Below are 57671 nucleotides of genomic sequence, written 5' to 3' on the forward strand. Positions count from 1 at the left end.
GGCGGGCATCGAGGTCGTGCCGCTGTCCGGGCCAAGCTCGTTGCTGCTGGCGCTGGCGGCCAGCGGACTCAACGGCCAGAGCTTTGCGTTCGTCGGCTATCTGCCGGTGGATGCCGGCGCCCGCGCGGCGCGCATCCGCGAGCTTGAAGCCTTGTCGGCCAAGGCCCAGCAAACCCAGCTGCTGATCGAGACGCCCTACCGCAACGAAGCACTGCGGCAGGCCCTGCTGGCGGCGCTGAAGCCCGGCACGCGGTTGTCGATCAGCGTCGGCCTGACCCTGCCCGGCGGTTGGACGCGCACCGCGACGGTGGCGGATTGGAAGAAGGGCAGCGCGGCCGCCCTGCCCGACCGCATTCCGGCGGTCTTTGCCTTATTGGCCTAACCCTCGACGGGCGCCGGTTTCTTGGCACCGAACAGCGCCGCCACCTGCTTCTTGGGCTTGATGTAGCTGGACAGGCCCTTGGCCGGCGCTGCGGACTTGGCCTTTTCCCAGGCCGGCGGCTCGCCGGAGGCCGCGCTGGCCTCGTAGGGCTTGTCGAAGAACGGGTCCTTGGGCGGCGCGGGCGGACGGAAGGCCGGGGTACGCGGCGCGGGCCGGCTGCTCGCGGTCTCGTCCTCGTCGTGGCGGCGACGCTCGAAGCGCGGCGGCCGGCTGTCCTGCAGCTCGAAAGGGTCGAGGTCGATCTTGCGCTTGATGAGCTTCTCGATGTCTGCCACCAGGCGCGCATCGGCCTTGGTCACCAGCGTGACCGCCAGGCCCGACGCGCCCGCGCGGCCGGTGCGGCCGATGCGGTGCACATAGTCCTCAGCGTTGAAGGGCACGTCGAAATTGAAGACCGCCGGCAGGTCGGCGATGTCCAGGCCGCGCGCGGCCACGTCGGTCGCGACGAGCAGGTCCACCTCGCCGCGCTTGAAGGCGTCCAGCGACTTCAGGCGCTCGTCCTGAGACTTGTCGCCATGCAGAGCCGCCGTGCGCAGGCCGTCGCGCTCGAAGGCACGCGCCAGCCGGGCGACGCCGAGCTTGGAGTTGCCGAACACGATGGCCTGGCGGATAGCCCGCTCCTTCAGGATCTGCTTGATGATCGCGCGCTTGTCGTCGTCGCTCGCGCTGATGAAGCGCTGTTCGACGGTGGAGGCCGTCTGGTTGGGGCGGGCCGTCTCGACGAGGATGGGGTCCTGCAGATAGCTCTGCGCCAGCCGCTTGATCTCGGGCGAGAAAGTGGCCGAGAACAGCAGGGTCTGGCGCGCCTTGGGCAGGAAGCTCAGGATGCGCTGCAGGTCGGGCAGGAAGCCGATGTCGAGCATGCGGTCGGCCTCGTCGAGCACGACGTACTCGACCTGGTTCAGCACGCAGTTCTTGGCCTCGATGTGGTCCAGCAGGCGCCCCGGCGTGGCGATCAGCACCTCGACGCCGGCCTTCAGCGCAGCGGTCTGCGGCTTCATGTCGACGCCGCCGAAGACGACGACCGAACGCAGCTGGGTGTGCTTGGCGTATTTCTTGACGTTGTCGGCGACCTGATCGGCCAGCTCGCGCGTCGGCGCCAGCACGAGGGCCCGCACCGGATGGCGGGCCGGCGACACGCTCGGGTTCTCGTACTTGAGCATGCGCTGCAGCAGCGGGATCGAGAAGGCGGCCGTCTTGCCGGTGCCGGTCTGCGCGGCGCCCATGACGTCGCGGCCCTGCAGCACGATGGGGATCGCCTTGGCCTGGATGGGCGTCATCGTCAGGTAGCCGGAATCGGCCACGGCGCGCAGCAGCTTGGCGTCGAGAGGGAGGGTGTCGAAGCGAGCCGGCGGGGCGTCGACGACGGGAGTTTCAGTCTGGGAAGCGGTTTCGCTCATAGCCCTCGATTATCGCTGGCTGGCCCAGATGGGGGTTTCAGCGGTTCACGACCAGCCATTTCGGCGTCTTGAAGCGCACGATGCGGCGGTAGAGCGCGACATAGGTCAGACCGAACAGCCCCATGCAGGCGGCGATCATCGGCGTCGAGTCCCAGAAGGCCAGCGCGGGTACCAGGGAGGACACGCAAAGCATCCACAGATAGGGCGCCGTCATCGAGTTGCGGCGCGTCATCGCGCGCGCATCCCTGGCGCCGATGGCCCAGCGCATCAGGCGGCGGTAGATCAGCGAATGCAGGTGGATGCCGTCGGGCAGGCCCGGTGGCACGGCGCGCACGACCTTGCGGCGGTAGATCGAGAACACCGTCTCGAACACCGGGTAGATGCAGACCATCAACGGGAACAGCGGCGAGACCTCGGCATTGCGGGCGATCAGCAGGATGCCGATTTCTGCGAGGTAGAAGCCCAGGAAGTACGCCCCGCCGTCGCCGAGGAAGATCAGGCCCGAGGGGAAGTTCCAGACGAAGAAGCCCAGCGCCGCGCCGACGCCGGCCAGCGCCCACAGCGCCAGCGTCAGGTCGCCGACCTGATAGGCCACATAGGCAAACACCAGCAGCATCAGGCTCACGCACATCGACGACAGGCCGTTGAAGCCGTCGATGATGTTGACCGAGTTCGCCACGCCGGCGACGGTGAACACCGTGGCGAAGTAGGCCCCGACGACCGTGGAGACCACCCAATCGAGGCCCGGGACGTCGGTCTTGGTGATCATGGCACCCAGCAGCCAGATGCCCAGCGCCGCGGATACAGCGGTGGCAAGCAAGCGCTTGCCAGGAGAGACGCGCTTGGTCAGGTCCTCGATCAGGCCAGCCACAAAGGCCGGCAGGCCGCAAAGCAGCAGCAGACCGCCGAACTTCCAGTCGGGGTGCTTGGCGAAGGCAGCGACGCCGACGCAACAGGCCAGACCGGTGAACATTCCCGTTCCGCCGATTCTGGGCACCGGAGTTGCGTGGAATTTCTGGGGGCCTGACAGGTCGAGATCGGCGGAGAGGTGAGCGTGCGAGCGCGCCGAATGGATGACGAGCAGGGTAACCACCGCCGCCACGAAGAAGGAGATCAGCAGATAGAGCATTGGCGCGAAGTTTAACGGCCGCCCTCATCTGACGAATGCTGTAGAAGGCGCACGGAGCGCACCCGTAGAATGCTGGGCTTCGCCCTCCGGCCGCGCTGCGTTTGCCCGGCCTCCACCTCACCTTTTCCCGACTTGCGATGCACTTGAGCTGGAATCTTGCATATACATGCCTGATCGCAGCGGCCCTGGCTGCCAGCCAGCCGGCCGCTGCACAAGTCGACACCGACTCGCAGGCCTCTGCACCGAGTGGGCCCATTCGCCTCGTCAACAGGTCAACAGCGGCTTCGCGTGAGGACGCAACGGCAAGCGACGCGACTGACGCTCCCCCCGTCCTCGAACGCGGCGCCGGCAGCAGGCACGCAACCAAACCAATTGTCAGCGAGTTCGAGGCCTACGCCAGCTTGCTGGCCGGTCCGGGCATTGAAGTCCGGCGCCTCGGCAGCGATCTGATGCTGGGCAGCCGTGGCACGGCCGCCTCTCTCGAAGCGAGCCGCCAGGTGCCCTCCGACTACACCGTTGGCGTCGGCGACGAGGTCCAGGTGACTGCCTGGGGTTCGATTGACGCTGACCTGCGCCTTACCGTCGACCGCGCCGGGCGCATCGTCATCCCACGCGTCGGCCCTGTCGTGGTCGCCGGCGTGAAGCTGGCTGACCTGAGCGACCTGCTGAGCCGCCGTGTCGGGCAGGTGTTCAAGAACTTCCAGCTCAGCGCCACACTCGGCCGGCTGCGCAGCATCCGCTACTACGTGACCGGCTTTACCGCGCGCCCCGGCGCCTATACCGTCAGCAGTCTGGCGACACTGATGGCCGGCCTGATCCAGGCCGGAGGGCCGTCTGAGGCAGGCAGCTTCCGCAGCATCGAGTTGCGCCGCGGCGGCCAGATCGTGAGCCGTTTCGATCTCTACGACCTGCTGGTCAAGGGCGACAAAAGCGCTGATGTGCCGCTACAGGCCGACGACGTGCTGCACATCGGCCCCATCGGGCCCCAAGTGGCAGTGCTCGGCAGCGTCAACAAGCCGGCCGTCGTCGAACTGAAAGGCAGTGAGACCATCGCCGACGCGCTGAACATTGTCGGCGGGCTGACCGCTGTGGCCGATCACAGCCGCATTTCGATCGAGCGGCTCAGCGAACGCAATGACCGCCGCGTCGTCGAACTCGCGTTGCCGGCCGATGCTGGCCAGAAGCTCTCCGACGGCGACGTGTTGCGAGCTTTCAGCGGCGTCATCGTCGCGCTACCACAGGTCAAGCAGTACAAGCGCGTGCGCGTCGAAGGGGAAGTGGCCCGGCCGGGCGACTACGTGCTCTCGCCCACGAGCACGCTGCAGGATGCGATCCGCGTGGCTGGGGGCTTCACGCCGCAGGCTTATGTGTTCGGCACCGATTTCTCGCGCGAGAGCGTGCGCAAGACCCAGGAAGAGAACTACGACCGGGCCCTGCGCGACCTTGAGATTGAACTCACGCGCAGCACGTCCACGCAGCGAGCAGGCTCCGCAGACGAAGCCGCAGCACAAGCCCAGCGTGCGATGGGCACGGCGAGACTGATTGACCGCCTGAGGGCCGCCCGCCCCACTGGCCGAATCGTGCTGCAATTGGATCAAGGGACCCGCGATTTGCCTGCACTTCAAGTCGAGGAAGGGGACCGGCTTTACGTTCCGGCACGGCCCAACACCGTTGGTGTTTTCGGGAGCGTGTTCAACGGCGGCAGCTACCTGTTGCGCGACGGCAGCACCGTGGACGACATGCTCAAGCAGGCTGGCGGCCCAACACGCGGCGCCGACGTTGGCAGCGTCTTCGTGATCCGCGCCAATGGCTCGGTGATCAGCGCTCGCCAGAGCAGCAGCGGCTGGGTGAGCTTCGGCTCCGGGTTTGCCGGCCTGCAGGCTTTGCCCGGCGACACCGTCTTCGTTCCGGAGGAGATGAACAAGACGACGTTCATCCAGGAGGCCAAAGACTGGACGCAGATCCTGTATCAGTTCGGCTTGGGTGCGGCGGCATTGAAGACCATCAAGAACTGATGAAGGCAGAGACCACTTTGAATCACGCTCCTAATTTTCCACCGCGCCAGGGTGCGGAGCCTTCCTCTGAAGAGAACGGCCTCAGCCTGTCAGAGATGACAGTTGCGCTGGCGGCGCGTTGGCAGCGCTTGGTCACGGTCCCCGTTGTCGTTGGAGCCTGCGCCCTAGGCGTGACCTATCTGATACCACCTACATTCACAGCGCACACCGTGTTCTTGTTGCCTCAGCAGCAGCAAAGCGCTGCGGCGTCGGCACTGGCTGCACTGGGGCCATTGACTGGACTAATAGGCGGCGGCGCCCTGCGAACCCCAGGCGACCAATATGTCGCGTTGATGCAGAGCGTGAACGTACAGGACAGCATCATTGATAAATTCGACTTGATGCGAGTTTACGATGTGAAATATCGGGTTCATGCCCGCAAAGAATTAACGAATAACGTCCACTTCACGGTCGGCAAGAAGGACAATCTAATCGGCGTGGACGTTGACGACAATGATCCCAAACGCGCCGCCGATATGGCCAACGCTCACGTAGAAGAGCTTCATCGAGTGACGAGTCAGTTCGCCCTTACAGAAGCGCAACAGCGACGAGCCTTTTTCGAAGGGCAGATGCTCGCGGCCAAAGGGCGACTGACCCAGGCTCAAATCGCCCTACAAGGCAGCGGATTTTCTCAGAGTGCAATAAAAGTCGAACCGAAGGCTGCTGCCGAGGAGTACGCACGACTGAAAACTGGGGTTACGGCTGCCGACGCGAAGTTGCAGGCCATGCAGAAGGTGCTGATGGGTAACACCCCGGAACTCCTCCAACAGCAGGCCGCACTTGCCACCCTCCGCGCGGAATTGGCCCGCGTGGAACAGCGGGACGACAGCAGCGGTCGCGGAGCAGATTCAAGCTACGTCAGCAAGTATCGGGAATTCAAGTATCAGGAAACCTTGTTTGATCTGTTTGCACGTCAATATGAACTCGCCCGACTGGATGAAAGCCGGGAAGGCACACTTATCCAGGTCGTAGACAAGGCGACGCCTCCGGAACTCAAAAGCAGGCCCAAGCGTACCCTGGTCGCACTCGCTGCAGCATTGATCTCTGGATTCGTGATGGCCGCCTGGGCGATTGTGGCGCATATGCGCCTGACCAAACAGATTCAAACGCTCTGATATTTACAGCCTGTCGCGCATCACGCCCAAGCCTTAGCCCAGCTATAAGCGATCAAACGCCCGGACCACTTCGCCTGCAGGCCGCAGAGCATGCGCCCTCGCCAACCAATGGCTGAGCCTCGGGAAAGCTCGCCTCCGAACCCCGTAAGGGGACCTAAGCAAGCGCGGGTACCTTATGGGTACCTTGGCGCCACCCAGAATAAGAGTACCTGGCCGACATGAGCATTCAACTCCTCACAGCGCCGGCATGATGGTCAATGACACATCATACGCGGTTCTCTCATTGTTCAAACAGTTGCGAAATCTCAAATGATCCCCTTTCTCGACCTGAAAAGCATTAATCTTCGTCAGCGCGAGGCCTTTCACGCGGCATTTGACCGCGTCCTTGACTCGGGATGGCTGATTCTTGGCAAAGAAACTGAAACCTTCGAGCGCGAGTTCGCACAATACTGCGGAGCCCGCCATGCCGTAGGGGTAGCCAATGGCTTGGAAGCCTTGCATCTGGTGCTACGTGCCTGGGGCATCGGTCCGGGCGATGAAGTGCTCGTTCCTTCCAATACCTATATCGCCACATGGCTCGCAGTTACCTACACGGGAGCGAAGCCCGTGCCCGTAGAGCCAGACGAAGGGACATATAACATCGATCCCGCGCGGGTGGCGGCGGCCATTACGCCGCGCACGCGAGCGATCGTCGCGGTTCACCTGTACGGGCAAACAGCTCAAATGGAATCATTAATGGCGCTTGCCCGGCGCCATGGTCTCAAAGTACTTGAAGACGCAGCGCAGGCTCATGGAGCGCGGATCAATGGACGGCGAGCGGGTTCCCTAGGTGATGCGGCCGGCTTTAGTTTTTATCCCGGAAAGAATTTGGGAGCACTTGGTGACGCCGGCGCCGTGACAACGAACGACGACGCTCTGGCGGATCAACTCCGGGTTCTGCGCAACTATGGCTCGCGACTCAAATATCACAACGAGATCATCGGCTACAACTCGCGCCTTGATGAACTGCAGTCCGCTTTTCTGCGTGAGAAGCTGCCACTCTTGGATGCAGACAACGCACATCGCGCAGAAATTGCAGCATATTACAATCGGGAATTGAAGGGGATCGAAGGGCTCATTTTGCCCGCCGTCGCATCCGGCTGTGATCCAGTTTGGCATCTGTACGTAATTCGCCATCATCAGCGCGACCGCGTCGCAAATGCTCTTGCCCAGGCCAGCATTGGCACGATGATCCACTACCCGATCCCACCGCACGCACAACCTGCATATCGCTCACTGGAAATTCCAGTCGGCGCGATGCCAATCGCTGAGCGTATTCACGAACAAGTGCTCAGCCTGCCGATCGGACCCACGATGTCCGTCGCCGACGCAGATACGGTTGTTCGCGCATTGCGCGCTGCGATTTAGCACTCCTTGCCTCCTGCGCAAATGAATCTTGTACGGACCAGCGTCCTTAACGGTATCGCCGTAGCTATTCGCTTGGGCACGGGGCTGCTGCTGAACAAAATTTTAGCGATCTATGTCGGCCCAGGCGGCTACACGGTGATCGGCCAGTTCCAGAATGTGTTGGCGATGCTGCAGACCTTCGCTTCGGGCGGCATCAATACGGGAGTGACCAAGTACACAGCTGAATACACCGGCGATGAACAACGCCAGATATCTGTTTCGCGGACAGCAGGCACCATCACGGTGCTGGGCTCAGGTTTGGCCGCCGTGATATTGGCGCTTTTGAGAGAACCACTCGCAAAGGCCCTACTCCATGACATCAACCTGGCACCCATATTTCTCTGGCTTGCTGCATCCCTCTCCCTTTTTTCTTTCAACGGCTTGCTGATTGCAATATTGAACGGCCGAAAGGATATAAATCGGTTCATTGCCGCAAATATTGTCGGCGCCATTTTGGGGCTCTTGGTGACCGGGCTATTTGTTGTGGCCTGGGGCCTTTATGGCGCGCTCGTATCGCTGTGTCTTAATCAGGCGGCAATCTTTGTCGTCACGATTGTCATTTGCTGGCGAACACTTTGGTTCAGAGCGTCCACGCTCTTCGGATCGATTGATCTAGACGTCGCAAAGCGCCTCGGCCAATTCGCACTTATGGCAGTCACCTCCGCGCTAGTGACGCCGCTAGCCCAAATAGCTGTCCGCTCATATGCCATCGACACTTACGGGAACACATACGCGGGCTTCTGGGAGGCAACCCAGAGGATCAGCGCAACATATTTAAGCCTGGCGACCACAACGCTCTCGATTTATTATCTTCCGCGCATATCCGAACTTCTCAACCCAAGCGCTCTTAAAGCCGAGTTGAAAGCCGGCTACAAACTTATATTACCCATCGTCATCATTGCCGCGCTGACCCTATACGTATTTCGCGACTTAATCATAACGACACTATTTGCATCGACATTCATGCCGATGCAGGAATTATTTGCCTGGCAGTTGCTGGGGGATGTCGTCAAGGTCGCCAGCTGGATGTTGGCCTATGTCATGGTAGGCAAGGCAATGACCAGCTGGTTCATTATTACAGAGATCTACTTTGGCCTTCAGTACTGCGGATTGACCGTCGCCATGTCTCATTGGTTTGGATTTCAAGGTCTAACCATTGGATACGCAGCCAACTATCTGATTTATCTCGCGGCCATGTACGCCCTCATCGTTTGCAAGTATCTCCGCGATAACGAAGTCAAGACTTCATAATAGACCAGAATCGACAATGTCCAGATTGGTGTTCGTTGGAGACTATAGCGGTCTGTCGCTATTTCTCAGCCGTGGCCTTGCCGCGATCGGCCATGAAGTGATACTGTTTTCCAATGGTGATCATTGGAAGAATTTGCCGCGAGGCCATAACATCTGGACCCCGGCAAAAAGCAAGGCAGGATCAGTAGTCAATCAGATTCGCGGGCTCGCCGAGCTGCAGAAGCTCCTTCGGCCCACGGACGTCCTGATTCTTGCAACTGAATACATCTTTAGTCGATTTGCCAACGGACTGATGCTTGAACGGCTGATGGACCACGTCGGCCAGACAATCCTCCTTCATGCAGGTTGCAGCGATCGTTTTCATGGCGCGTATCAGCACACCGTCTTGTGCAAGGAATGCAAGGTACACGATTTGAAATCGGAACGCTGCAAGTTTGAAGCGTCTCAATGGCCCTTCCTTGAACGCATGCTGCGCGAAACCACGACCATCGTGCCCTTTACCAGCGTGTATGCCGAGAGCGCAAAGCTCTATCCCGTCAAGAGTGAACGCATCACAGCGCCATTACATTTTCCTGTCGATGCTGAATACATTGAAACTCTGGCGAACGAAGCGACAGCGATCCGACCTAGCGCGCCGGTAATGCACGGCACCAACCGTGTAGGGTTTAAGGGGACGAAGCTGCTCGAAAAAATGCTGTCGCAAGACGACCGGCTACGTGATCTCGTCTGCATTACCCCGCGCATGCCTTTTGTCGAATTCCTCGGCCTTGTGCGAAACTCGAGTATGGTGCTGGATCAGTTTTTCGCCAATGGCTATGGCATGGCGGGAGCGATAAGCTTGATGCTGGGAACTCCGGTCGCATTCGGATATACCGCTGCGCATGTACCGGCGGACTTTGTCGGAACCGGCATCGTGCCAATGAAAATCACCGGTTCGTCCCAAGAGGATGCTTTGGTGGTAGATCAAGCCCTTCGCGCCTACCTTGAGCGACCTGTCGACGCGGCCCAAATCAAGGCAATGGCACACGAGCGCCATGATCATGTTGGCATTGCGCGCCATTTCGCTGAGGTGGCCCTGCCGCTCCGAGATTGAATCGATATGGCACGAATCTCCGCGGATCAACGCAGCGTTTCGATGTCTGACATTGACAGAGCCGAGCACGGCGTCAGGCCTCAAGGATCGCTCTTGATCCTTTATCCATTAATAGTAGACACCGTCGCGTTCATTGTTTTCTTAATTTCGTCCTCCCGCCTGGCTTACGTCACGGTGCTCGGGTTGGCCGATATCACCATGATGATCATTGCATTGGCCTCGGCTAGAAGAGGCTTTACCATGCTTTGGCAATCATTGGGCATTTCCATTCTGGTGCCCGCCGTTCTCTTCGCCTGGGCAGCGGCGGTCTCGCTAGCTCAGCAGAACGGCAACATCGCCTTCCCCCTCGGTTCGCTCAGATACCTCGCCTGGTGCCTGTTTACGTTACGGCTAATTGGCGGTAGGCGCCCAAAACGAGGCACGACTGCCGTGGCGGGGACGGGCCTTCCATCAAACGCAAATAAACAGTGGGTTTGGATTATTTGCCCTTTCATTGCCGCGTTGGCAGGCATTCAACTGATCTTCTCTACTCAGCTTTCTCCAGCATTGATAGCGATCCACAATCAGCTGGTGGACGGCGAATCGACAAATGCAGTGCTTACAAGTATTGCGCTAGGCAAAGCCTTTGCATCGCTGACCGTCAGGAATCCCATCGAGCTCAGCTATCTCGGCTTAGCACTTCTTTGCATGTCGCTGTCCCAGCGCAAAGGTTCGTTCTGCGCTGCGACTGCGTTCTTTATTGTTGTTGCCGGCAGATCGAATGTTGCGATCGTGAGCGCGCTCGCTATGATCCTTATTCATATATCCCATGGGCGCTCAGTTGCACGAACTACCCGCCTGGCACTCTTGGTAGTGCTGCCCTGCATACTAATTTTCTTTGCGGCGTTTCTTCCTGATATTTATCTTGAGCCAGGAGCATCATGGGATGACTTGCTCTTTGTGCTTGGCCAGCAGCGGCTCGGCATGCTTATCGCGCTGCCGGACATTGCAGTCCATGAGGGCTGGCGCCTTCTGCTATTCGGGACTTCTCAGAATCTTGAGGAAACTGTCGCAGGCCTGTTTGCCAGCGGACTGCTACCCCCGCTATTCGAGGAGGGTGGCGCAATTGCGATCTTCGATGTCATGTGGCTCGGCATGCTTGTTGTCGGAGGGCTCCCCTTTGTTCTTGGCGGCGTGATCCTGATTCGGGCGAGTTGGCGTGCAGGCTCGCGACTTCGCAGTTTTCCAGAGGCATATGCACTTCGCCTCTACACTGTTTCAATACTGATTATGTCGTTCTCGTCCCAGGTTCTACTCTCGCGATACAGTCTATATTTCTTATCATTCTTTCTCGCGAATCTTGCAGCGAGAACGCCTCGTCTCATCGAGCATTCTCCCGCAGTCAGCAAAAATAGTCCCAATCCAGTTTCCTTATGAGAATCCTACAGATCAACAACTTCGAGGATATCCGGGGAGGATCTGATCGGGTCTATCAGCTGACAACTCGAATGTTATTGGACAGGGGTCACGAGGTTGCGACCGTAGCCTGCGGCGACACGAGCTTTGAAGAGCGGAAGCGCAGCATTTTGCTGCCGCCCAATGGCTATTTCAGTGCCAATCCAGTTTCCACGCTGAAGAACATTGGCCAGTTTATCTATAGACCAGCCACTGCGAAGCAAGTCAGGGAACTCGTTCAGACGTTCAGGCCGGAGATCGCCCATCTACACATCTTCTACGGTCAATTGAGTTCATCGATTCTCAAGGCGCTGAATGACCTGAAAGTACCCTGCATCATGACGGTTCACGAGTACCGCATGCTCTGCCCGATTTCCACCATGTATACGCAGCCGCAGGGTGTCTGTGAACGTTGCGCCGGCGGCTCTGTCCGACATGCTGTCACCCATCGCTGCAACAGAAACAGCGTATTGGCAAGTGGCCTCTCGGCACTAGAGGCCTGGGTTCGCGACAGAGAGTTCTCATACCTGTCTCATATTGACCATTTTTTGATGGTTTCCGAATTTTGCAGAAACAAGCATATAGAGCATCTTCCGGAGATTCGGGGAAAATCTTCGGTTCTGTACAATTTCGTTGCCGACAGGGACATCGCCTCAAGTCCGACAAACATTGCGGCAGACGCACCGTTCCTCTATGCCGGCCGGATTTCCCATGAAAAGGGCGTCCACCTTTTATGCGAAGCCTTTTCCAAGCGTCCTCATCTCGGTTTACGGATAGCCGGTAGCGGCCCCCTTGCGGATGATCTGATTCGAGACTACGCAAATTCGCCAAATATTGTATTCCTGGGCAAACTTGAAAGTGTCCAACTGAAAAAGGAACTTGCGAGCGCGAAGTTCTCTATCGTTCCATCGGAATGGTATGAGAACAATCCTATGGCCATTTTGGAAAGTTTTGGTGTAGGCACGCCTGTGTTGGGATCTTGTATTGGCGGCATTCCCGAGTTGGTGATAGTTGGGGAGACGGGGCTTCAATTTCCCCCATCCAATCTGGACTTATTGTTGGCCGCGCTCGATGCAGCCGCCGAAATCAGCCCCATCGAGCGGGATCGAATGGGCAAAAATGCCATTTCGTTGATCCAAGCGCGCCATACCGAAAGCGCCTACTACGAAAAGCTGATGTGCGGATACCAAACGGCGATTTCCCATCGACATCCTTAGGGAATTAATGACCATTCGAATCGCATTCATTGGGACCGCCGGAATACCAAATCGATACGGCGGCTTCGAGTCTTTTCTCGAGCACTGCGCCCCTGTAATTGCCAAGCGAGGAATTGAGACTACCGTTACCTGTGACGCCCGCCTGTACGCCAATGGCGCAGACAATATTTTTCTTGGCGTCCAGAGGGAGTTCATTCGAATTCCTGCAAATGGTGCGGCATCAATCGCCCATGATCTGATCGCCTTCTTTCGCGTTCTCTCCGCCAGTAGTCATATTATTGTCCTCGGCGTTTCGGGAGGAATTTGGTTTCCTCTCTTCCGGCTCATTTGCTCAGCAACGGGCAAGCGGCTTGCCGTCAATATCGATGGGGTTGAATGGAGGCGGACTAAATTTTCCCGCTCCAAGCGGGCACTTTTAAAGATCTTTGATTGGCTCGCGCAGCGTTTTTCACATCATGTAATTTATGACAGTCAAGGATTGCGGCCATTTCTTCTTCCTTCATCCTTGGGCAAGGCAACCTGCATCGCCTATCCCGGAGATCATGTCAGGCGGTTGGAAAATACCGTCCGAAGGCCACGAACGGCACTGACAATCTGTCGAATCGAGCCAGAAAACAATCTAGAGTTGCTGATTGATGGCGCCATGTTGTCGACTCTGAAGAATTACACTATCGTCGGCAACTGGAATCACAGCGACTATGCCCGTTCATTGCGCCAGAGGTATGCCCACGAGTCGCGTCTTCAACTGCTGGACCCCATCTACGATCCGATAAAGCTGGCCGAATTACGAGAGAGTTGCGAGTATTACCTGCACGGCCATAGCGTTGGCGGCACCAACCCGTCACTCGTGGAAATGCTCTTCTACGATTGCGCCATTCTCTGCTTCGACGTCGAGTTCAATCGCAGGACTGCGGAACAGTGCGCCGGTTACTTCAAGAGTGGAAAAGACCTCCAGCAAGCATTGGATGGCCACGCCCCTCATACCGGTGACCGCCAGCAACTGCGTTCATGCTATACCGCACCGGCAATTGCGGACGCTTATCTACAGGCCGTTATGAAGTAGTCGGCCCTGCAAAACACCTGGAACCCGCGTGAACACTGGTGATGCGGGGTGAATGCGATGGTCAGAACTCCCGGTATCGAATTCAATGACCATTGATTCCTGGGAGTTCTGGAGGGCTGGCGATGGCGACCGACGACTTCTTCCGCGCAAGGCTGGATGGCATGGTGGATCCCTGCCGCGGCCTCAAGCACGCTTACTCGGCGGCCTTGATCGCCGTATGGGCGACTTGGCGAATGGGCGCCATGACCCTGTTCGGTGGCCTGATCGACGCGCAGTTTGCTCAACAACGCCGCCCGCTGCTCACCCCGTCGTGACCGCACGCCGATCGACACGCTGCCCCGACTCCGTGTCGGAGCAAAAACGAATTTCGTAGGTCTGACCACATATGGTCCATATTTCTTAGCGGCGACCAATTCGCCCTAATTCTCCCTATGGATCAACGCGGCTCGTACTCGGGCACGAAGCGGCGCACCTTCTGGCGAAGCGCCCGGTCTGCTACGTCAGCCTCGCGCGCAGTAAGCCAGCTGACGACGGCATCCAACCATGTCTCTCCGGCAACCTCCTTCAACTGCGCTATCCGTAGCCGACCATGCGACGACGCCAGGGTTCGGTCCTCGTCCGCAAGCAGCTCTTCATAGAGCTTCTCACCAGGCCGCAGACCGATGAACTCGATTTTCACACCACTGTCACGATGCCCGCCAAGTAACAGAATATTTCGAGCCAAATCTAGAATTTTGACTGGCTTGCCCATGTCAAGCACGTATACCTGACCGCTTTCCGCGATCGCCGCCGCCTGGAGCACGAGCTGCGCCGCCTCCGGGATCGTCATGAAGTAGCGCGTGATCTCCGGATGTGTAACCGTGAGCGGGCCGCCCTTCGCCAACTGCTCCTTGAACTTGGGGATCACACTGCCGCTCGAGCCCAGCACGTTCCCGAATCGCACCGCCGTCAGCTTCGTTCGACCACCGCGCGCGGCGAGACTTGATAGCACCATCTCTGCCGCACGCTTGCTAGCGCCCATGACGTTGGTCGGATTGACGGCTTTGTCCGTTGAGATGAGGACGAAACGGTCCGCCTCAGCCTCGATTGCGGCCAGCGCGGCACAGTAAGTCCCCAACGTGTTGTTGCGCAGCGCCGCCCAAGCGTTCTCTTCCTCCATCAGCGGCACATGCTTGTACGCCGCCGCGTGGAAAATAATCTGGGGCTTGTACTTGCCGAACACGTGGCGCATGTGCTCGATGTCCTTCACGTCACCGATCAGGCGCACGAGCGGGAGGTGCGGGAACTTCTCGCTGAGCTCCTGCTCGATCGTGTACAGCGCGAACTCGCTGAGCTCATAGAGCACGATCCTTGACGGACCATAACGAGCCGCTTGCCGGCACAGCTCGGAGCCGATGGACCCGCCTGCGCCGGTGACCAGAACGGCCTTGCCGTTCAGGCATTCGCTGATGCCGCCTTCGTCCAGCTCTACCGGCTCGCGGCCCAGCAGGTCTTCGGGTTCGATGTCGCGGACCTGGTTGACCGAGCGGCCGGACAGCAGTTCCTCGCTGCTAGGCACCGTCAACACCGGCAGGCCAGTCTGGCCGGCAAGGTCGAGCGCGCGGCGGCGCTCCTGCGCGCTGGCGCCGGGCATCGCGATGACAATGTGACTGATGCCGTGCAGCGACGCGAACTCGGCGGCACGCTCCAGCGCCCCCAGGATCGGTACCGCGGCGACGCGGGCGCCCTGCTTCTCTGGCGCATCGTCGAGGAAGCCGACGACGACCCAGCCCTGGTTGTGCTGCAAACCTGCCACCAGCAGCCGCCCGGCGTCGCCAGCGCCCATGACGAGGGCGCGGCGCTGCTCCTGGGCGCTGCCGCTGATGCGGCTGCGCATGTGCTCATAGAGCATGCGGTAGCCCATCCGCATCATCGCTAGCAGCATCAGGGTGAACAGCGGATGTAGGGCCAGCACGGCGCGCGGCACGCCGTGCAAATGCAGCATCAGCACAACAGTGGTCGCGATGAGGCCAGCACTGCCGCAGGCGAGGGCCAGGCGTTTGACCTCGCCGAAGCCGCTGAAGCGCCACATCCCCTTGGGTACGCGGAACAGTTTCAGCAGCACACCGTACGCGACCATCGCGCCCATCAGCACCCAATGATCGTAGTCAGGGCGCGCGCTGAACCAGCGCTCAAATCCCAGACGAAACAGATACGTTGCCTGCCATGCCAACGCCACCGCTGCAATATCAAGCGCCAGCGCCAGCGCCTCGCGATATGGGCGGATGCGCGTCAGGGCGGCATCGAGAGCGAGCCAGCTCATCGGAGGAGCATCACTTGCGGGCGGCCTTCAGGAAGTCTGAATAGTCACGGATGTAGTCGGCCGGATCATAGAAGTCCGAAGCGAAAACCAGCAGAACCGCGTCCGCCGAATAGCGGTACTGGATGCCCCAGGTCATGGGCGGCAAATACAGGCCGCGGCTATTGCTGTCCAACACGAATTCTTCGCGACTGGTGCCGTCGTCCGCGATCACGTTGACCGAGCCGTGCACTGCGATCAGGAACTGATGGCATGCAATATGAGCGTGCTCACCACGTGTTTCTTCCGTCGGCACGCCGTACACCAGGAAGTAACGTTTGGGGGCGAATGGAATCTGCTTGTCGAACTCACCGACGGTCAAGTTGCCGCGCAGATCCTTAATGTCGGCAAAGCTGAACAGTTCCACGCCTTTGACAATGGAGAGTTCGCGTACCTGCCGGAGGCCGGTGTGCGCGACAGCGGGCTTGAAGTTGGCAGTGTTCTCGTAGCCAACAATGGTCGCCGGATTGCCGTCGACGATGGCCAGCGGTGGCACGGACTGCTTAACGACGGCGCCTGGCAGAACGCGCGCACCTTGGCCTAGCACCACGCCAGGATAAACGGTTGCATTGGCGCCGATGCGCACACCGCTCATCATGCAAGTGCGACGTCCAGGTGGCGCCTCCGACAGAACCACGGCGTTATGCCCCACCTCGACATCGTCGGCGAGTTCTACCGACGGATCGATGATCGCGCCAGTCATGATCTTGTTCATCAGAGGGTTCCTTTGGTCAGCACGAGCACATGCGCGCACCGGCCGAACGAGTAGCCGAGCTTTTCCCAGGTGCGGATCACCGCGCGGTTGGTCGACTGGGTTGTCATATGACACGTATCGACACCGTGCGCCTTGAAATAGTGCGACAACTCGGCAATCAATTTCACATACCATCCGCGCCGCTTCTCACCAACTGCGGACAGGATCATGCGTGCAATCTTCTTGCCTGGGAGTTCGGGCAATTCAGGCACGTAATTGCCGGTGAGAAAGGCATTGGGATGGAGATCATCCACCGCGGGCACCAGCACGACGTCGGCAAAGCCCTTCACCGAGTTCTCGACGAATGTCGACAGGTAGGCGTCGGCGGCGGCCGGCGAGAAGAAGAAATCGGCGTGGAAGCGGTCAAAGGCGTTGCGAGACACGGCTGCCACATCGCGCAGATTGAGGACATCATCGGTGGTGGCCTCTCGGACCTTGAAGCGCTGGGCGTACTCAAACTGCTGGAGCCGGTCGTGGTAGTAGGTCAGACGCGACTCAACCAGGCGCCATCCGGCCATGCAGGCCCCCTGCAACGGGTAGATGGCGTCCGAAGGAATTTCGGCGAAAACATAGTATTTGTCGGCGTTTTGCGCTACGTTGCTCTTCAACGTTTCGAGCAAGTCACGAAAGGCCAGCACTGCCGCCTCGCCTTCGAGCGCGCTGCGGAAGAAGTCCACACGGTACATCGGGACACCGAAGTAATCCGTATCCCAGGCGAGTCGACGGAAATAGATGCGACTGGCCCAGTCGCTCGAAGCAACCACCTGCAGCGAGCCGCTGGCAACATCAGCGTCGAGTTTTTGGAGAAACTGCTCCGCCGCCGACTCCGGCGCTCGCATCAGGAACGACATCGGGTGGAAGATCGCGGCCTGGGCCAGCAGTTGGGGATCGATGTTCATGCGGTCCTGCTGAAAAGACCGACATTGTGTATCAACGAATTGCCCGCAGCGTCGCCATGATCAGCCGGATGTCGCCTACCAGACTGGCGCTGCGCACATAGTCCCCCGCCAGCCGCAGCTTCATGGGCATGATGACCTCGACATATTCGCGTTCGGGGTCGGCGGCCTTTGCAAGCAGTTCACTCTCGTCGCGGAAACTCAGCGAGGCCGGATCGGTGATCCCCGGCCGAACGGATAACACGATCTCACGCAGATCCGCCGGGTACATCGCAACGTAGCGCGGCAGTTCGGGCCGCGGTCCGACAAGGCTCATCGCGCCGCGCAGCACGTCCCAGAGCTGAGGCAGTTCGTCGAGTTTGCTGGCGCGCAGCAGTGCACCGGAGCGCGTGATGCGCGGGTCGGCGCCGACGGTGATCGCGGCGCCCGGCTCCACGCGCATCGTGCGGAACTTGTGGATCGTGAACGGCACTCCGAAGCGGCCGACGCGGGTCTGGCGGAACAGCGCGGGGCCGGGCGAGTCGAGCTTGACCCAGAGGGCCGCGAGCAACAGCAGCGGCGCCAGCAGCAGCAGGCCGAGCGCCGACGCGGCGATGTCGAAAAGGCGTTTGCCCACTCGATCAGGCCAGCAGCCCGCGCACCGCCTGGACGACGCGCTCGACGTCCGCATCGCTCATCGCCGTGTAGAGCGGCAGGCTGACCGTGCGCTCGAAGGCCTTCTGCGACTGCGGGAACTGCTCGGGCGTCAGGCCGTAGCGGTCGCGCCAGTAGGGATGCAGGTGCAGTGGCACATAGTGCACGCTGCAGCCGATGCCGGCGGCGAACATGCCTTCGATGAAGGCGTCTCGCGTGATGGCCGCGTCGTCGGCCAGCCGGACGACATAGAGGTGCCAGGCGTGGGTATCGCCCTCGGGCGCGCAGGGCGGCAGGATCAGCGGCAGGTCGGCGAAGGCGTCGTTGAAGCGTTCGGCGATCTGCTCGCGTCGCTGCTGGAAGGCCGGCAGGCGCTTGAGCTGGTGCAGGCCCAGCGCGGCGGCGATGTCGGTCAGGTTGTACTTGAAGCCGGGCGCCACGATCTCGTAGTACCAGCTCGGCACCTTGGCCGTGAAGCGGTCGAAGGCGTCGCGGCTCATGCCGTGCAGGCGCATCACGCGGGCGCGCTTGGCCAGCTCGGGATTGCGCGTGACCAGCATGCCGCCCTCGCCCGTCGTCATCGTCTTGTTGGCGTAGAAGCTGAAGACGGTGGCGTCGCTGCCGAGGGTGCCGATCAACTCTTTTTCGAGCGTCGTCGGCAGCGCGTGAGCCGCGTCTTCGACGACGCGCAGGCCGTGGCGGCGGGCGATGTCGAGGACGGCCAGCATGTCGACGGCCAGGCCGGCATAGTGCACCGGCAGGATGGCGCGGGTAGCAGGCGTGATGGCGGCCTCGATGGCGGCGATGTCGATGTTCATCGTCGCCGGGTCGATGTCGACGAGCTTCACATCGGCGCCGAGGTAGCGCACGACCTCGGCCGTGGCCGTGAAGGTGTGGGTCGTCGTGATGACCTCGTCGCCGGGGCCCAGGCCGATGGCCTCCAGCGCGAGGTGCAGGCCGGCGGTCGCCGAGTTGACGGCGATGCATTCGATCTGCGGGTCACCCAGGAATTCGGCGAAGGCCTGCTCGAAGCGCTTGGCCTTGGGGCCGGTCGTGATCCAGCCGGATTTCAGCGTGTCGACGACTTCGGCGATCTCGTCGTCACCCAGGTCGGGCAGGGCAAAGGGGAGGAAGGGCTGGGCAGTCATCGGCGGGGATTTTCGGTCATTGCGGCTTGTCCATCGGCACCGGGCCGCGACAAGGCCTCGATGAAACGGGCCGCCAGCACGGGGTAGGCATGGTGGGCCATCGCGAACGCGCGGCCGCGCTCGCCCATCGCGGCGCGCTGCTGCGGTGGCAGGGCCGCGAGTTGCAGCAAGCCCTGGGCGACCGCATCGGCGTCCTCAGGCGGCACGGTCAGGCCGGCGCCGGCCTCGGCCACGGGATCGTTGCCGGCCTCGACCGAATGCAGCACCGCGCGGCCGGCCATCAGGTAGTCGATGAGCTTGTTGGGCGCGATGCCGAAGCGGTAGATGGGCGTGCGCTGCCAGCCGATGTAGGCGATGTCGAAGCGGCTCAGCAGCGTCGGGATCTGGGCCTTGGGGATGGGCGCGAAGAAGCGGACGTTCTTCAACCCTTCTGCCTCCGCACGCTGGGCCAGGCGCAGCGCCTCGTGGCCGCTGCCCACCAGCACGAAGCTCAACGGCGCATGCTTGAGCCGGGCTGCGGCGTCCAGCAGCACGTCCAGCGCATTCGGCAGGCCCATGGAGCCGGCATAGCCGACGACGATGCGGCCGGCCGCGTGCTCGGCGTCGAGATGGGCCGCCAGCGTCGCACCCAGGGGCGTGGGCTCGCCGCCCCATTCCTCGGGCGCGAAGCCGTTGGGCACGATGTGCAGCTTGGCGCAATCCAGGCCCCGGGACGCCATGTGCTCGTGCACGCAGGGCAGCATGGAGACGACGACGTCGGCGTCGCGGTAGGCGTCGGCCTCGGCCTTGCCGCACAGCATCGCGAAGGGATGGCGGGGCGACATGCCGGACAGCTCGATCAGCGACAGCGGCCAGAGGTCGTGCACCTCGTAGACCAGCCTGGCCTTGGCGAGCCGGGCCAGCTTGCGCGCGACCCAGACGTCCATCGGGTAGGTGCTGGAGGCGATGACGGCGTCGGGCCTGAACTCGCGCGTCAGCCGCCAGGCATCGGCGCGCAGCTGGCGCAGGAAGGACAGGATGTTGCGCAGGCGGCCGACGCCGTTGCCCTGGTAGGCGGGCGTGGGCAGCCAGCGGTAGCGGATGCCGTCGATGAACTCTTCGCGCGGCTCGGCGCCGATCTCGGGTTGCACGGCCCGCACATGCGAGTGGCTGGCCGCGACGATGGTGACCTCATGCCCCGCCCTGACCCATTCGCGGGCCAGGTAATAGGGGCGGAACTCCATGCCGTGGCGGGGCGAGCCGGCGTAGTGGTTGACGAGCAGCAGTTTCATGCGGGCGCCAGCTCCTTGAGCCGGGTCAGGAAGCGCTGGACGTGCGGCTCGAACAGGCCGTTCGCGGCGACCCAGTCGCGGTTGCCGCGCGCCAGCACGGCGCTGTCCAGCATGGCCATGCGCGCGGGCAGGTCGTCGAGCGAGCCGACGATGAGGCCGCGCGCCCCATCACTTTCAGGGGGGCCGATCAACTCGCGGTTGGCGGGCAGCTCGGACAGCAGCGGCACGCAGCCATGGGCCATCGCTTCGAGCACCGAGACCGACACGGAATCGCTCTGCGGCAGGCTCAGGAACCAGGTCGAACGGGCATAGTGGGCGGCCTGGGCGGCAGCGTCCAGGCGGCCGACGAAGCTGACCTTGTCCGCCAGGCCGCGGGCGGCGACATCGGCTTCCAGCGCCGCGCGCAGCGAGCCGTCATTGGCGATAACGAGACGCGCCTCGGGCTGGGCCGCGGCGATGCGCGCAAATGCTTCGATGACGAGCTGCGGCCGGTAGATAGTCTCCAGGCCGCGGTTCGCGAAGCACAGCCAGGGCTGCTTCTTCGCGTTCTGCCTGGGCATGGCTTCGAGGCCGAAGGGGAAGGTCATGACCTCGCCGGCACCCAGCTCGCGCATGCGCTCGGTCATGAAGACCGAGTCCGAGGTCGTGATCGCGCAGTTGCGCAGCACCTTCTTCGTCATCCAGCGCCAGGCACCGCCGCGCTGCGGCGTCACGAGGATGTCGCTGCCCCAGGCCGAGCCGGCGATCTGGGCGCGCAGCCGCCAGCCGAGCTTGGCCGCCCAGGCCAGCGTGCCGTGCGACGTCAGGTAGTGGGCATGCAGCCAATCGGCGTCGGTTTCCGCCAGCCAGGCGCCGACCTTGGGCAGTTGCTTGACCAGCGCGAAATTGCCGCCGCCGTGGTCGGGCGACGTGTTCAGGGCCAGCCGGCGCGCGTCCGGCAGCAGCTGTTGGAACTCGGGCAGGAAGCCGCGCGAGGAGATGGCGTGCAACTGCACGCGGGGCTGCAGCGCGCGGGCCCACTTCAGCAGATGGGGGCTTTCGCCGTCGCCTATGAGGACAAGTTTGAGACCGCCCGACAGCCCAGCGCGGCTCATGTCGGCAGTTCCCCGGCCCAGCCTTGGTAATGCATCGCCAGCTCCGGGTGCTGGCGCAGCAGCGCTGCGTCTTTGCGACGAGTGTCTCCCACCACCTTGGCCGGCTGTCCAGCGAGGATGGCGTAGTCGGGGAACTCCCCCTGCACCAGGCTATAGGCCGACACAAGCGTGCCCTTGCCCAGTCGAGTGCCCGGCAGCAGAGTCGCGTGCGCACCAACGAAGCTGTAGGGCCCGATGTCGACAGGTGCCTCGAAGTAGGCCACCTTGTCGGCCTCACTGACGTACGCGCGGCCATACAGCCGGATCGCCGCATGGCTGGAATGGGTAAAGATCCCTGTGAAAAAGCCGATCTGACAGCCCTCGCCGATGCGCAGGCCAAAGGTGGCGTCGAGCACGCTGAAATGCCCGATGAAGACGTGATCCCCCACCTCCAGGCGTTCCGGGGCGAATACCGCAGTGCTGTTGCTGAGCCTCGTGTTCGGGAGGAACTCCCCGTCACCGCAAACGAAGCCGTAGACCATGCGCGGCCCCCAGAGTCTCGACAACAAGCGCTTTAGGCGCTGCCAGGCGCGGCGGGCCAAGCTTGCTTTCACTGAATATCCTCCCGAAGAGGGGCTCGCCGCAGCAGGCCCCAGAAGAAGTAGCCGAAATAGCAGGCCGTCGCCGCGGACACGCCCCATCCCGCACCCAGCAACCCACCCCAGTGCAGCCCGAGTGCCAGGCCCGCCACAAAGACGAGCTGCCCCACCAGCACCAGTTTCAGCGCCCAGGCTTGAAGCCCCCAGGCCATGGGCACGACGGCCAGGGGGGCGGCCACGAAATGCAACGCAATATAGGGCGACAGGGCCCTCGCCAAGTGACCTGCGTCGCGCCAGGCCGGACCGAAGGCAGCTTCGAACAGCCAAGGCCCGCCCAGTCCCAACACCGCAAGCAGCCCCACTGCCAGCAGCGCCAGCAGCCGCATGCTGCGCAGCACCAGACGCCTGGCCTCGCCCGGCTGTTGCGCACGGGTCAACTGCGGGTAAAGCGTTTGCGACAGGGCCCCACCGATCAGGCTGGCCGGCGCTTTCAGATAGCGCAAGGCCAAGGCCCAGAGGCCGGCGGATGAGTCACTCAGCGCGGCGGCCAGCAGCGCCAGGGCAAGGGTGTCCTGCAACGCGCCGGCAAATGCGTGGGGGGTGTTGAGCAACGGGAAATCGCGATGTTTCCAGGCCATCTCCCGCATGGGCTGAGGCGCGAACAAACCGCGCCACCCTCCTAGCGGCGCCGGCCGTGCCTGCAACGCAGCGGCGGCGGCCGTGGCCAGCGTGGCGCCACCGATCAGCCCCCAGGGCCCAGCGTGCATCAGCCCCAGGCCCACCTGGGCAACAGCCGCGCCCCCCCACTGCAGCACCCGCCCCCAGGCCAGCACCGCGAAGCGCCCAGCGCGCGCAGCCCACTGGGCCAGGGCTTGGCTGGCTGCGGCGGCCAGCACGGCCAGCGGCAGCGCAACGGCAACCGAAATGCCCGCCCACAACATCCAGGCCCCGCCAACGAGGATGGCCAGCCCCGTCACGGCCAGCAGCACGCGCAGGCACAGCGCCAGCAGCGCGGCAGCGCCCGCTTCGTCCGTCTCCATCGCCAGCGCGAACTCGTAGCGCGCGCAGCCGACGACGGCCAGGTTGCTGGCCACGCTCCAGACGAGGGAGAACTGTCCGTACTCGGCCGGCGTGTACAGACGCGCGATCCAGGGGCCCAGCAAAAGGGGCAGAGCCTGGGCCAGCGCGCTGCCGGCAAGCAGGGTGAGGGTGGCGCGCGTCAGGCTGGTGGAGGTCATGGGGCGGGCGATTCTAAAATCGCCGGTTCGACCAAGGCCCGCAATGACTCAAGCCACACCCTCCCCCGCCCTCCCCGCCCAGGCTGACGATAACCAACTGATCGCCGAGCGCCGCGAAAAACTGGCCGCGCTGCGGGCCGCAACGGCGGTGCCCTTTCCCAACGACTTCAAGCCCCAGCACCGCGCGGCGCCGCTGCAGGCGCAGTATGGCGACGTGCCCAACGAGGAACTGGAGCCCCAGGCCGTCAAGGTCAGCGTGGCCGGCCGCATGATGCTCAAGCGCGTGATGGGCAAGGCGAGCTTCTGCACGCTGCAGGACGCCACCGGCCGCATACAGCTGCGCGTGACCGTCGACAACGTCGGCGCCGAGGTCTACGACGCCTTCAAGCACTGGGACCTGGGCGACATCCTCGGCGGCGAAGGCGTGCTGATGAAGACCAAGACCGGCGAGCTGACGGTCACCGTCACGACGCTGCGCCTGCTGACCAAGAGCCTGCGCCCGCTGCCGGACAAGTTCCACGGCATGACCGACCAGGAGCAGAAATACCGCCAGCGCTATGTCGACCTGATCACCGACGAGGACGCCCGCAAGCGCTTCGTCGCGCGCAGCCAGGGCGTGTCGGCCATCCGCAGCTTCATGGTGGAGCACGGCTTCCTGGAGGTGGAGACGCCCATGCTCCATCCCATCCCCGGCGGCGCCAACGCCAAGCCCTTCACCACCCACCACAACGCGCTGGACCAGCAGATGTTCCTGCGCATCGCGCCCGAGCTCTACCTGAAGCGGCTGGTGGTGGGCGGCTTCGAGCGCGTGTTCGAGATCAACCGCAACTTCCGCAACGAAGGCATCTCGGTGCGCCACAACCCCGAGTTCACGATGATGGAGTTCTATGCGGCCTACTGGACTCATCACGACATCATGGACTTCACCGAGGCCGTGCTGCGCCACGCCGCCATCGCCGCGACCGGCAGCGCCGCGCTGACCTATGCCGGCAAGCCCGTGGCGCTGGACAAGCCCTTCGCCCGCCTGTCGGTGCGCGACTCGCTGATCCGGTTCGCCGGCCTGACCGGTGAAGAGGCCGACAACCCCGACGTGCTGCGCGCGAAGATCGTCGCCGCCGGCGAGGACGCCCCTGCCCGCTGGAGCCTGGCTGAGCTGCAGTTCGGCCTGTTCGAGGCCGTCGTCGAGGAGAAGCTCTGGGAGCCCACCTTCATCATCGACTACCCCGTCGAGGTCTCGCCGCTGGCCCGCGCGTCCGACGCCAATCCCAAGATCACCGAGCGCTTCGAGCTCTTCATCACCGGCCGCGAGTACGCCAACGGCTTCTCCGAGCTGAACGACGCCGAGGACCAGGCCGCCCGCTTCCAGGCCCAGGTGGCCAACAAGGATGCCGGCGACGAGGAGGCGATGTTCTTCGACGCCGACTTCATCCGCGCGCTGGAATACGGAATGCCCCCGACCGGCGGCTGCGGCATCGGCATCGACCGGTTGATGATGCTGATCACCGATTCGCCGTCGATCCGCGACGTGATCCTGTTCCCCGCGCTGAGGCGCGAGGCCTGATCAACGCGCGGGCGCCTTGCCCGCGATGATCATCGCCAGCACTTCATCCTCCGTCACCGCGGCCGTCTGCGTCACCCCGACCAGTCGGCCGTTCTTCATGACGGCAAGCCGGTCCGACAGCGCGAACACGTCCGGCATGTCGTGCGTGACGAGCAGGATGCCGACGCCCTCGGCGCTGAGGCGGCGGATCAGGTCGTGCACCATCGCCGTCTCGGCGGGGCCGAGGGCCGCGCAGGGCTCGTCCATGATGAGGACGCGGGCCTTGAACTGCAGGGCCCTCGCGATCGCGACGACCTGGCGCTGGCCGCCGGACAGGGACATCACCGGGTCGGCGATGTTCCTGAAGTTGGGGTTGAGCCGCGCGAACAGCGGCACGGCGGCGGCGCGCATCGCGGCGTCGTCGAGCAGGCCGAAGCGGGTGCGCAGCTCGCGGCCGAGGAAGAGGTTGGCGACCGAGTCGAGGTTGTCGGCCAGGGCCAGCTTCTGGTGGATGGTCTCGAGGCCGGCGGCGCGCGAATCGGCCGGGCTCGCGAACCTCACGGGCAGGCCGTCGAGCCGCAGCTCGCCGCCGTCGAAAGGCAGCGCGCCGGCCAGCATCTGCATCAGCGTGGACTTGCCGGCGCCGTTGTGGCCCAGCACGGCCAGCACCTCGCCGGGCGCCAGGCTCAGGGACACGCCGTCGACCGCGTGCACGCCGCCAAAGGATTTGCGCGCCTCGCGCACTTCAAGGAGGGGTTCGGTCATTTCTGCACCACGCGATCGAACACCACGGCCGCCACCAGCACCTGGCCCAGCACGACCATGCGCCAGCCGATGCCGACGTCGGTCAGCAGCAGGCCGCTGTCGATGCTCTGGATGATGAGGGCGCCCAGTACCGTGCCGCCCACGCTGCCGCTACCGCCGGACAGGGAGACGCCGCCGATGACGGCCGCCGCGATGACGGTCAGCTCCATGCCGGTGCCCATCGAGTTCGTGCCCGCGTTCAGGCGCGCCACCGCGACCACGGCGGCCAGCGCCACCAGCGCCGCCAGCAGCAGGTTGAGCTGGATCATCACGCGCCGCACCGGAATGCCGGCCAGGCGCGCCGCATCGGGGTTGCCGCCGATGGCATAGACGTAGCGGCCGAAGCGCGTGTGCCTGGCGATGAAGCCCAGCAGCAGCACGACCGCAACCCAGATGACCAGCGGCAGCGGCAGGCCCTGGCCCTGCTCCTGGCCTTCGATCTTGTAGGCGTTGAAGACGGCGACCGCGGCCAGCACGGCAAGCGCCGACAGGCCGCCCTTCAGCAGCTCATGCCTGAGGTCGCCCGGCACGGCGCCCGCCCGCTCCTGCGCGCAGCGCTGCACCAACTGCCAGCCCCACAGCAGCAGCACCAGCACCATGCCCAGCAGCCAGCTGCCGCGCTCGCCCAGCGAACCGTCGATGCCGCCGCCCAGGGCCAGCAGCCAGGGCTCGCTGACGGGCTGGGTCTTGCCGTCGGCGATCAAAAAGGCCACGCCGCGCAGCGACACCAGGCCGCCCAGCGTGACGACGAAGGACGGGATGCCGATGACTGCCGCCAGCCAGCCCTGGAACAGCCCCACCGCCAGCGCCAGGCCCAGGCCCGCGCACAGCGAGGCCGCGACGGACCAGCCCTGCGTGTATTGCAGCCAGGCCATCAGCACGCCGACGGCGCCGAGCAGCGAACCCACTGCCAGGTCGATCTGGCGCGCGACGATGACCAGGGCCATGCCGCTGGCGACGATGCCGACGACCGCCGTCTGCTGGACGATGTTGTAGAAGTTCTCCGCGGTCAGAAAGCTGCCGGTGAGCAGGTGGAAGCCGATGGCGATGGCCACCAGCACGGCCGCCATCACGGCGAGCCGCCGGGCCTGGGCGCTCACTTGCAGGCCGCCGGTGCTTTTGAGCCGGCGACGCCCTTGCAGACCACCGCCTTGGGCACCCAGCCGGCGCCGATGACCTGGTCCAGGTTGGCCTGGGTGATGGCCACCGGCGCGAGGAACCTGGCCTGCAGCGTGAGCTTGCGCTCGCCGCCCGCCCAGGGCACGGCGCCGTCGACCTTCTGGCCGTTGGCCAGCTGCACGGCGGCATCGGCCGCCGCCTTGCCCAGTGCTCGCGAGTCCTTCCAGACCGACACGGTCTGCGTGCCCAGCGCGATGCGGTTCAGCGCCGCGTGATCGGCGTCCTGGCCGCTGACCGGCACGCCCTTGATGCCGCGGCCCGCCAGCGCCGCGATGGCACCGCCGGCCGTGCCGTCGTTGCTGGCCACGACCGCGTCCACGCCGCCCTTCAGGCGGGTCAGGATCTGCTCCATGTTCTTCTGCGCCGCCTCGGGCTTCCAGCCGTCGGTGTACTCCTCGGCGACGATCTTCACGTCGCCCTTCTTCACGGCATCGGCCAGCGCGTCCTGCTGGCCGGCGCGCAGGAAGTCGGCGTTCGGGTCGCTGGGCGAGCCCTTGATCATCACGAAGCGGCCTTGGGGCTTCACGGCCAGCACGGCCCTGGCCTGCAGGCGGCCGACTTCGCGGTTGTCGAAGCTCAGGTAGAAGACCTCGGGCGCCTCGATCAGGCGGTCATAGGCCACGACCGGCACCTTGCGGGCCTTGGCCTTGTTCAGCGCCGGCTGGATCGCGTCCTTGTCCATGGCCAGGATGACCAGCACCTTGGCGCCCTTGGCCAGCAGGGACTCGACGTCGGCAATCTGCTTCTCGGGCGAGCCGCCGGCATCGGCAGACACATAGCTGGCGCCCTGGCGGCCCAGCTCGGCCTTCATCGCGGCCTCGTCGGTCTTCCAGCGCTCCTCCTGGAAATTGGACCAGCTCACGCCGACCACGGGGCCGACCGCAAGCGCTTTCAACGAAGCCACCAGCAACACGCCGGCCGCCCACATCCTGTGCATTCCCATCTTGTCTCCAATGCCCGGTTTTTTCTGTGGGCGGCGAATTCTAGGAAGGCGGGCAACAAAAAGGCGATCCCGCGGGATCGCCTTCCGTCGGTTTGAAACCGCTTTGTTTCAGCGGGCGGCCAGGCCGGTGACCGGGCGGCTGACGCGGGCCGGAAAATCGCCCAGTTCGCGGGCGGCGTTCTCGCCATGATCGGCAGCCAGCGCGGCGGCCGTCTTCGCGTCGACGCTGACCTCGCTCGGCTTGACGGTCAGCACGGCCTGGCGCGGCAGCTTGGTCGTCGCGATGGCAGCGGCCCTGGCGCTGGCGGGCGTGGTCACATCGACACCCTTTTCGCCCTGGATGGCGGCGAGTTCACCGCTGTCGCGGGCGGCGACCAGGTCGGCAATGACTTGCTCGCGGGTCAGCGGCACGCCGGTCTGGGCGGAGGCGGCGCCGGCGGCGACAAGGGCAACGGCGGCGAAGAGGGTGGACAGCTTGCTCATGACGGGCTCCTTCAGCTACTGGCAGGAACGTCCTGCTTAGGGTCATTTCGGACATCGCGACCGCGGTGTCCATGGCCTGAACTGTAGGCAGCCGATCTCAGTAGAAACACCAGTCCAACGGGAACTGACTATTCATTCAACGCAAATAGTCACTCCAAACTCGTCACCGTTGTGCCACAAAACAGCTGTTCAGCGATGCTCGAAGTTCGGTGCGCGCTTGGCCAGGAAGGCCTCCATGCCCTCGCGCTGGTCGTGGCTGCCGAACAGCGCGTGGAAGTAGCGCCGCTCCACGGCGACACCGTCCGTCAGCGGGCCCTGGAAGGCCAGGTTCACCAGTTCCTTGATGAGCATGACCGAAGGACCGCTGAAGCCGTTGATGGTCTCGGCGGCGGCCAGGGCCTCTTCCAGCAGCTTGTCGGCCGGCACGACGCGCGACACCAGGCCGGCGCTCTCGGCTTCGGCGGCGGCCATCATGCGGGCGGTCAGCAGCATGTCCATGGCCTTGCTCTTGCCCACCGCGCGTGGCAGGCGCTGCGTGCCGCCGGCACCGGGCACGATGCCGAGCTTGATCTCGGGCTGGCCGAACTTGGCCGAGTCGGCGGCGATGATGAAGTCGCACATCATGGCCAGCTCGCAGCCGCCGCCGAGCGCGAAACCGGCCACCGCGGCGATGACGGGCTTGCGCACCTTCAGGATGGTCTCCCAGTTCTTGGAGATCAGGCCGCTCTTGAAGGCGGACGCGAAGGTGTGGGGCAGCATGGTCGGGATATCGGCACCGGCCGCGAAGGCGCGCTCGGAGCCGGTCAGCACGATGCAGCCGATGCCGTCGTCGGCGTCGAAGGCCTGCAGCGCGGCGCCCATCTCGTCCATCAGCTGGTCGTTCAGCGCATTCAGCGCCTTGGGGCGGTTCAGCGTGATGAGGCCGGTCTTGCGCGGGCCGTCGCCGTGGACGGCGGTGATGATGCATTCGTAGCTCATTGGGAGAGTCTCCTGGGGGTGTCGTTGGGCGATTCTGGCGCGGCTTGCAGCGGCGCGCCCTTCAGCATCAGGTCGATGGAGGTTTCCGGGTCGTGGCGGATGAGGATGCGCACCGGCAGGTACTGCAGCGCGGGCGCGAGCCAGACCTCGGCGGTCAGGTCGCCGCCGGTGGCCGGGCGGCCGGGCCTGAGATGCCAGGTGGGCAGCCTGCCCATCGGCGTGTCCAGCGCCTCTTCGCCCAGCACCTCGTACTGCCAGGCGTACTGCCGGCGCGGCAGCACCAGCGGGAACTGCACGACGCGGCCGGCTTGCAATTGCTCGCGGCCGGTCAGGAACAGCCAGGTCAACTGCACGAACTGGCTGGCAGCATCCTGCCCGCCGCCCAGCGCCGGCTCGCGCACGCCGCTGGCCAGCTGCACCTCGCCGGCCAGGAAGAAGACGCTGATGCGGCGCGGGTCGCCGAGGATGAATTTCGTCTCCTCGTCGTAGCGCTGCGGCGCGATGCCCTCGGGCGTCAGCCGGCCCTGGCTGCTCATGCGGCGCGTGATCAGCGGCGCGAAGCTGGGGCCGACGGCGACATCGAGGTTCACCTGGTAGTCGCGGCCCTTGCGCAGCCATTCGACCTGGGCCTGGCCATGGATGGGGCCGCGGTAGTTGCCGTTCAGCGCATAGCTCAGCCGCGTGGACAGCGGCCACTCGGGCCCCGGCTCGCCGTCAACAGGAGCCGATGCCGCTTCGGCGACCGTGATGGGCGGTGGGGTGGACGCCGCCTCCGCGACCGCCGCGGGCGGTGCGACGGGCTCGGGTGCCGACGCCGGCGCGGAAGCCGGCTCGGCGGCGCCCTGCGCGGCCACCTCTCGACGCGGCGCGGGCGGCGGCGGGGGCGCCTCCTTGCGCACGGCCGGCGGCACCTGCAGCGTCATCTCGCGCACCAGCGCCACCTGCATGCGCTCGGGCATGGGCGGCGGGCCGTCGCTGAGCCAGCCCTCGTGGATGCGCTGCACCTCGTGCCCGAGCAGCAGGTGCAGGGCCAGCACGGCCAGCACCAGCAGGCCGGGCGGCCGGACGGATTTCATCGCGGGCTCAGGCTTCGAGCCAGCGACGGCGCAGCGCGGGCTCGCCGTCGGCCAGGCCCAATGCGACGGAGGCCGGCCGCGCAGGCGGCAGTTCGACGTCGAGTTCGAGCAGGCGCTGGTCGCGGCTGACGAGCAGGCGCAGCCGCGTGTCGCCCGCGGCCAGCAGGCCCGGCACCTCGTCCAGGCGGCGCAGGCGCCAGCCGTTGCAGCCGAGGATCTCGTCGCGCGCGTTGAGCCCGCCCGCCTCGGCCGCGCCGCCGGCGAGCACATGCGTGACGCCGATGCCGGTCAGCGCGGCCTCGCGCACGCGCAGGCCGAGGCGCTGGGCCAGCGTCTGGCGACCTTCGTCGCGCCATGCAATGCCGTGGGCCTCCAGCAGCTCGCGCAGCGGCAGCTCGTCGGTGCCGTGGACCCAGGTGTGCAAACGGGCGGCGACCTCGTCACCGCCCAGCGCCTGCACGGCCGCGAGGATGTCGGCCTCGCTGACCGGGCCGCCGCCGCTGGCGGCCCACAGGCGCTGCATCAGCGCGTCCAGGCTGGACTGGCGGGTGCGCAGGCTCAGATCCAGGCACAGCGCCACCAGCGCGCCCTGGGCGTAGTAGTTGCTCGTCGCGTTGGGGCTGTTCTCGTCGGGCCGGTAATACTTGGTCCAGGCCTCGAAGCTGGCGGCGCTGAGCGGCTGCACGCGCCGGCCCGGCGCGGCGAGCACGCCGTTGATGCTGGCGGCCAGCAGCTTCAGGTAGCGCGGCGCATCGACCCGGCCGGCGCGCAGCAGCATCAGCTCGTCGTAGTAGCTGGTGAAGCCCTCGAAGAACCACAGCAGCTCGGTATGGTTTTCGCGCTGGTAGTCGAAGCTGGCGAACTCCGCGGGCCGCAGCCGCTTCACGTTCCAGGCGTGGAAATACTCGTGGCTGAACAGCCCGAGCAGCCGCGCATAGTTGTCGCCCGGCGCGGCGGGCTCGGCGGCCGTGGGCAGCTCGCGCCGCGCGCAGATCAGCGCCGTGCTGGCGCGGTGTTCCAGGCCGCCATGGCCGTCGTCCACGGCCCAGAGCAGGAAGCTGTAGCGCTCGAACGGGGTCTTCTTGGCGTCGTCCCAGAACGCGATCTGGGCCTCGCAGATGGGGCGCACGTCGGCCAGCAGGCGTTTGCCGTCGAAGCTGGGCCAGGCGCCCGCGACGACGATGCGGTGGGGCACGCCGGCGGCGAAGAATTCGCCCTGCCAGTGCGCCCCGATCTCGAAGGGGTGGTCGAGCAGTTCGTCGTAGCCGGCGGCCTCGAAACCGCCGTCCACGGCGGCCATCTCGGTCGCGACCTGCCAGCCGCTGGGCAGGCGGCCCAGCTCGATGCGATGCCGCTCATTCTCGCGGCCATGCGCGCGCAGGCACAGGCTGCTCGGGTTGAAGAAGGCTCGTTGCTCGTCCAGCCAGGCGATGCGCACCGAGGCGTCGAAGGCATAGACCTCGTAGCTCAGCGTCAGCGCCGCGCGGCCCTGGCAGCGCACGCGCCAGCTGGCCTTGTCGAGTTGCTCGACGGGCAGTTCGCGCCCGCCCTGGCGCGCGCCGAGGCGGCTCAGATGCTTGGCGAACTCGCGCACCATATAGCTGCCCGGGATCCAGACCGGCAGGCTGAAATCCTGCTCGGCCGCGGGGCTGGCGAGCGTCAAGGTGACGCGGTAGCGGTGGGCGGCCGGCTCGGCCAGCTCGATGCGATAGCGCGGCCCGGCCATCAGCTGCCTGCGGCGGCCAGGAAGCAGCTCAGCGAGGCAACGGCCGTGAGCCGGAAGCGCAGCGTCAGCCAGTCGGCGGCGCCGAGCAGCGGGTAGGCGCGGCGGTCCACCACATAGCAGGCGATCAGCGCGCCGCCATGCAGGGCCAGGCCGGCATAGGGCGGCATCACGACGCCCAGCCAGCCAAGCCCGACGGCGCTGACGCCCCAGTAGAGCGGCTGGCGCCCCGGCAGGCCGTGCGTGAAGGCCAGGCCCCAGTGGATGCCGCCGAGAAAGGCGACGACCAGGCCGGCCCAGGCCGACAGCGCAAGGCTGACGAAGGTGTGCTGGTCGAGGTCGCGGTCGCCGATCAGCCAGATCAGCGCGCCGCCGAGCACGAAGGGAACAAGGCCGGCATAACCGAGGCGATGCGCGAGCTGCCGATGTTCGGCGTCCATCGGGGTCAGGACTTGCTCGCCGCTGCCGCCAGGGCCTGCAGGCGCTTCTCGAGTTCGACCGGCCCGACGGCGCCCGGGATGCGGTTACCGTCTTCCAGCAGGATGGCCGGCGTGCCGTTGACGTGGATCTTGCGCGACAGCGCCAGGTTGCGCTCGATGGCGCCGTCGTCGCAGCCGGCGGCCGGCTTGGGCGGCATCTCGCCCCGCAGCATCCAGGCCAGCCAAGTGTTGGCGCCGTCCTTGGCGCACCAGATCGCGCGCGTCTTCTCGGGCGAGTCGCCGCCGAGGATGGGGATCAGGAAGGTGTAGACCGTCACGTCCTTCATCTCCTGCAGCGACTTCTCGAAGCGCTTGCAATAGCCGCAGTTCGGGTCGGCGAAGACGGCAATGCGGCGCTTGCCGCTGCCGTTCTTCCACACCAGCGCGTCCTTGAACGGCAGCGCCGAGAAGTCGACGCGGTTGATCTGGGTGACGCGTTCCTCGGTCAGGTTCTTCTTCGCCTTGAGGTCGAAGATCTCGCCCTCGATGAGGAAGCTGCCGGTGGGGTCGGTGTAGCGCACCTCGTTGCCGATGCGGAGCTCCCACAGGCCCGGCACCGGGCTGGGGCGCACCTCGTCGACCTTGGGCGCGTTGGGCATGCGTTCGGCAAGCGCTTTGCGGATGACGGCCTCGTTGGCGAGGGCGGGCAGGGCGGCGGTAACCAGCAGGCTGGTCGTCAGAAGGCGGACGGCGGAAGGCAGCACGATAGGGAGCAGGTTGGGGGTTTAGAGCCCGAGTGCGCGCTGGGTCAGCCAGCGCTTCAGGGGAGGGAGTTGGTCCAGCGCATCCAGCCCGCGGTTGCGCAGGTTCTGTGCCGCGCCGGACGGGTGGGCGAAGAGGCGTTGCAGCGCGTCGGTCAGCTCGCCCATCGCGAGCGTCGGCGCGAGGCGCTCGCGTGCGTAGCGGCGCAGCAGGCGTTCATCGCCGAGCGGGCGCCAGGCTTCGCGCCCGGCCAGCACGCGCGACAGCGCAGCGACGTCGCCAAGGCCGAGATTGAGGCCCTGGCCTGCCAGCGGATGCACGATGTGGGCCGCATCGCCGAGCAGCACCCAGCCCGGTCCGCTGACGGCGTCGGCCCGCGCCAGCGCAAGCGGCCAGCTCGCGCGCTCGCTGCCGAGCTTGAGCTCGCCTGCGGCTGCGCCCGTCGCGGCGTTCAGCTCGCGCTCGAAGTCGGCGGCCGGCAGGCCCATCAGCTGCATCGCCCGGGCTTCGGCACAGGACCAGACCAGGCCGTAGGACGCGCCCGGCACGGGCTTCTCGAAGGGCAGCAGGGCCAGGACTTCGCCGCCGGGCTGGAACCACTGGCGCGCCACGCCCTGGTGGGCACGGTCCGCAAGCAGCCGCGCGGCCACGGCCCTGTGCCCGTAGGGGCGGGGTTTGAACTCGATGCCGAGCGCCTCTCGCGCGGCCGATTCGCGGCCCTCGCAGAGAGCGGTCAATGCGGCGGGGGTGTCGCCGGCCACGCTGTGGACATGGGGCGAGAAGCGCAGCGCGGTCGCCAACTGGGCGTCCAATTCCGCCGCATCGACGATGACCGCCAGCTCGCGCGCGCCCTGCCGCCAGGCCGAGAAGCTCAAGCGGCCCGCGGGCTGGCCCTGGGCCGCGTCGCCGCAGACGATCATGTCGTAGACCGGGCTGACGGCATCCGCGGGCAGGCTGCTCCAGATCTTCAGCTCGCCCAGCAGCGCGACCGAGGCCGCGTTCAGCGCATAGGTGCGCACATCGTTCGCGCGCGGGGCCTCGGGGCTGCCCGTCATGCCCACACTCAGGCCCTGGGCGGCCAGGCTGAGCGCGAGGCTGCTGCCCACCGCTCCCCGGCCCCTGACCAACACGTCCACGCTTTGCATGGCGCGATTGTAGGCAGGGGGTATGACCGCATCGCGGCGCGCGGTCGGGCCCGTGGGTGCAGTCGCGCCGGCCGACTAAAATCGCACGCTTAGCCGCCGGCCGCCGCCGGCCGCCCTCCCCAACGGAAAGCCCCGCCATGAGCCTCAAATGCGGCATCGTGGGCCTGCCCAATGTCGGCAAGTCCACGCTCTTCAACGCCCTGACCAAAGCCGGCATCGCCGCCGAGAACTACCCCTTCTGCACGATCGAGCCCAATGTCGGCATCGTCGAGCTGCCCGACCCCCGCCTCGCGGCGCTGGCCGAGATCGTCAAGCCGGAACGCGTGCTGCCCGCCGTCGTCGAGTTCGTCGACATCGCCGGCCTGGTGGCCGGCGCCAGCAAGGGCGAAGGCCTGGGCAACCAGTTCCTGTCGCACATCCGCGAGACGGACGCCATCGTCAACGTCGTGCGCTGCTTCGAGGATCCGAACGTCATCCACGTCAACGGCAAGGTCGATCCGATCTCGGACATCGAGGTGATCCAGACCGAGCTCTGCCTGGCCGACCTCGGCACCGTCGAGAAGAGCCTGCACCGCTACAACAAGGTTGCCCGCGCCGGTGACAAGGAAGCCATCGCGCTGGTCAAGGTGCTGGAGAAATGCCAGTTGGCGCTGGACCAGGCCAAGCCGGTTCGCGCCATCGACTTTAGCAAGGAAGAACTGGCCATCCTCAAGCCTCTGTGCCTGATCACGGCCAAGCCGGCCATGTTCGTCGGCAACGTCGCCGAGGACGGCTTCGAGAACAACCCCTTCCTGGATCGCCTGAAGGAATACGCGGCGGCCCAGAACGGCCCGGTCGTGGCGATCTGCGCGAAGACCGAGTCCGAGCTGTCCGAGATGGAAGACGAGGACCGCGCGCTGTTCCTGGCCGAGATGGGCCAGGACGAACCGGGCCTGAACCGCCTGATCCGCGCCGCCTTCAAGCTGCTGGGCCTGCAGACCTACTTCACCGCCGGCGTGAAGGAAGTGCGCGCCTGGACCATCCACATCGGCGACACCGGCCCCCAGGCGGCGGGCGTCATCCACACCGACTTCGAGCGCGGCTATATCCGCGCCCAGACCATCGCCTACGACGACTTCATCCAGTACCGCGGCGAGCAGGGCGCGAAGGATGCAGGCAAGATGCGGGCCGAAGGCAAGGAATACGTCGTCAAGGATGGCGATGTGCTGCACTTCTTGTTCAACGTCTGAGCGACGCCTTCCCAAAAACCCGCCCCGGCGGGTTTTTTCATGCCTGGAATGGCATCAGACGCCTGGCGATCGGAGGAATATTTATCTGAAATCGCTCGAATCTGCCAGCACTGATTTCCCGTCGCTCAAAACCAAAACCCCCACTACCTTTCGATAGTGGGGGTTGGCATTAATAAATAGCCTGACGATGACCTACTTTCACACGGGAATCCGCACTATCATCGGCGCTGACTCGTTTCACTGTCCTGTTCGGGATGGGAAGGAGTGGGACCAAGTCGCTATGGTCGTCAGGCTTGACGGGTTGGCTTGTTGACGGTGTCAACAAGCCCAATTCGTAGAGTCAGCAGAGTATTTCTGCACACAGCAATCGCTTGCTGCGGAATCAGTTTAATTTGATTGCGTCTTCAGACTTCTGAAGAACAGCATAACTTGAACACCCACCTTGATCTGTGCTTCACAGTCAAAGTTATAGGGTCAAGCCTCACGGGCAATTAGTACTGGTTAGCTTAACGCATTACTGCGCTTCCACACCCAGCCTATCAACGTCCTGGTCTCGAACGACCCTTCAGGGGGCTCAAGGCCCCGGCAAGACTCATCTTGAGACGAGTTTCCCGCTTAGATGCTTTCAGCGGTTATCTCTTCCGCACTTAGCTACTCGGCAATGCCACTGGCGTGACAACCGATACACCAGAGGTGCGTCCACTCCGGTCCTCTCGTACTAGGAGCAGGCTCTCTCAATCTTGCAGCGCCCACGGAAGATAGGGACCAAACTGTCTCACGACGTTTTAAACCCAGCTCACGTACCTCTTTAAATGGCGAACAGCCATACCCTTGGGACCGGCTACAGCCCCAGGATGAGATGAGCCGACATCGAGGTGCCAAACACCGCCGTCGATATGAACTCTTGGGCGGTATCAGCCTGTTATCCCCAGAGTACCTTTTATCCGTTGAGCGATGGCCCTTCCATACAGAACCACCGGATCACTTTGTCCTACTTTCGTACCTGCTCGACTTGTCAGTCTCGCAGTCAAGCACGCTTATGCCAATGCACTATCGTCACGATTTCCGACCGTAACTAGCGTACCTTCGAACTCCTCCGTTACACTTTGGGAGGAGACCGCCCCAGTCAAACTGCCCACCATACACTGTCCCCATCCCGGATAACGGGACAAGGTTAGAACCTCAAACACACCAGGGTGGTATTTCAACGTCGGCTCCATAAGATCTAGCGACCTTACTTCAAAGCCTCCCACCTATCCTACACAGATCTGTTCAAAGTCCAATGTAAAGCTACAGTAAAGGTTCATGGGGTCTTTCCGTCTTTCCGCGGGGAGATTGCATCATCACAAACATTTCAACTTCGCTGAGTCTCTGGAGGAGACAGTGTGGCCATCATTACTCCATTCGTGCAGGTCGGAACTTACCCGACAAGGAATTTCGCTACCTTAGGACCGTTATAGTTACGGCCGCCGTTTACTGGGACTTCAGTCAAGAGCTTGCACCCCATCATTTAATCTTCCAGCACCGGGCAGGAGTCACACCCTATACGTCGACTTTCGTCTTTGCAGAGTGCTGTGTTTTTAATAAACAGTTGCAGCCACCGATTCTCTGCGGCCTCATTGGGCTCCCCTTGTACAGGTTCACCTACTAAAGGCACACCTTCTTCCGAAGTTACGGTGTCAATTTGCCGAGTTCCTTCTCCAGAGTTCTCTCAAGCGCCTTAGAATACTCATCTCGCGCACCAGTGTCGGTTTGCGGTACGGTCGTCAATAGCTGAAGCTTAGTGGCTTTTCTTGGAAGCAGGGTATCACTCACTTCGTCTGCAAGCAGACTCGTTATCACGCCTCATCTAAGCTCTCCGGATTTGCCTAAAGAGCACGACTACACGCTTGAACCAACATATCCAACAGTTGGCTGAGCTAACCTTCTCCGTCCCCACATCGCACTATTGATCGGTACAGGAATATTGACCTGTTTCCCATCAGCTACGCATCTCTGCCTCGCCTTAGGGGCCGACTCACCCTACGCCGATGAACGTTGCGTAGGAAACCTTGCGCTTTCGGCGAGGGGGCTTTTCACCCCCTTTAACGCTACTCATGTCAGCATTCGCACTTCTGATACCTCCAGCAGGCTTCACAACCCACCTTCACAGGCTTACAGAACGCTCTCCTACCACGCATCTTGCGATGCATCCGCAGCTTCGGTAACTGGCTTAGCCCCGTTACATCTTCCGCGCAGGACGACTCGATCAGTGAGCTATTACGCTTTCTTTAAATGATGGCTGCTTCTAAGCCAACATCCTGACTGTTTTAGCCTTCCCACTTCGTTTCCCACTTAGCCAATTTTAGGGACCTTAGCTGGCGGTCTGGGTTGTTTCCCTCTTGAGTCCGGACGTTAGCACCCGGTGCTCTGTCTCCCAAGCTGTACTCTGCGGTATTCGGAGTTTGCATAGGTTTGGTAAGTCGCCATGACCCCCTAGCCTAAACAGTGCTCTACCCCCGCAGGTAATACTTGAGGCACTACCTAAATAGTTTTCGGAGAGAACCAGCTATTTCCAAGTTTGTTTAGCCTTTCACCCCTATCCACAGCTCATCCGCTAGTTTTGCAACACTAGTCGGTTCGGACCTCCAGCACCTGTTACGGTACCTTCATCCTGGCCATGGATAGATCACTTGGTTTCGGGTCTACACCCAGCGACTATTCGCCCTATTCGGACTCGATTTCTCTACGGCTTCCCTATTCGGTTAACCTCGCCACTGAATGTAAGTCGCTGACCCATTATACAAAAGGTACGCCGTCACCCTTGCGGGCTCCGACTTTTTGTATGCATGCGGTTTCAGGATCTATTTCACTCCCCTCCCGGGGTTCTTTTCGCCTTTCCCTCACGGTACTTGTTCACTATCGGTCGATTACGAGTATTTAGCCTTGGAGGATGGTCCCCCCATATTCAGACAGGATTTCACGTGTCCCGCCCTACTCTATTCGCGCCTAGTTCCACAATCTGCATTTCTCATACGGGGCTATCACCCGCTGTGGCCGGACTTTCCATTCCGTTCTGATATGCAAACTGCTAAAACGCGAGGGCTACTCCGATTTCGCTCGCCACTACTTTCGGAATCTCGGTTGATGTCTTTTCCTCGAGCTACTGAGATGTTTCAGTTCACCCGGTTCGCTTCATTACCCTATGTATTCAGATAATGATGACCTTACGGTCGGGTTTCCCCATTCGGAAATCTCCGGATCAAAGCTAATTTGCCAGCTCCCCGAAGCTTATCGCAGGCTATCACGTCCTTCGTCGCCTGTAATCGCCAAGGCATCCACCACATGCACTTAGTCACTTGACCCTATAACTTTGACAGCGCTGACTGCACTGTCGTCAAGGACTCAATCCAGATCGTTGATCCAGACTGTTTTTGAGTATTCACGCGTTACGCCGTTCTTCAAATATCCAAACAATTTCTTGCTCGGTTGAAGTCTATGTTGACGCAATCAAAATGTTGCCGACGGCACGGTGCATCAGGAGATGCTTTCCGCCGACAACGCTGATTCGACTCTACAAATTGTTAAAGAACAACAGCCGATCTTGCGATCTAGAGCTGGTAAACCTCAGCGAACTTGCAATTCGCTAAGGTTTACCAACTGATGGAGTGAAACTGGTGGAGGATGACGGGATCGAACCGACGACCCCCTGCTTGCAAAGCAGGTGCTCTCCCAGCTGAGCTAATCCCCCGGGATGTCTTCAAATTGCTTTGAAGCCGTGGTGGGTCTGGCTGGATTCGAACCAGCGACCCCCGCCTTATCAAGACGGTGCTCTAACCGACTGAGCTACAGACCCACGCGAAACTTGTTTGCGCTGCTCTGCATCATCGCCAGGCTTGTTGAGGCCAGCTCCACAGGCACGCGATTTCACTCACTGTTGTATGACAGCCGATAAGTGTGGGCGCAAGAAGCAAAGTGCTTGAGCTTTCGCTCTTTAGTGATCTTGCTCTGCATACTCCTAGGAATATACGAGGCGCGATCTATCTAGAAAGGAGGTGATCCAGCCGCACCTTCCGATACGGCTACCTTGTTACGACTTCACCCCAGTCACGAACCCTGCCGTGGTAATCGCCCTCCTTGCGGTTAGGCTAACTACTTCTGGCAGAACCCGCTCCCATGGTGTGACGGGCGGTGTGTACAAGACCCGGGAACGTATTCACCGCGGCAAGCTGATCCGCGATTACTAGCGATTCCGACTTCACGCAGTCGAGTTGCAGACTACGATCCGGACTACGACCGGGTTTCTGGGATTAGCTCCCCCTCGCGGGTTGGCAGCCCTCTGTCCCGGCCATTGTATGACGTGTGTAGCCCTACCCATAAGGGCCATGATGACCTGACGTCATCCCCACCTTCCTCCGGTTTGTCACCGGCAGTCTCATTAGAGTGCCCTTTCGTAGCAACTAATGACAAGGGTTGCGCTCGTTGCGGGACTTAACCCAACATCTCACGACACGAGCTGACGACGGCCATGCAGCACCTGTGTCCAGGCTCTCTTTCGAGCACTCCCAAATCTCTTCAGGATTCCTGGCATGTCAAGGGTAGGTAAGGTTTTTCGCGTTGCATCGAATTAAACCACATCATCCACCGCTTGTGCGGGTCCCCGTCAATTCCTTTGAGTTTCAACCTTGCGGCCGTACTCCCCAGGCGGTCAACTTCACGCGTTAGCTACGTTACTGAGAAGAAACCCTCCCAACAACCAGTTGACATCGTTTAGGGCGTGGACTACCAGGGTATCTAATCCTGTTTGCTCCCCACGCTTTCGTGCATGAGCGTCAGTACAGGTCCAGGGGATTGCCTTCGCCATCGGTGTTCCTCCGCATATCTACGCATTTCACTGCTACACGCGGAATTCCATCCCCCTCTACCGTACTCTAGCCATGCAGTCACAAAGGCAGTTCCCAGGTTGAGCCCGGGGATTTCACCTCTGTCTTGCATAACCGCCTGCGCACGCTTTACGCCCAGTAATTCCGATTAACGCTTGCACCCTACGTATTACCGCGGCTGCTGGCACGTAGTTAGCCGGTGCTTATTCTTCAGGTACCGTCATGAGTCCCAGGTATTAACCAGAACCTTTTCTTCCCTGACAAAAGCGGTTTACAACCCGAAGGCCTTCTTCCCGCACGCGGCATGGCTGGATCAGGCTTGCGCCCATTGTCCAAAATTCCCCACTGCTGCCTCCCGTAGGAGTCTGGGCCGTGTCTCAGTCCCAGTGTGGCTGGTCGTCCTCTCAGACCAGCTACAGATCGTTGGCTTGGTGGGCCTTTACCCCACCAACTACCTAATCTGATATCGGCCGCTCCAATCGCGCGAGGTCTTGCGATCCCCCGCTTTCACCCTCAGGTCGTATGCGGTATTAGCTGCTCTTTCGAGCAGTTATCCCCCACGACTGGGCACGTTCCGATATATTACTCACCCGTTCGCCACTCGTCAGCTTAACCTGTTACCGTTCGACTTGCATGTGTAAGGCATGCCGCCAGCGTTCAATCTGAGCCAGGATCAAACTCTACAGTTCGATCTTGAATTTACTCAACGGAATCGAACAAAGACTATTTGCATAGCTTCATTCTCTTTCCGTGAGCGTTTAAAGTCCGAAGGACCGTTGCAAGTCGCCTTGCAACATCACTTCACTTCAAACGCCCACGCTTATCGGCTGTGAATTCTTAAAGAACATCGCAAACTTCTGAGTGTTAACTCTTCGTCTGCGTCGCTGATCACGTTTTATCGTTATCAGCAAAGAAGCGAGATTCTAATCTGCTTTTTGCGTCGTCGTCAAGTATTTTTGAAAATTTATTTTCGCGATACTCGACCACTTGTTTTCTTCGCCACCTTCGATCAATTCGCTTTCGCGATTTGTCGTCAGCAGCAAAGAGGCGAAATTCTGATCTGCTTTCGCAAACTCGTCAAGCACTTTTTGAAAATTTCTTCGAGGAAGTTTTCAAGCACCCGACAAGCCTCTCCAGCTCGCCTCGAACCTTTCGGCTCGCCCCGCCAACCTCACCGCCGCTAACTGCCGTTCCCGGCAAGCGCTGCGTTGTGATCAGCGAAGCCTTCTACTGTAGCACAGGAATTTCAGGCCGGGCAAGAGATCTAATGAATCAAAGCAGAAGAACCCGCGACAGGCGGGCCTAGCCTTCCCACGCCGGCGTGCTGCGCAGGACTTCCTCGATGGTCGTGACGCCCTCGGCCACCTTCATCGCGCCGGCCAGGCGCAACGGACGCAGGCCTTCCTGCACGGCCTGGCGGCGCAGCGCGTCCAGGTCGCCCAGCGATGTCTTGACGCCTTCGCTCACCGTCAGCAGTTCGTACAGGCCGGCGCGCCCACGGAAGCCGGTGTTGCGGCATTCCAGGCAGCCCACCGGCTTGTAGGGCTTGACGCCGCCCCCAAGCCGCCAGTGGCGCACCATGTCGTTCAGGCCCTCCCGCGTGACCGTGGGGTCGGGCTGCTTGCAGTGCGGGCACAGCGTGCGCACCAGACGCTGGGCCAGCACGCCGATGACGGTGGCGCTGATCAGATAGGTCGGCACTCCCAGGTCCTGCAGCCGCGTGATGGCCGAGACCGAATCGTTGGTGTGCAGCGTGCTGAAGACGAGGTGGCCGGTCAGCGCGGCCTGGATGGCCATCTCGGCCGTCTCGAGGTCGCGGATCTCGCCGACCATGATGATGTCCGGATCCTGGCGCATCAGCGCGCGCAGGCCCTCGGCGAAGCCGAAGTCCAGCTGATTCTGCACCTGGGTCTGGTTGAAGGCCGGCTCGATCATCTCGATCGGGTCTTCGATGGTGGTGACGTTGACCTCGTCGGTGGCCAGGCGCTTGAGCGTGGAATAGAGCGTCGTCGTCTTGCCGCTGCCGGTCGGGCCGGTCACGAGGATGATGCCGTGCGGCTGCTTGACCAGGCCCTCCCAGCGGTCGGAGTCGTGCTGGCCGAAGCCCAGCGAGGCCAGATCCTTGACCGCCGTCTCGGGATCGAAGATGCGCATGACCATCTTCTCGCCGAAGGCCGTGGGCAGGGTCGACAGCCGCATTTCCACCTCGTCGCCGCCCGGGTTGCGGGTCTTGATGCGGCCGTCCAGCGGACGGCGCCTCTCCACCACGTCCATGCGGCCGAGCAGCTTGATGCGCGAGGTCATCGCGCTCATCACCGTGGGCGGCAGCTGGTAGACCGTGTGCAGCACCCCGTCGATGCGGAAGCGGATGACGCCCATCTCGCGGCGCGGCTCCAGGTGGATGTCGCTGGCGCGCTGGTCGAAGGCGTACTGCCATAGCCAGTCCACCACCTGCACGACGCCCTGGTCGTTGGCATCGAGCTGCTTGTTGCTCTTGCCCAGCTCCACGAGCTGCTCGAAGCTCGCCACCTGGCTCTGCTCGCCGGCCTTGGTGGCGGCACGCACCGAGCGGGCCAGCGTGAAGAACTCGGTCGTGTAGCGCGCGATCTCCAGCGGGTTGGCGATGACCAGCTTGACCGGCTTGCGCACATGCGACTCGATCTGCGCCACCCAGCCGGTGTCGAAGGGTTCGGAGGTCGCGATGGTCACGTCCGTCGGGCCGAACTGCACCGGCAAGCAGCGCTTGGCCTCGGCATAGCCGATGGACATCACGTCGCCGACGCGGCCCACGTCCACCTTCAGCGGGTCGATGCGCAGATAGGGCAGGCCCGCGCGCACGGCCAGCCATTCGGACAGCGCCTCGACGTCCAGCGGCTTGCCCGTGGCCAGTTGCACGAGGCTGGCGTGGCCCAGGCGCACCAGCGGGTGCAGAGCGCTGTCGCCGGCCGCGAAGCGCTGCTCGGTGCGGATCGCCTGAGCCTCGTCGATGAGGCCGTCCCGCAGCAGCCACTTCAACAGCTGGCGCCACTCCAGCCGGCCCTCGGGCTTGGATGCGGAGGTGGCGGAAGGCGAAGACGACGCGGGCGTGGGTCTGGGCTTCGGGGTCATCGGCGTGGGGCTCAAAGCGCTTGCAGGATGCTCATCGGCAGCGGCCTCACGAGGCGCAGCCATTTGCGGGCCGGCAGCTTGAAGCGCGATTCGATATTAGCCGCGCGCTGCTCCAGCACGTCGCGGTGCGGCACCTGCACGCCGCGCGCGGCCACGAGGATGGTGTTGCCCTCCTTGGTGGGCGCCAGGCTCCAGACCTGGTCGGAGCCGAAGGCGCGGGCGATGCGCAGCGCGCTGCGCGCGAAGCTGGCGCTGCGGCCGAACAGATTGACCGTCATCAGCCCGCCATCGGCCAGCACCCCGCGGCAGGCTGCGTAGAAGGCCTCGTCGTCAAGCACCGGCGAGGCCGCATCGTGGTCATAGAGGTCCACGTTCAGCACGTCGGCGGTCTGCAGATGGGCGTCGTCGGCCACCCAGCGCCCGGCGTCCTCGTTGACGACGTTCAGCCGCGCATCGTCGGCCGGGAGCCGGAACCACTGGCGGCAGGCCGCGATGACCTCGGGGTTGATCTCGACGGCCGTGGTCCGCATCTTCAGCTGGCCATGGCAGAAGCGCGTCAGCGCCGCGGCCCCCAGGCCCAGTTGCACGGCATGTCCCTCACCCAGCGCGGCCGGATCGCGCCACAGCATCCAGGCGCACATGCGCTGGATGTATTCCAGCTCCAGCTGGTCGGGCTTGCGGATGCGCATCGCGCCCTGCACCCAGATCGAGTCCAGATGCAGGAAGCGCACGCCGTCGAACTCGCTCAGCGTCGCCGGGCCCCAGGTCGGTGTTTTTGTTTTCATCAGGCGGGCATCCTAGGCCAGGCCAGGTGCGGGCCGAGCGCGGCGCGCCAGGCGGTGATCTTGTCGGCCAGGCTCAGGCCGGCATGGGCGGGGCTGGTCGACGGTAGCTTCAGCAGCGGCAGGCCGGGGTCGCCGAGGGTGGCCAGCGTCTCGCGGTGGGCCAGCGCGCCGTTGCAGGCGATGGCGCGCAGCGCCGGCAGGCGCGGCAGCAGTTCGGCCAGGTCGCTGGGCGCGGCCGCCTCGATGGCCGTGTCCAGGCTGCCGTCGCGCCGGCAGGAGGCCACCGCGTCCCACAGGCCCACGCCATGGGCCAGCAGCACGGGCAGCCGCTGCGCATAGAGCAGCATCGGCAGGCCAGGCTCGCCCAGCAGCGCCGCCATCACCGGCCAGAAGGCGTTGCGCGCGTGGGCGTAGTACTGGGCCGCCTGCAGCGAGGTTGCGCCCGGGAAGCTGCCCAGCACGAGGACGCGCACGCCGGCATCGAACACCGGCGCCAGCCCGGCCAGGCGGGGCGCGGATTCGGGATTTGCGGGATTGGTGGCCGCGCCGCGGCGCGGTGAAGATGGGCGGGTCGACAAGGGAGGGCCGTCTCGGTTTCTGACAAGCCGCAGTGTGTCAGCCCAGCGGACCCGGGCCGCTTCGGCAACCCATGAACTTCAGCTGGAGGAAACAGGCATGAACACGGAAGCCATCTGGACCTTCCTGAGCACGCAGGGCGCCGACTTCGGCCTCAAGGTGCTGGCCGCCATCGCGGCCTGGATCGTCGGCCGCTGGCTGATCGCGCTGGCCCTGCGCGTCTTCACGGCGGCACTGGAACGCGGCAAGCGCATCGACTCGACGCTGTCGGCCTATCTGCGCTCCATCCTCGGCGTGCTGCTGAACATCGTCCTCATCCTCGCCATCCTGGACATCTTCGGCGTCAAGACCACTTCCTTCGCCGCGCTGCTGGCCGGTGCCGGCCTGGCCATCGGCACGGCCTGGGGCGGCCTGCTGACCCACTTCGCGGCCGGCGTCTTCATGCAGGTGCTGCGGCCCTTCAAGGTGGGCGACTTCATCCAGGCCGGCGGCGTGACCGGCACGGTGACCGAGATCGGCCTGTTCGGCACGACGTTCACCTCGCCCGACAACGTGCACACCATCGTCGGCAACAACACCATCTTCAGCGGTTCCATCCAGAACTACTCGGCGCTGCCGCACCGCCGCGTCGACTGCGTGGCCAAGATCGCCAACGGCGTGGACCCGCTGGACGCCATCGCCCGCCTCAAGCCCGTCGTCGCGGCCGTGCCGAATGTGCTGACCCAGCCGGCGCCCGACATCGAGATCCTGCAGTTCACGCCCGAGGGCCCGCTGATGTGCGTGCGGCCCTACTGCCACACCGACCACTACTGGCAGGTGTACTTCGACACCCACAAGGCCGTCGTCGCAACCTTCGGCGCGGCGGGCTATCCGGTGCCGGAGACGCCGATCAGCCCGCGCAGCCGCTGAAGCGCATCCAGCGCGTTGGCCGTTGTGCCCGCGGCCGTCTGCTCCAGCGTCCAGCCGCGCAGCCCCGCCAGGCTCTGCGCGATGCGCGGCAGCTCGCCCGGCTCGTTGCGCGAGGTCGCACCGGCCGCGCGCAACTCGGCGGTCTTGTACAGCCATTGCGGCGGGATGTCGGGCGCGTCGGTCTCCAGCACCAGCGCGTCCGCGGGCAGCGTCGCGGCCAGGCGGCGGATCTGCAGCGAGCGCTCGAAAGTCAGCGTGCCGCCGAAACCGAGCTTGAAGCCCAGGTCGAGGAAGGTGCGGGCCTGCTGCTCGCTGCCGTTGAAGGCATGGGCGATGCCGCCATGCGAGAAGCCGACACGACGCAGGCCGGCGAGCAACTGGTCCGCGCTGCGGCGCACATGCAGGATGACGGGCAGGCCGAAGCGCTGGGCGAGCTTGAGCTGCTCGACGTAGAAGTGCTGCTGGGTCGCGGCGTCCAGCCCGGGCACAAAGAAGTCCAGGCCGATCTCGCCGACGGCGACGAGGCGCGGGTCGATGTGATGGGTGGCCAGCGCCTCGGCGAGACGGTCGAGGTCGCCTTCGGCGGCGCGCATCACATAGAGCGGGTGGATGCCCAACGCGTAGGCAAAACCCTGCCGAACCGCCAGCAGGCGCACGGTGTCGAAATTGTCGGCCTCGACGGCCGGCAGCACGATCTGCGACACGCCCGCGGCCCGGGCGCGCGCGATGACGGCGTCACGGTCGACGTCGAACTCGGCCGCGTCGAGGTGGCAGTGGCTGTCGATCCACATGCCGCTGGTTGTATCTCAGTTCAGCGGAAGACGACCGTCCGGTTGCCGTTCAGCAGCACGCGGTGCTCGGCATGCCACTGGATGGCCCGCGCCAGGGCCACGCATTCCATGTCGCGGCCGATGCCGACGAGCTGCTCGGGCGTGCAGCTGTGGTCGATGCGGGCGACCTCCTGCTCGATGATGGGGCCCTCGTCGAGGTCGCTGGTCACGTAGTGGGCCGTCGCGCCGATCAGCTTCACGCCGCGCTCATAGGCCTGGTGGTAGGGCTTGGCACCCTTGAAGCTGGGCAGGAAGCTGTGGTGGATGTTGATCGCCTTGCCCGACAGGTCGCGGCAGAGCTCGGGCGACAGGATCTGCATATAGCGGGCCAGCACGACGAGGTCGATCTGGTTCTCGGCCACGACCTCGCGGATCCTGGCTTCCTGCGCGGCCTTCTGCGCGTCGGTCGCGCCCAGCAGCGGGAAGTGGTGGAAGGGAATGTTGTGCGAGGCCGCGAGCTGGTAGAAGTCGCGGTGGTTGGACACGATGGCCGGGATCTCGATGGGCAGATGCCCGGTCTGCACGCGGAACAGCAGGTCGTTCAGGCAGTGGCCGAGCTTGGAGACCAGCAGCAGCACGCGGGTCTTGCGGCTGCGCGCGACCAGCTCCCAGTCCATCGCGAACTCGGCGGCCAGCGGCGCGAAGGCCGCCTGCAGTGCGGCCTCGTCGACATTGGCCTCGAACTCGATGCGCATGAAGAAGCGCGCATGGTCGGGGTCGCCGTGCTGGTGGGACGTGACGATATTGCCGCCCTGCTGCAGCAGCACGCCGGTGACGGCGTGGACGATGCCGGCGCGGTCGGGGCAGGAGAGCTTGAGAATGAAGCGGGGCATGGTCATGCGGAGGTCGTGGCGAACTGCCCCGCCACGAGGCGCAGCTGGCGGTCGCAGCGCGCCGCGAGGTCGCGGTCGTGGGTGACGAGGATGAAGCCGGTGCCCTGCTCGCGGGCGCGCTCCAGCATCAGCGCGAAGACGGCATCGGCCGTGTCGCGGTCGAGGTTGCCGGTGGGCTCGTCGGCCAGCACGCAGGCCGGCCGGGCCACCAACGCGCGCGCGATGGCCACGCGCTGGCGCTCGCCGCCGGACAGCTCGGCCGGGCGGTGGCGCCCGCGGTCCTCGAGGCCGACGCGGGCCAGCATGTCGGCCGCCGCCGCGCGGGCCTCGGCCGGGGTCTGGCGGCGGATGCGCAGCGGCATCGCGACGTTGTCCAGCGCGCTGAACTCCGGCAGCAGGTGATGGAACTGGTAGACGAAGCCCAGGTGCTGGTTGCGCCAGTCGCCGCGCTCGGCCTCGTCCATGCCGGCCAGCGCGCGGCCCATCAGCGTGACGCCGCCGGCGGTGGGCGCGTCCAGGCCGCCGAGCAGGTGCAGCAGCGTGCTCTTGCCCGAGCCCGAGGCACCGACGATGGCCAGCGTCTCGCCGCGCCTGACGGCGAGGTCGATGCCGCGCAGCACGGTCACGTCCAGGCCGCCCTCTTCGAAGCGGCGGGTCAGGCCGGTGGCCTGGAGAATGAGCTCACTCATAGCGCAGCGCCTCCGCCGGCTGCACGCGGCTGGCGCGCCAGCTCGGGTAGAGGGTGGCGAGGAAGGCCAGCACCAGCGACACGATGGCGATGGGCAGGATGTCGCCACGCTGCGGGTCGCTGGGCATCTGGCTGATGACGTAGATGCTGCCCGGCAGGAAGCTGACGTTCAGCAGATGCTCGATGGCCGGCACGATGACGTCGATGTTGAAGGCCACGAGCAGCCCCAGCGCGACGCCAGCCAGCGTGCCGATGACGCCCGACACGGCGCCCTGCACGATGAAGATGCCCATGATGGAGCGCGGGCTGGCGCCGAGGGTGCGCAGGATGGCGATGTCGCTCTGCTTGTCGGTCACCGTCATCACCAGCGTGGAGACGAGGTTGAAGGCCGCGACGGCGACGATCAGCGACAGCACGATGCTCATCATGCGTTTCTCGATCTGCACGGCGTCGAACCAGGTCGCGTTGGCGCGGGTCCAGTCGCGCACGCGGATGTCGGGGCCCATGCTGCGGGCCAGTTCGCCGGCCACGCGGCGGGCGTCGTGCACGTCGCGCAGCCGGAGCTGCACGCCGGTCGGCCCGCCGGTGCGGAAGAGCTTGGCCGCGTCGTCGATGTGGACCATGGCCAGGCCCGAGTCGTACTCGTAGTGGCCGGCGCTGAAGGTACCCACCACGGTGAAGGCGCGCAGCCGCGGCACGACGCCGGCCGGCGTCACCTGGCCGCCCGGCGCCACCAGCGTGACCTTGTCGCCCTCGCCCACGTTGAGCTGGCGGGCCAGCTCGGCGCCCAGCACGATGCTCCAGGCACCGGGCTGCAGCTTCGCGAACGCCGCGTCCTTGAGTTGGGCGCCCAGGCCGGTGACCTGGGCCTCGTCGGCCGGCGAGATGCCGCGGACGACGGCGCCACGCATGTCGTCGCCGCCGTGGGCGATCAGGCTCTGCGTGGCGATGAAAGGCGCCGCGCCGACGACCTCGGTATTGGCGCGCGCCTTGGCCGCCGTGGCCTGCCAGTCCGGCAGGGCCTGGCCGGCATAGTCCAGCAGCTCGACGTGGGCGATGACGTTGAGCATGCGGTCGCGCACCTCGCGCTGGAAGCCGTTCATGACCGACAGCACGACGATGAGCGCCATCACGCCCAGCGCGATGCCCACCATCGACACGCCCGAGATGAAGCTGATGAAGCGGTTGCGCCGCCCGCCCCGGCCGGCGCGGACATAGCGCCAGCCGACCTGGAGTTCAAACGGCAATGCCATGGAATGAAAGTGCTGCGAGGGGCATGGGGCCGGCATGGTAACTGGCGGCCCCTGTTTCCCCGGGTCAGGGCCTTTCGTTCACGCCGCGCTTCAGCTCCCATTGCGCAAGCGTCACTTCTCGGTAGGGCACGGCCTGGGTGGACACCGTGCGCTCGAACCACGGCAGCGCCTCGCCGCGCCGGCCCTGGGCCGCCAGCTGCTGGCCGATGAAGAAATAGGCCTCGGCCAGGCGCAGCCTCTCCTGCTCGGGCTTGGCGCGGGCCGCCTTCAGCAGCGCGTCGCGGTCCAGCGCGCCGCCGAGGTAGCGCAGCAGCACGCCGCCCCACTCCTCCCGCGCGCTGTCCACGCCGGCCACCTCGTCGGCGATGGCGGCCTGGCCACGCCCGCCCTGGCGCTCTGCCGCGAGATAGAGCCACAGCAGCGTGAAGTGGCGCGCCTCGCCGCTGACGTTGGCGGCGTTGTCGCGCAGCGCCACCTCCGCCTGCGCGTAGTCGCCCAGCATGTAGTGCGTCGTGCCCAGCCAGGCGCCCGGCGCATTGCTGCTGCCCAGCTGGGCCTGGCTGCTGAAGGCGGCCAGCGCCTCGGCCGGCCGCGCCAGGCCGACCAGGGCCACGCCGCGGGCCTCCAGCGCCGCGGCGGCCTCCTCGGGCGGCGGATTGCCCTGCAGGGCCAGGTCGGCATCGTGCAGGGCGCCGGCAAAGTCGCCCAGCGTGTTGCCAGCCTGGGCGCGCTCGGCCAGCACGCGGGCCGCGAGGCGGCTGCCCGGCTCCAGCCGGGGCAGGAGCTGCAGGCCGACGAGGCGGGTGATCTCGCTGGCCTGCAGGATCTGCAGCAGCGCGTCGGGCCGGGTGCCGCGGTACTTGGCCAGGCGCAGGTCGATGGCGGCGAACTCGGGCTCCAGCGACTTGTCGCGGAAATCCAGCAGCGCCAGCCGTGCCCGGCTGCCGGCGAGCTGGCGGGCGCGGCCGACGCGCTCGCGATAGCCGTCGAGGTCGGCCGGCAGCACCTCGTCGCCGCGGCGCTCGTAGCGGCTGATGGCGACCAGGGCGCCACCCTGGTTCTCGACGCGCGACTGGAAGCTGAAATGCCTGTCGCCGACCTGCTGCGGCGCCGGCGGCGCGGCCTTGAAGGGCTGGGGGCCGGTGACGGCGATGCGCAGCTCCATGCGCCGGGGGCCGTCCAGCATGAAGGGGTAGCGGCGGCGCGCCTCGGGCGGCAGCGCGAGCGCGTCGCCCAGCTCGATGGCCGGCAGCTCCAGCTCCAGCGTGCCGCGCGCATAGCTGCCCGGCGCGGGGTGTTCGAAGGCCAGCCTGAGCTCGATCTCGTTGGCCGTGCGGTCGTCGGCCAGCACCGGCGAGCCGGCGCTGACCAGGCCTGGCATGGCCCTGACGTAGTGGCCGCCGATGGCCTCGGCCAGGCGGTCGGTGCCGGCCTGGGCGAACAGGGCACGCCAACGCTCGGCGGCCAGGCCGCTGGCCTTGAAGGACGTGGCCAGCCGCGCCGGGCGCTTCAGGTCGGACAGGTCCCAGTCCTGGCGGTAGCTCAGCGCGTCCACCGCGAAGGCCGGCGGCGCAATGGCGACAGGCCCCTCATTGCCGCCGCCGACGACGAGGCCGGCGCCATAGGGGTAGTAGCCGCGCTTGTCCAGCGTCAGGCCCTGGCCGTTGATCGTGGGGTCGAGGAAGTAGACCTGCTCGCCGAGCTGCACGCGGCTGATGACGTGGTCGAAGGCGTCGTGCGAGGGCAGGAAGTTGACCAGGCCGCGGTTGCGCTGCATCGACACCAGCGTGGGCCTGGCCTCCACGCCCAGGCCGGCCAGCAGCGCATCCAGCAGCATGACCTTGTCCTTGCAGTCGCCCAGGCGCTCGGCCAGCGTCCTGGACGGCGCCTTGGGCCGGTGCGAGCTCTCGCCGAGGCTGACCGAGAAGTAGCGCACCTCGTCCTGCACGAAGCGCAGCGCCGCGGCCACCTGCTGCTCGGGCGCGCCTCCCTCGGCCTTGATGACGGCCACGCGCTCGGCCAGGGCCGGCTGCAGGGGCTCGGGCGCGAACAGGCCCTGGGCCCACCGGTCCACCTCGCCCCAGCCGGCGTACTCGCTGACGTGCAGCGCCGGGTAGACCTTGAACCAGGGCGGCGTGGCGTCTTCGTCGACGATCGGCGCGACATGCTCGCGCACCAGGCGCAGCACCTGGCGGCCGCCCTCCTCGAAGCGCTCGGGCACGAGATCGGTGGCGATGCCCTTGACCTGCAGCTTCCGCTGCGGCGGGCCCTCGATGCGCAGGTGCAGGCGGTCGATGGGGGCGTCGCTGGCCACATGCAGCAGCGCGGCGTAGCGGCCCTCGAAGATGGGGTTCTCGCCCGCCACCGTGTAGGCCAGGTCAACGACATCGCCGACGCGCACATCGCTGATGACGACCAGGGCCGTGCGCACGCCGTCGATCATCTGGCGCTCCAGCATCTGCTCGCGGCGCATCAGCTCGATGCGGGCGTCCTTGAGCCGGTCCTCGCGGCGGCCGTCGCGGATGACGCCGAGCTGGTGGATGACGAGCTGCTGGTAGGCCGGGTTGAAGCTGATCTGCGGCTCCGAGACCTCGCGCAGGGTCGAACTGTCCAGGGCCACCCGCTGCAGATGCATATAGCTGGCCGTGGCGGAGCGGGCCGCGAGCTGCACCTGGATGTCCACCAGCGGCTCGCGCCTGGCCTTGGCGCCCGGGGCGGCCGGCTGGTCCGCCGCGGCGCCGGCGGCGGGCAGGGGCTTGACCCAGGCCGGCGCGGGGCCGAAGCGGTAGCCGGAGCCGGCGGGCACGGTCGGGTAGGGCGAGGCCGCCTTGGCCGCCACCGGCCTGGCCGGCGGCGTCTGCGCCACGGCCGGGCCCAGGAACAGGGTCAGCAAAAGAAACGCTGGCCAGAACTTCGAACTCATCGCGCCTCCCGGCTTGTCGGGCGACGATTGTGCAGTGCGCCATCGCGGAGTTCCTCAGTTTTCAGCATGCCGCCGCGGCGATTCAGGCGTAGCCTGCGCAGGCTGCGGCGGCTGCCGCCGCGGCACCAGGGCCGGCCGGCGCGCGGGGATCCGCGGCGGCCCGGCCCCATCCGATCCAGGTCCCCGTCGATTTCCTGCAAGGAGAATCTCCATGGCGACTTACATCAGCTTGATGAACTTCACGGACCAGGGCGCGAAGACGATCAAGGACACGGTGGCACGCACCGAGGCGGCCCAGAAGATGGCCAAGGAATACGGCATCAGCTTCAAGTCCATCCACTGGACGCTGGGCCAGTACGACGTGGTGTGCGAATTCGAGGCCAAGGACGAGGCCACGATGGCGGCCTTCGGCATGGCGATGGCCAGCCTCGGCAATGTGCGCGCGCAGACGCTGCGGGCCTTCAGCGCCGACGAGACCAAGGCCATCATTTCAAAGATGCCCTGAACGGGGTGCACGAGCCGGCCTTGGAGCGCCGGCTCTCGGCCCCTGAACGCCAGGCCCCGATGGGGCGGTCAGCGCAGCATCTGCTCCACCTCGGCCGCCGGGTCGCCCGTGGCTGCCACCTTAGCGGCCAGCAGCTCCAGGTCCAGGTGCAGGTGCTCGATCAGCTCGGGCACGGCCGCCTTCAGGGCGTGCACGGGCTCGTCGCGGTGCTCAGCCGCGTCGGCCAGCACCTCGGCCACGTGCAGCACGGCCGCGATCAGCGAGAAGGGGCGGATCTCCAGTGGCGCGTTGGCGTCCTTGAAGGCTTCGACCAGCGGCGCCGGGAAATGCCAGTGCGCGGCGAGCGCGGCCGTCACGTCCGCATGGGTGCAGCCGAAGCGATGCTCCTCCAGGGAAAAGCGGCTGCCCGGCTCGGCGGCATGGGCCTCGACCTCGGCCACCAGATGGGGCTCGTCGATGGCCATCAGCAGCTGGCCGGTGCGCAGCATCAGGCCGGCCAGGTAGGCGGTGTCGGCCAGGCCGGCGTCGGCGCCCAGCATGCGGGCCAGGATGCGCGCGTAGTTGGCCGTGGCGACGCTGTGGCGCCAGAAGACGGCACGGTCCAGCCCCTTCACGCTCGGGAAGGCGCCGCTCAGGCAGGCCGCCATCGCGAGGTTGCGCAAGGTCTCCAGGCCCAGCGCGTGGGCGGCGTCGACGACGCTGCCGATCTGGTGCGCGGGGCTGTAGTGGGCCGTGTTCGCGAGGCGCAGCACCCGGGCCGTCAGCGTCGAGTCCTTCTCGATCAGCGCCGCGATCTGCGACAGCCCGACGCTGTCGTCGTCGAAGCTCTTCAGCAGCCGCGAGGCCACCTCGGGCATGGTGGGCAGGGCGTTGTGCCTGACGAAGAAACGCTCGGCGGCTGCAGTCATCGCGGGACTCCTTGCTGAGGCTTGGCGAATCAGTCTAGGACTACAGCACGAGCAGTGCGCGGAAATCGTTCACGTTGGTAAAGCTGGGCCCGGGTACCAGCAGGTCGCCCAGCGGCGCGAAGAAGCTGGCGCTGTCGTGGGCGTCCAGCAGGGCCTGGGGGCTCAAGCCCAGCGCGCGGGCGCGGCCCAGGCTGGTGGGCGTCAGCAACGCGCCGGCATGCGGGCCGACGCCGTCGATGCCATCGGTGTCGGCGGCCAGCGCGAAGACGCCGGGCTCGCCCTGCAGCGCCAGCGCGCAGCCGAGCAGGAATTCGGTGGCCCGGCCGCCCTTGCCGGCGGGCAGCGCCGGGTCGACGGTCACCGTCGTCTCGCCGCCGGACAGGATCACGCAGGGCCGGGCGAATGGCTGGCCGCGCCGCGCGACCGCGCGGGCCAGCGCCGCGTGCAGGCCGCCGACGACGCGCGACTCACCCTCGATCTCGTCGCTGAGGATGTGGGCCGCCAGGCCTTGGGCGCGCGCCGCCTCGGCCGCCGCCTCCAGGCTCATCTGCGGCGTGGCCAGCATGACGAGTTCGTGCCCCGCCAGGCGCGCGTCGCCGGGCTTGGGCGTCTCGAAGGCGCCCGACTCCAGGCCCGCGCGCGCGGCCTGCGGCAGGTCCAGCCGATAGCGGCGGCAAATGGCCAGCGCATCGGCGCAGCCGGTCGCGTCGGCCACCGTCGGGCCGGAGGCGATGACGGCAGGGTCGTCGCCCGGCACGTCGCTGATCGCGAGGGTCAGCACGCGCGCCGGCGCACAGGCCGCGGCCAGCCGCCCGCCCTTGATGCCGGACAGGTGCTTGCGCACGCAGTTCATCTCGTGGATGGCCGCGCCGCTGTTCAACAGCGCGCGGTTGACGGCCTGCTTGTCGGAAAGCAGAAGGCCGGGCGCCGGCAGGCTCATCAGCGCCGAGCCGCCGCCGGAGATCAGGCAGATGACGAGGTCGTCGGCCGTCAGGCCGTGGGCCAGCGCCAGCAGCCTCTCGGTGGCGGCCAGGCCGGCGGCGTCGGGCACGGGGTGGGCGGCCTCGACCACCTCCAGCCGGCGCGGCCGCCAGCCGCCGGGGATGTGGCCGTAGCGCGTGATGACCAGGCCCGACAGCGGCGCGTCGGCCGGCCAGGCGGCTTCCAGCGCCTGGGCCATGGATGCCCCCGCCTTGCCGGCGCCGAGAACCAGGGTGCGGCCCTTCGGCGGCGGCGGGAGGTGGGTGGCCAGCACGCGCCCGGGCAGCGCCCGCGCGACGGCCACGTCGTAGAGCTGGCGCAGCAGCGCGCGCGGGTCGAGGGTCATGGCTGCAGCGCCCAGCGCCCGATCAGCGCGCGTTCTTCGTCGCTGATGCCGGTCGCGTTGTTCAGCGGCATGGCGCGCTGCACGACGACCTGCTGGTAGACCTGCGCCTTGTGCGCGGCCAGGCCCTCGGCGGAGTCCAGCCGCACGCCCTTCTGCGCGGCCTCGCCGCTGTGGCAGGCGGCGCAGCGCTGCGCCACGACGGCCTGCACCTGCCCGAGGCTCACCGGCGCGGCGCCCATCGCCGCCTGCGAACCCGGCGCCATCCAGGCGACGAGCCCCGCCAGCAGCGCCAGAGCCAGCGCCACGGCGCCCCAGCTGTCGGCGCCCTTGTGCCGCTTGACGAAGAACACGCGGATGGCCACGCCCGCGGCCATCAGCACGCTCAGCACGACCCAGTTCTGCGCGTGCTGGTGCAGCATGCCGTAATGGTTGCTGAGCATGGCGACGAGCACCGGCAGGCCGAACCAGGTGTTGTGCACGCTGCGCTGCTTGCCGCGCTGGCCGTGGATGGGGTCGGGTTTCTGGCCGGCGCGCATCTGCGCGATGAGCTTGCGCTGGCCCGGAATGATCCAGTGCGCGACGTTGCCGGTCATCATCGTCGCCAGCGTCGCGCCGACGAGCAGGAAGGCCGCACGCCCGGCGAACAGATGGCAGGCCAGCCAGCTCGCGAACACCATGAAGACGGCCACCGCGGCCAGCACGCGGCCGTCGTGGCTGATGCCGCCCTCGCGCTTGCGGCCCAGTGCCTGGCAGGCCGCCTCGTAGACCACCGTGCCCATCAGCAGGAACACCAGCGCCGCCACGACCGCCTGCCAGGGCGCGCCCCAGGCGAAGACGCGCGGGTCGACCAGCATCTGGCCGGCGTTGCACAGATAGAGCACGACGAACAGCGCGAAGCCGCTCATCCAGGTCCAGTAGCTCTCCCAGTAGAACCAGTGCAGATCCTGAGGGAGGTTGGCCGGGGCCACCATGTACTTCTGCGGGTTGTAGAAGCCGCCGCCGTGCACGGCCCAGAGTTCGCCGTCCACGCCCTTGGCCTTGAGGTCGTCGGCCGCGGGCCTGACGAGGTGGTTGTCCAGCCAGACGAAGTAGAAGGACGCGCCGATCCAGGCGATGACGGTGATGACGTGCAGCCAGCGCAGCAGCAGATTGGCCCAGTCGAGCAGATAGATGTCCAAGTTGCGCTTCTCCACGGCCCCGCCACGGCGCTTGCCGTGAGGCCCTAGGGTCGCACCCGCAAGCCACCGACTGGCTCGACACCGCTGCGACAGGCGGCGAGTGTATTCATGGCAGAGCGAGGATTTGCGCGAGCACCGCCACCGCAATGACGGCGGGCTGCTTGCCGACGACGCCGGGCACTCCGATGGGACAGACCACGCGGGCCAGATCGTCCTCGACCAGGCCGCGCGCGGCCAGGCGCCGGCGGAAGCTCGCCCATTTCGTGCGGCTGCCGATCAGGCCGATGAAGGCGAGGTCGCGGCGCTTCAGGCAGGCGGCGACGATGTCGAAGTCCTCGGCATGGCTGTGGCTCATGACGAGCACGGCCGCGCCGGGCGCGAGGTCGGCCACCGCGTCGGCCGGCGGGTCGCAGACCTCCTGGCGCCAGCCGCGCGCCGGCGGCTCGGCGGGGAACTGCCCTTCGCGGCTGTCGACCCAATGCAGGGCCAGCGGCAGGTTGCGGGCCAGATGGGCGATGGCCGCGCCGACATGGCCGGCGCCGAACAGGGCCAGCGGCCGCAGCGGCTCGCGCGGCAGGCGCGCGGCCAGGTCCTCGCCCGCCTCGATGCGCTCGAAGCGCAGCCAGACGACGCCGCCACAGCATTGACCGAGCCGGGGGCCGAGCGGGTAGCGCCGTTCCTCGGCCAGCTCGCCGCCCGCCAGCGCCGCGCGGGCACGGGCGATCGCATCGAACTCCAGATGGCCACCGCCGACCGTGCCCGCGATACCGCCCGGCGCCACCGTCATCCAGGCGCCCACCTCGCGCGGCACGCTGCCCGAGGTGCGCGCGACGGTGACGAGAATGCAGGCTTCAGCTGCCACGGTAGGTCGAATAGCTCCAGGGCGAGGCCAGCAGCGGCACGTGGTAGAGCGAATCCTCGTCGGCGATGCCGAAGTCCAGCGGCACCTCGTCCAGGAAGGCCGGCTCGGGCAGGGCCTGGCCGCGGGCGCGGAAATAGGCCGCCACCTCGAAGACCAGGCGGTAGCGCCCGGCCGTGAGGCCGGCGCCCTCCAGCAGCGGGCCGTCCGCGCGGCCGTCGGCGTTCAGCCGCTGGCTGAGCAGCCACTTCG

The 57671-nt window shown here is 65.1% G+C and carries 48 protein-coding genes, 2 tRNA genes and 3 rRNA genes (2 of these 53 only partly in view); 14 read left to right on the forward strand and 39 right to left on the reverse strand.

Annotated features, from left to right (window positions below; genetic code table 11):
• Positions 1–382, forward strand: the 3' portion of a protein-coding gene (locus NYP07_RS03360; RefSeq protein ID WP_268147422.1) for an SAM-dependent methyltransferase. Its footprint begins 377 nt before the window's first position; only the last 382 of its 759 coding nucleotides appear in the window; its start codon lies off the left edge, out of view; it ends in the stop codon at positions 380–382.
• Here the strand turns inward: NYP07_RS03360 and NYP07_RS03365 are convergent.
• Together NYP07_RS03365 and NYP07_RS03370 are read right to left on the reverse strand one after the other, a co-directional pair.
• On the reverse strand, positions 379–1842 hold the full coding sequence (locus NYP07_RS03365) for a DEAD/DEAH box helicase (RefSeq protein WP_268147424.1): 1464 nt from the start codon (positions 1840–1842) through the stop codon (positions 379–381). The genes NYP07_RS03360 and NYP07_RS03365 overlap by 4 nt on opposite strands.
• Before the next feature lie 37 nt (positions 1843–1879).
• Positions 1880–2971, reverse strand: a complete 1092-nt coding sequence (locus NYP07_RS03370; RefSeq protein WP_268147426.1) for an MraY family glycosyltransferase — start codon at positions 2969–2971, stop codon at positions 1880–1882.
• 137 nt (positions 2972–3108) lie between these two features.
• On the opposite strand from NYP07_RS03370, the gene NYP07_RS03375 reads away from it, so the two are divergent.
• The 9 genes from NYP07_RS03375 to NYP07_RS03415 all read left to right on the forward strand — a co-directional run bounded on the left by NYP07_RS03375 (position 3109) and on the right by NYP07_RS03415 (position 13958).
• Positions 3109–4986 (forward strand): SLBB domain-containing protein, encoded by a 1878-nt coding sequence (locus tag NYP07_RS03375; RefSeq protein WP_268147428.1) that lies wholly within the window; start codon positions 3109–3111, stop codon positions 4984–4986.
• Complete coding sequence (locus tag NYP07_RS03380; protein ID WP_268147430.1) at positions 4986–6140, forward strand: Wzz/FepE/Etk N-terminal domain-containing protein; 1155 nt, start codon at positions 4986–4988, stop codon at positions 6138–6140. The genes NYP07_RS03375 and NYP07_RS03380 overlap by 1 nt, the downstream gene beginning before the upstream one ends.
• 309 nt (positions 6141–6449) lie before the next feature.
• A complete protein-coding gene (locus NYP07_RS03385; RefSeq protein WP_268147432.1) occupies positions 6450–7547 on the forward strand; it encodes a DegT/DnrJ/EryC1/StrS family aminotransferase in 1098 nt (365 codons plus the stop codon).
• Positions 7548–7568: 21 nt separating this feature from the next.
• On the forward strand, positions 7569–8837 hold the full coding sequence (locus tag NYP07_RS03390) for an O-antigen translocase (RefSeq protein ID WP_268147434.1): 1269 nt from the start codon (positions 7569–7571) through the stop codon (positions 8835–8837).
• A 16-nt stretch (positions 8838–8853) separates the two neighbouring features.
• Positions 8854–9930, forward strand: coding sequence for a hypothetical protein (locus tag NYP07_RS03395; protein WP_268147435.1), 1077 nt, complete (start codon positions 8854–8856; stop codon positions 9928–9930).
• A 42-nt stretch (positions 9931–9972) separates the two neighbouring features.
• On the forward strand, positions 9973–11346 hold the full coding sequence (locus NYP07_RS03400) for a hypothetical protein (protein ID WP_268147437.1): 1374 nt from the start codon (positions 9973–9975) through the stop codon (positions 11344–11346).
• Complete coding sequence (locus NYP07_RS03405; RefSeq protein WP_268147439.1) at positions 11343–12581, forward strand: glycosyltransferase; 1239 nt, start codon at positions 11343–11345, stop codon at positions 12579–12581. Before NYP07_RS03400 ends, NYP07_RS03405 begins: the two co-directional genes overlap by 4 nt.
• 7 nt (positions 12582–12588) lie before the next feature.
• Positions 12589–13644 (forward strand): DUF1972 domain-containing protein, encoded by a 1056-nt coding sequence (locus tag NYP07_RS03410; RefSeq protein ID WP_268147441.1) that lies wholly within the window; start codon positions 12589–12591, stop codon positions 13642–13644.
• Between the two features lie 122 nt (positions 13645–13766).
• Positions 13767–13958 carry a hypothetical protein gene (locus NYP07_RS03415; protein WP_268147443.1) on the forward strand — a complete coding sequence of 64 codons (192 nt, stop codon included), beginning with the start codon at positions 13767–13769 and terminating at the stop codon, positions 13956–13958.
• Between the two features lie 122 nt (positions 13959–14080).
• Here the strand turns inward: NYP07_RS03415 and NYP07_RS03420 are convergent, their stop codons facing one another.
• From NYP07_RS03420 to NYP07_RS03460, 9 genes are all read right to left on the reverse strand, one after another.
• On the reverse strand, positions 14081–15946 hold the full coding sequence (locus tag NYP07_RS03420; RefSeq protein WP_268147446.1) for a polysaccharide biosynthesis protein: 1866 nt from the start codon (positions 15944–15946) through the stop codon (positions 14081–14083).
• A gap of 10 nt (positions 15947–15956) precedes the next feature.
• Positions 15957–16697: a WxcM-like domain-containing protein gene (locus NYP07_RS03425; protein WP_268147448.1), complete on the reverse strand. Its 741-nt coding sequence runs from the start codon at positions 16695–16697 to the stop codon at positions 15957–15959.
• Positions 16697–17635 carry a GNAT family protein gene (locus NYP07_RS03430; protein WP_268147450.1) on the reverse strand — a complete coding sequence of 313 codons (939 nt, stop codon included), beginning with the start codon at positions 17633–17635 and terminating at the stop codon, positions 16697–16699. The genes NYP07_RS03425 and NYP07_RS03430 overlap by 1 nt, the downstream gene beginning before the upstream one ends.
• A gap of 31 nt (positions 17636–17666) precedes the next feature.
• Entirely contained in the window at positions 17667–18248 is a 582-nt protein-coding gene (locus tag NYP07_RS03435; protein WP_268147452.1) for a sugar transferase, read from the reverse strand.
• A gap of 4 nt (positions 18249–18252) precedes the next feature.
• On the reverse strand, positions 18253–19413 hold the full coding sequence (locus NYP07_RS03440) for a DegT/DnrJ/EryC1/StrS family aminotransferase (RefSeq protein ID WP_268147453.1): 1161 nt from the start codon (positions 19411–19413) through the stop codon (positions 18253–18255).
• The gene (locus NYP07_RS03445; RefSeq protein ID WP_268147455.1) at positions 19410–20684 is read right to left on the reverse strand and encodes a glycosyltransferase family 4 protein; all 1275 of its coding nucleotides are present in this window, start codon (positions 20682–20684) and stop codon (positions 19410–19412) included. The genes NYP07_RS03440 and NYP07_RS03445 overlap by 4 nt, the downstream gene beginning before the upstream one ends.
• On the reverse strand, positions 20681–21778 hold the full coding sequence (locus NYP07_RS03450) for a glycosyltransferase (RefSeq protein WP_268147457.1): 1098 nt from the start codon (positions 21776–21778) through the stop codon (positions 20681–20683). Before NYP07_RS03450 ends, NYP07_RS03445 begins: the two co-directional genes overlap by 4 nt.
• Positions 21775–22299, reverse strand: coding sequence for an acyltransferase (locus NYP07_RS03455; RefSeq protein ID WP_268147459.1), 525 nt, complete (start codon positions 22297–22299; stop codon positions 21775–21777). The genes NYP07_RS03450 and NYP07_RS03455 overlap by 4 nt, the downstream gene beginning before the upstream one ends.
• A 68-nt stretch (positions 22300–22367) precedes the next feature.
• Positions 22368–23594, reverse strand: coding sequence for a lipopolysaccharide biosynthesis protein (locus NYP07_RS03460; RefSeq protein WP_268147461.1), 1227 nt, complete (start codon positions 23592–23594; stop codon positions 22368–22370).
• Positions 23595–23637: 43 nt separating this feature from the next.
• On the opposite strand from NYP07_RS03460, the gene lysS reads away from it, so the two are divergent.
• Positions 23638–25155 carry a lysine--tRNA ligase gene (gene lysS, locus NYP07_RS03465; RefSeq protein ID WP_268147463.1) on the forward strand — a complete coding sequence of 506 codons (1518 nt, stop codon included), beginning with the start codon at positions 23638–23640 and terminating at the stop codon, positions 25153–25155.
• On the opposite strand, the gene NYP07_RS03470 is transcribed toward lysS, so the two are convergent.
• The 10 genes from NYP07_RS03470 to NYP07_RS03515 form a co-directional block, all read right to left on the reverse strand.
• The gene (locus tag NYP07_RS03470; RefSeq protein WP_268147466.1) at positions 25156–25899 is read right to left on the reverse strand and encodes an ATP-binding cassette domain-containing protein; all 744 of its coding nucleotides are present in this window, start codon (positions 25897–25899) and stop codon (positions 25156–25158) included.
• Positions 25896–27038 carry a sugar ABC transporter permease gene (locus NYP07_RS03475; protein ID WP_268147468.1) on the reverse strand — a complete coding sequence of 381 codons (1143 nt, stop codon included), beginning with the start codon at positions 27036–27038 and terminating at the stop codon, positions 25896–25898. Before NYP07_RS03475 ends, NYP07_RS03470 begins: the two co-directional genes overlap by 4 nt.
• On the reverse strand, positions 27035–28060 hold the full coding sequence (locus NYP07_RS03480; RefSeq protein WP_268147470.1) for a substrate-binding domain-containing protein: 1026 nt from the start codon (positions 28058–28060) through the stop codon (positions 27035–27037). The genes NYP07_RS03475 and NYP07_RS03480 overlap by 4 nt, the downstream gene beginning before the upstream one ends.
• Positions 28061–28168: 108 nt before the next feature.
• Entirely contained in the window at positions 28169–28543 is a 375-nt protein-coding gene (locus NYP07_RS03485; RefSeq protein ID WP_268147472.1) for a DUF4148 domain-containing protein, read from the reverse strand.
• 189 nt (positions 28544–28732) lie between these two features.
• On the reverse strand, positions 28733–29521 hold the full coding sequence (locus tag NYP07_RS03490; RefSeq protein ID WP_268147474.1) for an enoyl-CoA hydratase: 789 nt from the start codon (positions 29519–29521) through the stop codon (positions 28733–28735).
• Entirely contained in the window at positions 29518–30597 is a 1080-nt protein-coding gene (locus NYP07_RS03495) for a DUF3108 domain-containing protein (RefSeq protein ID WP_268147476.1), read from the reverse strand. Before NYP07_RS03495 ends, NYP07_RS03490 begins: the two co-directional genes overlap by 4 nt.
• Before the next feature lie 7 nt (positions 30598–30604).
• Complete coding sequence (locus NYP07_RS03500) at positions 30605–32323, reverse strand: M61 family metallopeptidase (protein WP_268147480.1); 1719 nt, start codon at positions 32321–32323, stop codon at positions 30605–30607.
• Complete coding sequence (locus tag NYP07_RS03505) at positions 32323–32760, reverse strand: DUF3429 domain-containing protein (protein WP_268147482.1); 438 nt, start codon at positions 32758–32760, stop codon at positions 32323–32325. Before NYP07_RS03505 ends, NYP07_RS03500 begins: the two co-directional genes overlap by 1 nt.
• Before the next feature lie 5 nt (positions 32761–32765).
• On the reverse strand, positions 32766–33503 hold the full coding sequence (locus NYP07_RS03510) for a DsbC family protein (RefSeq protein ID WP_268147484.1): 738 nt from the start codon (positions 33501–33503) through the stop codon (positions 32766–32768).
• 21 nt (positions 33504–33524) lie between these two features.
• A complete protein-coding gene (locus tag NYP07_RS03515) occupies positions 33525–34646 on the reverse strand; it encodes an FAD-dependent monooxygenase (protein ID WP_268147486.1) in 1122 nt (373 codons plus the stop codon).
• 137 nt (positions 34647–34783) lie between these two features.
• Between NYP07_RS03515 and ychF the strand changes: the two genes are divergently transcribed.
• Entirely contained in the window at positions 34784–35875 is a 1092-nt protein-coding gene (gene ychF, locus NYP07_RS03520; protein WP_268147489.1) for a redox-regulated ATPase YchF, read from the forward strand.
• 179 nt (positions 35876–36054) lie between these two features.
• Here the strand turns inward: ychF and rrf are convergent.
• From rrf to NYP07_RS03560, 8 genes are all read right to left on the reverse strand, one after another.
• Positions 36055–36167: ribosomal RNA gene (rrf, locus tag NYP07_RS03525) — 5S ribosomal RNA — on the reverse strand.
• 178 nt (positions 36168–36345) lie between these two features.
• A 23S ribosomal RNA gene (locus tag NYP07_RS03530) occupies positions 36346–39219 on the reverse strand.
• Positions 39220–39529: 310 nt separating this feature from the next.
• A tRNA-Ala gene (locus NYP07_RS03535) sits at positions 39530–39605 on the reverse strand.
• Positions 39606–39633: 28 nt separating this feature from the next.
• A tRNA-Ile gene (locus NYP07_RS03540) sits at positions 39634–39710 on the reverse strand.
• A gap of 192 nt (positions 39711–39902) precedes the next feature.
• Positions 39903–41426 (reverse strand): 16S ribosomal RNA (locus NYP07_RS03545).
• Together the 16S, 23S and 5S rRNA genes with 2 tRNA genes alongside form the textbook arrangement of a ribosomal RNA operon.
• A gap of 613 nt (positions 41427–42039) precedes the next feature.
• Entirely contained in the window at positions 42040–43845 is a 1806-nt protein-coding gene (gene tfpB, locus NYP07_RS03550; protein ID WP_268147492.1) for a type IV pilus assembly ATPase TfpB, read from the reverse strand.
• An 11-nt stretch (positions 43846–43856) separates the two neighbouring features.
• The gene (locus NYP07_RS03555) at positions 43857–44630 is read right to left on the reverse strand and encodes a spermine/spermidine synthase domain-containing protein (RefSeq protein ID WP_268147495.1); all 774 of its coding nucleotides are present in this window, start codon (positions 44628–44630) and stop codon (positions 43857–43859) included.
• Positions 44630–45208 (reverse strand): DNA-deoxyinosine glycosylase, encoded by a 579-nt coding sequence (locus NYP07_RS03560; protein ID WP_268147497.1) that lies wholly within the window; start codon positions 45206–45208, stop codon positions 44630–44632. The genes NYP07_RS03555 and NYP07_RS03560 overlap by 1 nt, the downstream gene beginning before the upstream one ends.
• 97 nt (positions 45209–45305) lie before the next feature.
• On the opposite strand from NYP07_RS03560, the gene NYP07_RS03565 reads away from it, so the two are divergent.
• The gene (locus NYP07_RS03565) at positions 45306–46115 is read left to right on the forward strand and encodes a mechanosensitive ion channel family protein (protein ID WP_268147500.1); all 810 of its coding nucleotides are present in this window, start codon (positions 45306–45308) and stop codon (positions 46113–46115) included.
• On the opposite strand, the gene NYP07_RS03570 is transcribed toward NYP07_RS03565, so the two are convergent.
• The 5 genes from NYP07_RS03570 to NYP07_RS03590 all read right to left on the reverse strand — a co-directional run bounded on the left by NYP07_RS03570 (position 46073) and on the right by NYP07_RS03590 (position 52642).
• A complete protein-coding gene (locus tag NYP07_RS03570) occupies positions 46073–46906 on the reverse strand; it encodes a TatD family hydrolase (RefSeq protein WP_268147502.1) in 834 nt (277 codons plus the stop codon). The two genes, NYP07_RS03565 and NYP07_RS03570, sit on opposite strands and share 43 nt — an antisense overlap.
• Positions 46907–46926: 20 nt before the next feature.
• Positions 46927–47784, reverse strand: a complete 858-nt coding sequence (gene purU / locus NYP07_RS03575; RefSeq protein WP_268147504.1) for a formyltetrahydrofolate deformylase — start codon at positions 47782–47784, stop codon at positions 46927–46929.
• On the reverse strand, positions 47781–48467 hold the full coding sequence (lolD, locus tag NYP07_RS03580) for a lipoprotein-releasing ABC transporter ATP-binding protein LolD (protein ID WP_268147507.1): 687 nt from the start codon (positions 48465–48467) through the stop codon (positions 47781–47783). The genes purU and lolD overlap by 4 nt, the downstream gene beginning before the upstream one ends.
• The gene (locus NYP07_RS03585) at positions 48460–49719 is read right to left on the reverse strand and encodes a lipoprotein-releasing ABC transporter permease subunit (protein WP_268147510.1); all 1260 of its coding nucleotides are present in this window, start codon (positions 49717–49719) and stop codon (positions 48460–48462) included. The genes lolD and NYP07_RS03585 overlap by 8 nt, the downstream gene beginning before the upstream one ends.
• Before the next feature lie 64 nt (positions 49720–49783).
• Positions 49784–52642, reverse strand: a complete 2859-nt coding sequence (locus NYP07_RS03590; RefSeq protein ID WP_268147513.1) for a DUF3857 domain-containing protein — start codon at positions 52640–52642, stop codon at positions 49784–49786.
• 211 nt (positions 52643–52853) lie between these two features.
• Here NYP07_RS03590 and NYP07_RS03595 point away from each other — a divergent pair, with 211 nt between their 5' ends.
• A complete protein-coding gene (locus NYP07_RS03595; protein WP_268147516.1) occupies positions 52854–53147 on the forward strand; it encodes a GYD domain-containing protein in 294 nt (97 codons plus the stop codon).
• 68 nt (positions 53148–53215) lie between these two features.
• Here the strand turns inward: NYP07_RS03595 and NYP07_RS03600 are convergent, their stop codons facing one another.
• From NYP07_RS03600 to uraH, 5 genes are all read right to left on the reverse strand, one after another.
• Positions 53216–54055 (reverse strand): HDOD domain-containing protein, encoded by an 840-nt coding sequence (locus NYP07_RS03600; RefSeq protein ID WP_268147519.1) that lies wholly within the window; start codon positions 54053–54055, stop codon positions 53216–53218.
• A 40-nt stretch (positions 54056–54095) separates the two neighbouring features.
• Positions 54096–55382 (reverse strand): glycerate kinase type-2 family protein, encoded by a 1287-nt coding sequence (locus NYP07_RS03605; protein ID WP_268147521.1) that lies wholly within the window; start codon positions 55380–55382, stop codon positions 54096–54098.
• On the reverse strand, positions 55379–56560 hold the full coding sequence (locus tag NYP07_RS03610) for a urate hydroxylase PuuD (RefSeq protein WP_268147524.1): 1182 nt from the start codon (positions 56558–56560) through the stop codon (positions 55379–55381). Before NYP07_RS03610 ends, NYP07_RS03605 begins: the two co-directional genes overlap by 4 nt.
• A 106-nt stretch (positions 56561–56666) precedes the next feature.
• On the reverse strand, positions 56667–57422 hold the full coding sequence (gene xdhC / locus NYP07_RS03615) for a xanthine dehydrogenase accessory protein XdhC (protein ID WP_268147528.1): 756 nt from the start codon (positions 57420–57422) through the stop codon (positions 56667–56669).
• On the reverse strand, positions 57412–57671 hold the 3' portion of the coding sequence (uraH, locus tag NYP07_RS03620) for a hydroxyisourate hydrolase (protein WP_268147531.1). It continues 103 nt past the right edge of the window; the window shows 260 of its 363 coding nt (coding positions 104–363); its start codon lies beyond the right edge, outside the window — the gene reads right to left on this strand; the stop codon is at positions 57412–57414. Before uraH ends, xdhC begins: the two co-directional genes overlap by 11 nt.

It is taken from the genome of Pelomonas aquatica, from assembly GCF_026712205.1.
GTDB classification, from domain to species: domain Bacteria; phylum Pseudomonadota; class Gammaproteobacteria; order Burkholderiales; family Burkholderiaceae_C; genus Pelomonas; species Pelomonas aquatica.

Bases quoted from the DNA above. Each gene is read 5' to 3' on its own strand.
- NYP07_RS03365 (WP_268147424.1), bottom strand. From the start codon at position 1,842: ATGAGCGAAACCGCTTCCCAGACTGAAACTCCCGTCGTCGACGCCCCG.
- NYP07_RS03370 (WP_268147426.1), bottom strand. From the start codon at position 2,971: ATGCTCTATCTGCTGATCTCCTTCTTCGTGGCGGCGGTGGTTACCCTG.
- NYP07_RS03375 (WP_268147428.1), top strand. From the start codon at position 3,109: ATGCACTTGAGCTGGAATCTTGCATATACATGCCTGATCGCAGCGGCC.
- NYP07_RS03380 (WP_268147430.1), top strand. From the start codon at position 4,986: ATGAAGGCAGAGACCACTTTGAATCACGCTCCTAATTTTCCACCGCGC.
- NYP07_RS03385 (WP_268147432.1), top strand. From the start codon at position 6,450: ATGATCCCCTTTCTCGACCTGAAAAGCATTAATCTTCGTCAGCGCGAG.
- NYP07_RS03390 (WP_268147434.1), top strand. From the start codon at position 7,569: ATGAATCTTGTACGGACCAGCGTCCTTAACGGTATCGCCGTAGCTATT.
- NYP07_RS03395 (WP_268147435.1), top strand. From the start codon at position 8,854: ATGTCCAGATTGGTGTTCGTTGGAGACTATAGCGGTCTGTCGCTATTT.
- NYP07_RS03400 (WP_268147437.1), top strand. From the start codon at position 9,973: ATGTCTGACATTGACAGAGCCGAGCACGGCGTCAGGCCTCAAGGATCG.
- NYP07_RS03405 (WP_268147439.1), top strand. From the start codon at position 11,343: ATGAGAATCCTACAGATCAACAACTTCGAGGATATCCGGGGAGGATCT.
- NYP07_RS03410 (WP_268147441.1), top strand. From the start codon at position 12,589: ATGACCATTCGAATCGCATTCATTGGGACCGCCGGAATACCAAATCGA.
- NYP07_RS03415 (WP_268147443.1), top strand. From the start codon at position 13,767: ATGGCGACCGACGACTTCTTCCGCGCAAGGCTGGATGGCATGGTGGAT.
- NYP07_RS03420 (WP_268147446.1), bottom strand. From the start codon at position 15,946: ATGAGCTGGCTCGCTCTCGATGCCGCCCTGACGCGCATCCGCCCATAT.
- NYP07_RS03425 (WP_268147448.1), bottom strand. From the start codon at position 16,697: ATGAACAAGATCATGACTGGCGCGATCATCGATCCGTCGGTAGAACTC.
- NYP07_RS03430 (WP_268147450.1), bottom strand. From the start codon at position 17,635: ATGAACATCGATCCCCAACTGCTGGCCCAGGCCGCGATCTTCCACCCG.
- NYP07_RS03440 (WP_268147453.1), bottom strand. From the start codon at position 19,413: ATGACTGCCCAGCCCTTCCTCCCCTTTGCCCTGCCCGACCTGGGTGAC.
- NYP07_RS03445 (WP_268147455.1), bottom strand. From the start codon at position 20,684: ATGAAACTGCTGCTCGTCAACCACTACGCCGGCTCGCCCCGCCACGGC.
- NYP07_RS03450 (WP_268147457.1), bottom strand. From the start codon at position 21,778: ATGAGCCGCGCTGGGCTGTCGGGCGGTCTCAAACTTGTCCTCATAGGC.
- NYP07_RS03455 (WP_268147459.1), bottom strand. From the start codon at position 22,299: ATGGTCTACGGCTTCGTTTGCGGTGACGGGGAGTTCCTCCCGAACACG.
- NYP07_RS03460 (WP_268147461.1), bottom strand. From the start codon at position 23,594: ATGACCTCCACCAGCCTGACGCGCGCCACCCTCACCCTGCTTGCCGGC.
- lysS (WP_268147463.1), top strand. From the start codon at position 23,638: ATGACTCAAGCCACACCCTCCCCCGCCCTCCCCGCCCAGGCTGACGAT.
- NYP07_RS03470 (WP_268147466.1), bottom strand. From the start codon at position 25,899: ATGACCGAACCCCTCCTTGAAGTGCGCGAGGCGCGCAAATCCTTTGGC.
- NYP07_RS03480 (WP_268147470.1), bottom strand. From the start codon at position 28,060: ATGGGAATGCACAGGATGTGGGCGGCCGGCGTGTTGCTGGTGGCTTCG.
- NYP07_RS03485 (WP_268147472.1), bottom strand. From the start codon at position 28,543: ATGAGCAAGCTGTCCACCCTCTTCGCCGCCGTTGCCCTTGTCGCCGCC.
- NYP07_RS03490 (WP_268147474.1), bottom strand. From the start codon at position 29,521: ATGAGCTACGAATGCATCATCACCGCCGTCCACGGCGACGGCCCGCGC.
- NYP07_RS03495 (WP_268147476.1), bottom strand. From the start codon at position 30,597: ATGAAATCCGTCCGGCCGCCCGGCCTGCTGGTGCTGGCCGTGCTGGCC.
- NYP07_RS03500 (WP_268147480.1), bottom strand. From the start codon at position 32,323: ATGGCCGGGCCGCGCTATCGCATCGAGCTGGCCGAGCCGGCCGCCCAC.
- NYP07_RS03505 (WP_268147482.1), bottom strand. From the start codon at position 32,760: ATGGACGCCGAACATCGGCAGCTCGCGCATCGCCTCGGTTATGCCGGC.
- NYP07_RS03515 (WP_268147486.1), bottom strand. From the start codon at position 34,646: ATGCAAAGCGTGGACGTGTTGGTCAGGGGCCGGGGAGCGGTGGGCAGC.
- ychF (WP_268147489.1), top strand. From the start codon at position 34,784: ATGAGCCTCAAATGCGGCATCGTGGGCCTGCCCAATGTCGGCAAGTCC.
- tfpB (WP_268147492.1), bottom strand. From the start codon at position 43,845: ATGACCCCGAAGCCCAGACCCACGCCCGCGTCGTCTTCGCCTTCCGCC.
- NYP07_RS03555 (WP_268147495.1), bottom strand. From the start codon at position 44,630: ATGAAAACAAAAACACCGACCTGGGGCCCGGCGACGCTGAGCGAGTTC.
- NYP07_RS03565 (WP_268147500.1), top strand. From the start codon at position 45,306: ATGAACACGGAAGCCATCTGGACCTTCCTGAGCACGCAGGGCGCCGAC.
- NYP07_RS03570 (WP_268147502.1), bottom strand. From the start codon at position 46,906: ATGTGGATCGACAGCCACTGCCACCTCGACGCGGCCGAGTTCGACGTC.
- purU (WP_268147504.1), bottom strand. From the start codon at position 47,784: ATGACCATGCCCCGCTTCATTCTCAAGCTCTCCTGCCCCGACCGCGCC.
- lolD (WP_268147507.1), bottom strand. From the start codon at position 48,467: ATGAGTGAGCTCATTCTCCAGGCCACCGGCCTGACCCGCCGCTTCGAA.
- NYP07_RS03585 (WP_268147510.1), bottom strand. From the start codon at position 49,719: ATGGCATTGCCGTTTGAACTCCAGGTCGGCTGGCGCTATGTCCGCGCC.
- NYP07_RS03590 (WP_268147513.1), bottom strand. From the start codon at position 52,642: ATGAGTTCGAAGTTCTGGCCAGCGTTTCTTTTGCTGACCCTGTTCCTG.
- NYP07_RS03595 (WP_268147516.1), top strand. From the start codon at position 52,854: ATGGCGACTTACATCAGCTTGATGAACTTCACGGACCAGGGCGCGAAG.
- NYP07_RS03600 (WP_268147519.1), bottom strand. From the start codon at position 54,055: ATGACTGCAGCCGCCGAGCGTTTCTTCGTCAGGCACAACGCCCTGCCC.
- NYP07_RS03605 (WP_268147521.1), bottom strand. From the start codon at position 55,382: ATGACCCTCGACCCGCGCGCGCTGCTGCGCCAGCTCTACGACGTGGCC.